Genomic DNA, 57,282 nt, shown 5'->3' with positions numbered 1-57,282 from the left:
TGCGATCACGTTGCAGCAGTCGGCCTTTCAGGCGGGGGCGCTGCAGGCGTCGTTGCCCGCGACGACCGTCATGGAACCCGTCGTCGCCTCGATGTTGGGATTCATCGTTCTCGGTGAGTATCTCGACGCCGACCGCAGTGTGGCGGCAGTGCTCGTCGTAGCGCTCGTGTTGATGGTGGTCGCAACGGTGGTGTTGGCGCGTTCGTCGGCCGAGGACGAACCCGCGGTCGCGGCACCGTCATGACGCCCCGCCTGTTGCCGGGAGAGACGTTCGCCGGATACACGGTCGAACGTCTGCTCGGGACGGGCGGGATGAGCGAGGTGTATCTCGTCGAGGGGCGAGAGACTCTCAAGATACTGAACCGCCAAGCGTCGCAGAACGAACGGCTTCGCTCGAAGTTCGTCAGGGAGGCGGAACTGGCTGGGCAGCTGCATCATCCGAACATCGTGTCGGTCCACGCGCACGGTGAGTTCGACGGTCAACTGTGGATGTCGATGCACTACGTCGAGGGGTACAGCGCAGCGCGACTCGTCGCGCGTGGGCAGATCGCCCTGGCGGTCGGCCGCGCAGCACGAATCGTCAGTGAAGTGGCGAAAGGGCTCGATTACGCACACTCGCACGGCATTCTGCACCGGGATGTGAAGCCGTCGAACATCTTGATCAGTACCGAGGTTCCGCCCGATGAACGTGAACAGATTTTGTTGTCGGACTGGGGAATTGCGCGGCTGATCGACGACGACAGCCCCCTGGTGCGGAACGGCACCGTGCTGGCGTCGATCGGATATGCCGCTCCGGAATTGCTACGAGGAGAATCGTTGTCCGCGCGCACGGATATCTATGCGCTCGGGGCGACGCTCGTCGAACTGCTGACGGGCAAGACCCCGTACCCGCTGTCGACGCCTGTGGCGATCATGGACGCACAGCTCAACGCGTCGCCGCCCGTGGTGACCGAGCGTCGTGGAGACCTGCCGATGGGGCTGAATGCCGTCGTCGCAACGGCTTTGGCGAAGAACCCATCCGAGCGATACAGCACGTGCCAGGAATTGTCCGACGCGGTTGCACACGCAGTGGCGACGTCTGCACCGGCCACCCCGCCCCGAAAGCCGCGGTTCGGGGCAGGGTGGCGTCGGCGGCTTTAGTTGTTCGGGTCGTCGTCGAGTGGCCTGTTGGCGACGACGGGGTACTGGCCGGTGTAACCGAGTCGTTCTTCGGCAACAGCAAGAACCTTGGTGCGCACGAGGAACCAGCCACCGATCAACGCGGGGATGATGACGACGAGGGTCGCAATGGTCCACGATCCGATCGGTGCGTCGAACGCCATCAGCACCAGGACGCCGAACAGGAATACAAGCGTGGCGTAGCTGGTGTACGGCGCGCCGAAGAGACGGAACTTCGGGCGTTCGAGGATGCCCTTCTTCGACCACCGATACAGCTGGATCTGGCACAGCACGATCGTCGCCCAGCTCGCGATGATGCCGAGCGCGGACATGTTCAGCACGATCTCGAACGCCTCGCCCGGTGCGATGGCGTTGAGTGCGACGCCGAACAGTGTGATGAAGCACGTCAGCAGAATGCCGCCGAACGGCACGCCGCCCTTCGTCAACTTCTTCGTGAATTCCGGAGCGCTGCCGTTCATGGCCATCGAACGCAGAATGCGGCCCGTCGAATAGAGCCCCGCGTTGAGGCTGGAGAGAGCTGCGGTGAGCACGACGATGTTCATGATCGTGCCTGCACCGCCGAGGCCGATGCTCGAGAAGAACGTCACGAACGGCGACGTGCCCGCGGCGTAGGCGGTGTAGGGGAGGAGCAGCGCCAGTAGGACGAGCGAACCGACGTAGAAGAGCGCGATGCGCGCGATGACCGAGTTGATCGCGCGAGGCATGATCTTCGCCGGGTTCTCCGTTTCACCTGCGGCAGTGCCGACGAGTTCGACTGCCGCGTACGCGAAGACGACACCCGAGATGACGACGACGAGCGGCCACGCACCCGACGGGAACAACCCACCGTTGTCGGTGATGAGGCTGATACCTGGCATCTCGCTGCCGACGGGGATACGTCCAGCCAGGAACACGATGCCGACGATCAGGAATGTCACCAGTGCGACGACCTTGATCATCGCGGCCCAGAACTCCATCTCACCGAACCATTTGACCGACACGAGATTGAGCGACATGACCAGCACGAGCGCGATCAACGCGATGACCCACTGCGGGATGACTTCGAAACTGCCCCAATAGTGCATGTACGTGGCGATGGCCGTGACGTCGACGATGGCCGTCATCGCCCAGTTCAGGAAGTACATCCATCCGGCGACGAACGCTGCTTTCTCGCCGAAGAACTCGCGTGCGTACGAGACGAACGAGCCCGACGACGGGCGGTGCAACACCAGCTCGCCGAGGGCGCGCAGGATGAAGAAGACGAAGATGCCACAGAGAGCGTAGGCGAGGAAGAGGCCGGGGCCCGCGCTGGCGAGGCGTCCACCTGCGCCGAGGAAGAGGCCGGTACCGATCGCGCCGCCGATGGCGATCATCTGAAGCTGACGAGGTTTCAGGCCTTTGTGATAGCCCTCCTCCTCGTGGTCCATCGCTGAATTGTCGTACGTCGTGTCGACCGAATCGGACATGGTGCAATTCCTTGCTGTCGATGCGTTCACGGGCGAATTGTCCGAATTGAAAGGATCGTCAATGTTCCTGTCCTGAACGGTATTTCCGTCTCTTCGTTCGCCGAAAGGTGCTGAATGTAAACAACAGCGCCGGGTGTAAACAGTGCGTGAAACGGACTGGCGGGCTCGAGCATCTGCTCAGAGGCGATGTTGTGCCCTGGGCGAACGAGGGTGGTCATCGGGACACTTCGACCTTGCACTCGCCATGGTCGAGTGCTAGAAATGCAGTTGGCACTCACGCCTTGTGAGTGCCAGGTCGGGACGGTGAGGCTGGGAATCATCGACACCCCTGGTCGTCCGTCGCGGGCACCGAACTCGGCCGAGCAAGTGCAGATGGAGCGACTGGCACACGGTCGCTCTGCGTGTCACCCCCAATCCGGAGGATCACTTCGCAATGGCCAAGATCATCGCGTTCGACGAAGAGGCACGCCGTGGCCTCGAGCGAGGCCTCAACGCCCTCGCCGACGCAGTAAAGGTGACGTTGGGCCCCAAGGGTCGCAACGTCGTGCTCGAGAAGAAGTGGGGAGCTCCCACGATCACCAACGATGGTGTCTCCATCGCCAAGGAGATCGAGCTCGAGGATCCCTACGAGAAGATCGGTGCCGAGCTCGTCAAGGAGGTCGCCAAGAAGACCGACGACGTCGCAGGTGACGGCACCACCACCGCTACCGTTCTCGCCCAGGCACTGGTTCGCGAAGGCCTGCGCAACGTCGCAGCCGGCGCCAACCCACTCGGCCTGAAGCGCGGCATCGAGAAGGCTGTCGCAGCCGTCACCGAGTCGCTGCTGTCCTCCGCCAAGGAGATCGACACCAAGGAGCAGATCGCTGCTACCGCTGGTATCTCCGCAGGCGACGCGTCCATCGGCGAGCTCATCGCCGAGGCCATGGACAAGGTCGGCAAGGAAGGCGTCATCACGGTCGAGGAGTCCAACACCTTCGGCCTGCAGCTCGAGCTCACCGAGGGCATGCGCTTCGACAAGGGCTACATCTCGGCATACTTCGCCACCGATGCAGAGCGCCAGGAAGCCGTCCTCGAAGACGCGTACATCCTGCTCGTCAGCTCCAAGATCTCCACGGTCAAGGACCTGCTGCCGCTGCTGGAGAAGGTCATCCAGTCCGGCAAGCCGCTGCTGATCGTCGCCGAGGACGTCGAGGGCGAAGCTCTCTCCACCCTCGTGGTCAACAAGATCCGCGGCACCTTCAAGTCCGTCGCCGTCAAGGCTCCCGGCTTCGGTGACCGCCGCAAGGCTCAGCTCGCCGACATCGCCATCCTCACCGGTGGAGAGGTCATCAGCGAAGAGGTCGGCCTCTCGCTGGAGACCGCAGGCCTCGAGCTCCTCGGCCAGGCACGCAAGGTCGTCGTCACCAAGGACGAGACCACCATCGTCGAAGGCGCGGGCGACTCCGACGCCATCGCCGGACGCGTCAGCCAGATCCGCGCCGAGATCGAGAACTCCGACTCCGACTACGACCGCGAGAAGCTGCAGGAGCGCCTGGCCAAGCTGGCCGGTGGCGTTGCAGTCATCAAGGCCGGAGCTGCGACCGAGGTCGAGCTCAAGGAGCGCAAGCACCGCATCGAAGACGCAGTGCGCAACGCAAAGGCAGCCGTCGAAGAGGGCATCGTCGCCGGTGGTGGCGTTGCACTTCTGCAGGCTTCGCCCGCAGTCGACTCGCTCAAGCTGGACGGCGACGAGGCAACCGGCGTGAACATCGTTCGCGTCGCCCTCGAAGCACCGCTGAAGCAGATCGCGTTCAACGCAGGCCTCGAGCCCGGCGTCGTCGCAGAGAAGGTCCGCAACCTCCCGTCCGGCCACGGCCTCAACGCCGCGACCAACGAGTACGAGGACCTGCTCGCTGCAGGCATCAACGACCCGGTCAAGGTCACCCGCTCGGCACTGCAGAACGCAGCGTCCATCGCGGCTCTGTTCCTGACGACCGAGGCCGTCGTCGCCGACAAGCCCGAGAAGGCCGGAGCGCCCGCAGGCGACCCGACCGGTGGCATGGGCGGCATGGACTTCTGAGTCCACTTCGCTAGGAGCCCGGCACACCTCATGGTGTGCCGGGCTTTGTCGTAGGGGTGTCGTGAGTGCACACAAGTTCGGTGTGGAGTGCCGGATCGGCCTTCGCGAGTGAACTAGTGTGCAACTCTGCGACGACTCCTCCGGCGCTTGCTCACGACACGAATGATCTCGTCCACGACCTCGTCGAGATGCTGATAGACCGAAGCTGCGGAAAAGCGCAGGACACGCCAGTCGTCGTCGATGATCCAGTTCTGACGAATACGGTCGTTCGTGAACACATCGGACGCAATGTGGAACTCGCGTCCGTCGATCTCGATCACCACTCGCGCCCAGCGGCACACGAGATCTCCGAAGTAGCGGCCGATCCTGGCGTTGATCTCCAGTCGGAACCCTCGGGCCGTGAGTGCGCGGGCAACCATGCGCTCGGGTTCGGATCGGGTGAGCGGGCAGCATGTGCGCAATTGCTCTCGGACAGCGCGGATTCCGTGTCGACCAGGTGACCGGTCGACGAGTAGGGCGAGCTTCTTCCAGTGAACGCGGATACCGATTGCGGCGTCGAACAGTGCCTCGAGTTCTGGGCGGTTCATGGATACGGCCACATCGATCATCGATTGTTCCGGTGTGACCACGGGAAGACCCTGCCTGGTGGACCTCTCTATCTTCCTCCGGTGAAGCGTCACCCAATGCGGTGCGCGGTGCTGTGAGTTCAGCGGAATCGTTGCTTCGACTGCGACCGGCTCGGGTACCAGATCCCACATCCACGCGGCCGTCGTGTGGCTGAACACCGCGTCCGGCTTCCACCTGCTTACAGCCTCGCATTTGTCCAGGTAGGAGGGCTCGTCGTCCGAGTAGATCGATGGAAGAATGCGCGTGCGTGTCGAGGGTCTGATGCCCAAAGCCAGAAGTTCGGATCGTGTGTGTATCGCCATACAGTCTTGGACGCATCACGGCCGTCCCATGGGCAAAAGTTATCCACAGGTGTCGTGAGTGCACACAAGTTCGGTGTGGAGTGCTGGATCGGCCTTCCGAGGCAAACTATCGGGCAACCACGACGGCACACCCCTAAGCTCTGGACATGGACGCAGTCGAACTCGAAGTGGGCGAGCGAACTGTCCGGATCTCGAACCCGGATCGGGTGTACTTCCCGGAGAGCGGGGCGACCAAGCTCGACCTCGTGAACTATTACTTGGGCGTCGGCGACGGGATCGTCCGCGCGCTCAGGGAGCGGCCCTGCATGATGCACCGATTCCCCAAGGGGCTCGCGGGGGACAAAGTGCACCAGAAGCGCGTACCCAACGGCGCACCCGATTGGCTCGAGACCGTGCGCGTGAAGTTCCCGCGCTACAACCGAACTGCCGACGAACTGTGTGTCATAGAGCTTGCCCATGTCGTGTGGGCGGTGCAGATGTCGACCGTCGAATTCCATCCGTGGAACAGCCGTCGGGCAGATGTGGAAAGTCCCGACGAGTGGCGGATAGACCTCGATCCGATGCCGGACTGCCCGTTCGACAGGGTCCGAAGAGTCGCAGGCGTCGTGCATGAGGTTTTGGACGAGCTGGGTGCGACGGGGTGGCCGAAAACCTCTGGTGGACATGGACTTCACGTCTACGTACGCATCGAGCCCGCGTACGGATTCAAGGATGTCCGAAGGGCCGCTTTGGCTTTCGCGCGGGAAGTCGAGCGTCGCGCACCCGACGACGTGACGACGGTGTGGTGGCGCAAAGATCGGGATCCTGCAAAGCTTTTCGTCGACTACAACCAGAACGCGCGTGATCACACGATCGCCAGTGCGTATTCGGTGCGCGGGAATCAGGAAGCAACGGTGTCGACGCCTCTGAAATGGGACGAAGTGGCCGACGTCGATCCGCGGGAGTTCACGATCTTCACGGTGCCGAAGCGCTTCGAGAAGCTCGGAGACCTGCACGAGGGAATCGACGACGCGGTCTTCTCGCTGGACCCGCTCATCGAATGGGCCGAGCGCGACGAGCGAGAAGGCCTCACAGAGCCGGCTAGCGACTGAGCGACTGGACTGCCCCGCGGACGGCGTCGAGGTGCGTGGCCATGGCGTCGGCTGCCTGCTGGTACTGCCCGGACCGGACGCCGGCGACGATGGCGTCGTGCTCGATGTTGGACATCTCCCGTCGTCGGGCAACGAGGTTGAGAGTCTCGGACTGGCGGGTCAGCGCGCCGCGGATGTCGACGATGATCGCTTCGAAGACGCGGTTCTTTCCGGCACGGGCGATGGCGGTGTGGAATTGTCCGTCGAGCGCGACCCATGCCTGGTGGTCGTCCTCGCGGCGCATCCTGTCGGTGAGGTCCGTCAGGATCTGCAGGTCCTCGTCGGTGCGCCGCTCGGCTGCCCAGCCCGCCGACGGGATCTCGACGTGTGGCCGGGCCTCCATGAGTTCGCGGGCTTCATAATTGCCGATGTCGAGGTCGCCGGTGACGCGGTCGCGGACGACGAAAGTGCCTCGGCCCGTTTTGGTTTCGGTGAGACCGAGAGCGGTGCAGGAGCGCAGGGCCTCGCGTATGACCGAGCGGCTGACGCCGTGACGCGCAGCAAGCGCCGACTCCGCGGGGAGCTTCGACCCGATCTCGAGCTGACCGGACACGATGGCGTCGCGCAGATCTGCGAAGACGGCTTCGGCGGCACTCATCCTCGTTGCGGTCGGCTGACTGACCGCCCAGCTGTCCGACAGGCTCATGTCTGAATCGTCCCCTTCTCGCGGGCCGAGAGTCAAGGCGAGGCTTGACGCTTTGGGTGGCTTGGTTCACACTCTAACCTGTCAGACAGCCGGACAGCTGGACAAGCCGAGGAGCGAGCAGTGGTGGACATCCGTGTCGAGAAGGACCTTCTCGGCGAGCGCGAGATACCCGACGAGCACTACTGGGGTATCCATACCCTGCGTGCGCTGGAGAACTTCCCGATCACCGGTCGCCCGATCCACACCAACGGTCACCTGATCCGAGGCCTCGCTGCCGTGAAATGGGCCGCGGCCGCCGCCAACGAAGAACTCGGCATCCTCGACGCCACCCGCGGTGACGCGATCCGGCAGGCCTGCCAGGAGATCCTCGACGGCAAGCTGCACGAGCAGTTCGTCGTCGACGTCATTCAGGGCGGCGCAGGCACGTCGACCAACATGAACGCCAACGAGGTCATCGCGAACCGCGCGCTCGAGATCCTCGGCCACGCCCGCGGCGACTACTCCGCGCTGCACCCCAACGAGCACGTCAACGCGAGTCAATCGACCAACGACGTCTACCCGACGGCCGTCAACATCGCCACCATCTTCGCGGTCCACGACCTGATCGACTCCCTGAAATTCCTGCGCGACGCGTTCGGCCGCAAGGCCACCGAGTTCGAAACCGTCGTGAAGATGGGCCGCACGCAGCTGCAGGATGCGGTGCCGATGACGCTGGGCCAGGAGTTCGGCACGTACGCGATCATGATCGACGAGGACTGCTCGCGCCTCGACGAAGCTGCTTTGCTCGTCCACGAGATCAATCTCGGCGCGACGGCCATCGGAACGGGGCTGAACGCGCCGGTCGGGTACACGGCATCGGCCGTCGAGCATCTTCGACGCAAGACCGGGCTTCCGCTCGTCACGGCGACGGACTTGATCGAGGCGACGCAGGACGTCGGCCAGTTCGTTCACCTGTCGGGTGTGCTCAAGCGCGTCGCGGTGAAGCTGTCGAAGATCTGCAACGACCTGCGTCTGCTGTCGTCGGGACCGCGTGCGGGGCTGAACGAGATCAATCTTCCTGCGATGCAAGCAGGTTCGTCGATCATGCCCGGCAAGGTCAATCCGGTGATCCCCGAGGTGCTCAATCAGGTCGCCTACGAGGTGATCGGCCACGACGTCACCATCACGATGGCCGCCGAGGCAGGACAGTTGCAGCTCAACGCATTCGAGCCGATCATCGTCAAGTCGTTGTCCGAGGGCATGGCGCACCTGGGTGCCGCGTGCCGAACCGTCGCAACTCGGTGCGTCGACGGCATCACCGCCAACGTCGACTTGTTGCGCGACCGCGTCGAGAACTCCATCGGTCTCGTCACGGCGTTGAGCCCGTACCTCGGATACGTCGAGTCGACAGCCATTGCGAAGGAAGCGCTGCTGACCGGGCGTAACGTCGTCGACCTCGTTCTCGAGAAGAAGCTTCTCGCGCGCGAAGAACTGGATCGTCTCCTGAGCCCCGAGCACCTCGCCAATCTGCGCGTCGCGCCCACCGAGCACGCCGACGCCCCCTCGACCTCGACAAGGTAGGCATCCATGACAGTCGACAACACTCCGAGAACGTCCGGTGAAGAGCTCGGATATCGAAAGTCGCTGAAACCGCGTCAGATTCAGATGATCGCGATCGGCGGTGCCATCGGTACCGGCCTGTTCATGGGTGCCGGTGGGCGACTGCATGATTCGGGTCCTGCGCTGGTGCTCGTCTACGCCCTCTGCGGATTCTTCGCGTTCCTCATCCTGCGCGCGCTCGGTGAACTCGTGATGCACAGGCCGTCGTCGGGCAGCTTCGTGTCGTACTCGCGCGAATTCTTCGGCGAGAAGATGGCGTTCGCGGCAGGGTGGCTGTACTGGATGAACTGGGCGATGACGGCGGTCGTCGATGTCACCGCCGTTGCGCTCTACATGAACTTCTTCAAGAAGTACTGGGAGCCGCTCGGTCATGTCGATCAGTGGGTGTTCGCGCTCATCGGTCTGGTCGTCGTACTCGGTTTGAATCTGGTGTCCGTCAAGGTGTTCGGCGAGCTGGAGTTCTGGTTCGCGCTCGTCAAGGTCATTGCGCTCGTGACGTTCCTGGCGGTCGGGGTCTACTACGTGCTGTTCGGAACACCGATCGACGGGCAGTCGCCAGGGTTGAGCGTCATCACCGACAACGGCGGGCTGATTCCCAACGGACTTCTGCCTGCGATCGTCGTGATCCAGGGTGTCGTGTTCGCCTACGCGTCGATCGAATTGGTCGGCACCGCAGCAGGTGAGACCGCCGAGCCCGAGAAGGTCATCCCGAAGGCGATCAACACCGTCATCGTGCGCATCCTCGTGTTCTACGTCGGATCGGTGCTGCTTCTGTCGCTTCTGTTGCCGTACACCGCATATCACGCGGGGGAGAGCCCGTTCGTCACATTCTTCGGTGCCATCGACGTCCAAGGCGCCGACGCGATCATGAACCTCGTCGTGCTCACGGCGGCGTTGTCGTCGCTGAATGCCGGGCTGTATTCGACCGGACGCATCCTGCATTCGATGGCGGTCGCCGGGTCGGCGCCGAAGTTCGCCGCACGCATGAACAAGGCGGGAGTTCCCTACGGCGGCATCGCATTGACAGCGCTCGTCGCACTTGCCGGCGTCGGTCTCAACGCCGCGGTACCTGCGCAGGCGTTCGAGATCGTTCTCAACCTTGCTGCTCTCGGTATCATCAGCGCGTGGGGTGTCATCGTCATGTGCCAACTGAAGCTGTGGTGGCGTGCGCGTCAGGGAACCCTCGATCGGCCGAAGTTCCGCATGTTCGGGGCTCCCTACACCGGTATCGCAACGCTGGGCTTCCTTCTGGCCGTGCTGATTCTGATGGCCTTCGACAAGCCCGTCGGCACGTGGACCATTGCATCCATTCTGTTCATCGTGCCGCTGCTCGTGGGCGGCTGGTTCCTGTGCCGCACTCGAATTCGCGCACTCGCAGACGATCGAGAGGTATGACCGCTTGTCTCACATCGCACTCCTGACCACGGGCGGCACGATCGCCAGTAGCCGCGACGAGAACGGCATCAGTCGTCCCGGCGCGGTGGAGTTCGACTTCGCAGTCCCCGTGCGCGTCACCGATCTCATGTCCAAGGACAGCTCGTCCTTCGACTTCTCGGACATGGATCGCATCGTCGACGCGGTGGCGCACGCGCTGCAGGATCCGGAGTGCGACGGCGTCGTCGTCCTGCACGGAACGGACACGATGGAGGAAACAGCGCTCTTGGTCGACCTGTTTCACGACGACCCGCGGCCGGTCGTGTTCACCGGAGCGCAGCGGACATCCGATCACGCCGATCCGGACGGTCCTTCGAACGTCGCGGCGGCAGTGGACGCCGTGTTGAATCCGTCAGGTCCCGGAGTGTTCGTCGTGTTCGGCGGACGAATCCTGCCGGCCCGAGGCCTGTCCAAGCGCCACACGTCGGAGCTCGATGCGTTCGTCAGTTCCGCCGAAGAGCGGGTAATTCTGCCTCGCACAGAGATTTCGGGTGTTCGGGTCGACATCGTCGCGTTGTATCCCGGCGCCGACGCGGTGGCCATCGACGCCTACCGCGCCGCGGGTGCGCACGGCATCGTGTTGCAGGCGTTGGGATCTGGTAATACCAATGCGGATGTCGTCGCGGCTGTGAAAGCCTGTACGGCCGAGGGCATTCCGGTGGTGATCACCACGCGTGTCCCCGAGGGGTCGATCGAACCGTCCTACGGCGGCGGGGGAGGCGGGGCCGACCTCGTGGACGCGGGCGCGGAGTTCTCACCGCTGCTCCGTGCCGGTCAGGCAAGGGTGTTGCTGGCGGCTCGCATCGCTACCCGACTCTGAAGCTCCACTATCTCGAGAAATTTACCGAAATCGGGAAATCTCGCGAGATAATGGAGCGTCAGGTACGCCTAGCCCCTTGGCGCTCACCGGACCGAGGATACTGGTGGCCATGACACGTGCTCTGTTGATTGTGGACGTCCAGAACGACTTCACCGAAGGTGGTGCGCTCGGCGTCCAGGGTGGTGCCGACGTCGCCCGCCGGATCAGTGGGCTGCTCGCCAAGGAAGGTGACGACTACGACGTCATCGTGGCCTCGCGCGACTGGCACGACGCCGACAGCGACAACGGCGGGCACTTCGCGACGGACGAGGCCCCGAACTTCACGTCGACGTGGCCGGTGCACTGCGTGGCAGGAACCGACGGCGCCGACTATCACCCCGACTTCGCGACGGGCTCGGTCGACGTCCACGTCTTCAAGGGCCAAGGAGAGGCGTCGTACTCGGCGTTCGAGGGCACTGCAGGGAGCGGCACGTCGCTGACCGAGATCCTGCAGCAGAACGGGGTCACCGACATCGACATCGTCGGCATCGCCACGGACTACTGCGTACGGGCATCGGCGCTCGACGCTCTGAAAGCCGGACTGACGGTGAAGGTGCTGACGGGCTACATCGCCGGCGTGGCGCCCGAGACGTCGGAAAACTCGTTGAAGGAACTGGCCGACGCGGGGGCCGTGCTCGTCTAGGAATCGATCGTCGTCGTGATCGCTGTGACCGACGGGTTCTTCGGGGTGCTGCCGAACCCGAAGGTCACCGGCGGTTCGACGGGCGTCAGCCTGCCCAGGTCGTCGCCGTTCCACGACGCCGATGCCGCGGTGATTCGGTGTTGATGGCGCGCGCCGTAGTACTCGCGTCGACCGTTTCCTGCGCTGCCGCGGGTGCGCACACCGCGGAGTACGACGCGTGCAATCGGGTCGGTGAGGGTGCAGAACCACGGTGCCGTGGAGATCGAGGCAGGGACCACGTGCAGAAGCCGGCCGAGTGGAGTCGGGCTTCCGACGTCGATCCTCAGCCGTAGCGGTCCGGCCGTGATCTCGGGCCCGAACGTGACCGGAGTGATGAGTGTGTCGTCGAAAGTGTATGTGGCCGAGACGAACTCACGGACGTCGTCCGACGGTGCCAGGAGCAGGCGGCGGTCGTCTGCGAATTGGATCATGACGTCGGTGAACTCGCCCAGCGGCGATTCGGTCCAGTGGCCCACGACGATCCGAACGCCCGATTCGGTGCCTACCCCGTAGAGCTCGCCGTGAAACCGTGATCTTTCCATCGCTCCGACTCTAACCACGGCACGCGCTACTCGGTGCATGATGGATCGCATGGCGTCTGTGCAACCCACGATCTTCGTCCTGTTCGGTGCGACCGGTGACCTGGCCAAGCGCATGGTGCTGCCGTCGTTCTACCAGCTGCACGTGGAGGGACTGTTACCCGAGAAGTGGGTGCTGATCGGCAACGGTCGGCACGACACCTCCGACGACGAGTTCCGTGATCACGTGCGTGGTGCGCTCGAAGAATTCGGATCCGGGACCGAGGACTGGGATTCGTTCGCCGAACGAATTCGGTTCGCGGGCAAGGGCTTCACCGTCGACGATCCAGGTGCTCTGCCGGACGTGGTCGACGACGCACGCAAGGACGTGGGCGACGACGCGCAGCTCGTGCACTACATCGCGTTGCCGCCGAGCACGTTCGAGGACTACACCAAAGCGCTCGGCGCGCACGATCTCGCCGAGGGCGCACGGGTGGTCTACGAGAAGCCGTTCGGGACGTCGGAGAAGAACTTCGAGGAGCTCGACAAGGCCGTGCACGAAGTCCTGGACGAGAAGCAGGTCTACCGGATCGACCACTTTCTCGGCAAGGAGGCGACACAGAACCTGCACGTCCTGCGGTTCGCGAACGGCATGGTCGACGGCATCTGGAACGCCGAACACGTCGCGCAGGTGCAGATCGACGTCCCCGAAACCCTCGACATCGACGACCGCGCAGAGTTCTACGATCACACCGGCGCAGTCCTCGACATGCTGGTGACGCACCTGTTCCAGGTCGCTGCCGAGATCGCGATGGAACCGCCCGCGTCGCTGAAGGCCGACGATCTGCAGTCCGCGCGTGAGACCGTCATCGGTTCGTTCCGCCCGCTCGACGTCTCGGAGGTCGTGCTCGGGCAATACGACGGCTACCGCGACGTCGACGGCGTGGCGGACGACTCGACCGTCGACACCTTCGTCGCAGCGAAGCTGTGGGTCGACACCGAACGGTGGCGCGGCGTGCCGTTCCTGCTGCGGACCGGGAAGAAGTTGGGCGTCAGTGCTCAGCGTGTGTCGTTGGTGTTCCGGAAGCCGCCGAAATCCCCACTGACCGAGCTTCCCGACGACGGCACGGTGCTGTCGTTCGACCTGTCGGGCAACGGTGCGATCGACGTCGCGATGACGGTCAAGGAGCCGGGTCCGGACTTCGACTTGTCCGTCGGGCATCTGTCGTTGCCGCTGAAGTCGGTGCCCGACGCCGAGCCGCTGTCGCCGTATTCGCGTCTGATCCTCGACGTGCTGAACGGGGATCGGTCGCTGTTCACGCGTCCCGACGGTCTCGCACACGTCTGGAAGGTCGCGGCGCCGCTCCTGAACGACCCTCCGCAGGTCCAGGCCTACGCACCGGGGTCGATGGGCCCCGACGCCGCAGGCGATCTGGCGTCGCCCTGCGGGTGGTTGGTGAGCTGACGCACGTGCACGAAAATACATAGCGGGCTATGTATTTTCGTGCACGTGGCGCGGAGCGCCCTACCAGCGCGCGGCGGCCGAGAACAGATTCTGCGGGTCGACGTCGGCGCGGATGCGCGCGAGCCGATCCCGGGTCTCCTGATCCCACGCCGCACGGACGCGGTCGGCGGGGGCTCCCGTCGCGGCGCCTGCCATGTTGACGAACGCGCCGCAGCTCCACGGCTCGAATTGCCCGACGAATCCGTCGAGAGCACCGGGTACGACGTCGGCCATCGGGGGCACGAGGACACCGATGGCGAACAGGTTGAACGCGGCATCACGACCGGCGACGGCGTTGGCGAGTGCAGGCAGACGGCCGAGTGCACCGCCCATCGCGCGGAGTTCGGCGATCGCCAGCGGTAGTTCCGTCGCGCCGAGGAAGATGTCGACGGCGTCGTCGGTGAGTTCGGTGAGCAGCATGCCGCGTTCCATCGCAGGGATCGGCTCCGTCGGGTCCATGTGCACGGCCGCGATCGCCGGGAACGGGATCTCGGCGATCGTGTCGATGATCGGCTCGGCGATCCCACGCATCGGGGCCAGCAGCGCGTATCCGTCCTCGGTGCAGCTGACGTGGGTGAACCGCAGGTGCAGAACGGTCCGCCCGCGCAGCGGCTCCGGCAGTTCGGGGGCGGGCGGCAGGTGCAGGACGGCGATGGACGTCGTCACCGATTCGGGCAGCGTCGGCACCCACAAACGCCATGCCTGCACGACGGCACGAGCATCGGCGGCGTCGAAGAAGATGCCGCCGCCGAGGACGGTCTGGATCGGGAACAGGTCGACGACGATCTCGGTGACGATGCCGAACGCCGCGCCGCCGCCGCGCAACGCCCAGAACAGGTCCGCGTTCTCGTGCTCGTCTGCCCTGCGCACGACGCCGTCGGCGGTGACGACCTGGATGCTTCGGACGTGGTCGGCGGCGAATCCGTAGGTTCTCGCGATCGGACTCAGGCCGCCACCGAGGGTGTAGCCGACGGCACCGACCGTCGTCGCGGAGCCGGCAAGTCCCGCGAGGCCGAAGGGGGCCGCCGCGTCGAGCACCCGCTGCCAGACGACGCCTGCTCCGATCGTGGCGGTGCGGCCGTGATGATCGATGTCGAGCTTCTCCAACGCGCGAGTGCTGATCAGAATGGTGTCGGGTCCGGCGGCGACGGCGCTGTGGCCGGTGCACTTGACGGCGATCTTCAACCCTGCGCGCGACGCGATGCGCACGGCGGCTGCGACATCGTCGGCGTCGGCCGCGACGAGGATCGCAGCAGGCTGGTGGTCGACGGCGGCATTGAACCCGGTGACTTCGACGACGTACTCGGCAGTGCCCGGCTCCAGCACGAGTCCGCGGGTCGCGAGGTCGAGTTCGGTGGGAACGGCGTTCGATTCGGTGGTGGTCATCTTCGGCTTCGTCCTTCTCTCGGGCGGTGTGTGTGATCCCACCAGAACACCGAGGGATTGGAGTCGACTTGGAGAACTCTTGGAGCACCAACGTGAGGGGGAGGTCAGCGCAAGTCCACCCAGCCCGGGTCGGCGAGAAGGTCCTGCGTCGACGCAACGAGCTGCTCGGCGGCCACGCGATGAGCAGCGGCGGCGTCGTGCATCCCGAGGACGTCGGCCGTCGCGGCGAGCGCAGAATCGACGGCACCGCAGTACAACGAGCCACTGTCGACGCCGGCGAACGTGCCCGAGTACGGCAGCAGGTCGTCGTAGCAGGCGCGGCACACCGCGACATCGTTCAGTGCGGCGGCCGCGAGCGCGCGCACGGCCGTCATCCCGCGCCAGTAGTAGTCCCGCTGGTAGGGCTCGGTGTGGGCCCAGATCTCCCGAGCGCGCTCGATCTGCCCGGTACGCGCAAGGGCCAGCACCCAGACGTTGTGGATGCGAACCGGCAAGTCGAGGTCGAGCGATGCGAAGTCGTCGATGACGCCGGTGTAATCGTCGGTCGCGATGGCTACGGCGAGCTTGCCGATGTACCGGATCTCGAATCCGTGCGACGTGCCCTGCTCGTCCATGTAATCGGCGACGGCCTGATATCGGGCGGCGGCCGCGTCGTACCGCCCTGCCAGCACGTCGACGAGGCCACCGAAGATCGTGAGCACTCCGAGCAATTGAGTCAACGCGGCGCCGCTTGCGAGGCGGACTGCGTCGCGCACATGCTCACGCGCACCTTCCAGATCGACGACGGCATTGCATGCGAGGAACAATTGGAAGTGGGCAAGCGCCTGACAGTCGGTCAGGCCCGCGTCCGTCGCGACGGCGAGAAGTTGCTCGGCGCGTGCGAGTTGTTCGTCGTCGTGATCGGGTCCGAATGCGATGTACCCGAACGCATTCAGTGAGAGGCACAGTAGTTCGGGGTCGTCGAGCTTCTCGGCGAGGGTGACTGCTTCGGTGGCCTGGGCGCTCGCAGTGGTCGAGTCGAGGCCCTCGATCTCGAACACCGATGTCGTCAGCAACCGGACGCGGTCGGCGTCACCTGTATCCGGTTCGGCCAGAAGCGCATTCACGTGCCGGAGTAGGCCGTCGTCGGCGAGTCCTTCCCGGATGTGCCAGATGACAGGAGCGCGCCACGACGTCACGGCCTCGAGCAGGGCGCGTCGGTCGTCGAGTGTCCCTGCGATGTCGATCGCTTCCTGGCGGCGGATCCGGGCCTGGGTGGTGTTGGCCGCTCGCGCGAGCGAGGCAACGAGTGGGATCAACAAGGACAGGCGGTCCGACGACGGCGCCATGGGGTTCAGATCGAGTGTCTCGACAGCCGAATTCCACAGGGCCAGAGCATCTTTGTGCGAGGACAGAGACTCGGCTCTTCTTGCCGCCGCCGCGATCACATGTGTGGACGTGAGTGCCGTCGTCGATGTCGCACCGAGGGCCGCGTGGTGAGCGAGCAGTGCGAGGTCGTCGGGAGTGCGAGTGCCGAGCACCGAGAACGCAAGTGCGTGCATGCGTCGTCGTCGCAGTTTGGGGAGGTCGAGATACAGGGTGTCGCGGACGAGAGCGTGAGTGAATTGCACTCTGTCGAAGTCGCTTTCAGTCAACAGTCCGGCCAGCACGGCGGGCTCCAGGTCGTCGAGCAGAGTGTCCTCGTCGACTTTCGCCATGTCGAGCAGTGTGTCCAGGTCGGCTTCGCGTCCGAGTACGGACAGACGCCTCAGTGTCGTCACAGTACGTTCGGGTAGTCGAGACAGTCTGCGGCGCAGCACGTCTCCGATCCCGGTCGGCACCGTCTCACGCGCGGCCGGCGGGCCCTCCGACACGATCAGTCGGACGAGTTCTCGCACGAACAAGGGATTTCCCTCGGTGCGCGTTGCAAGAAGCGACAGTGTCTCGTCGCTGGGATCGAACAGTCCGAAATCCTCTGCGACAGCTGCCATTCGGTCCGGTGACAGGCCGGCGAGTTCGAGGCGCGTGCTGGGGATGTCGAGTAGCGTCGCCCATGCGGACATGAGGTCGTCGCTGATCTCCGACGATCGGTACGTCGCCACCACGAAGATGCGGTTCCCGCGCGCGTCCGATGCGAGTTGTCGCAGGATCGACATCGTCAATGCGTCGCCGCGATGCACGTCGTCGAGGACGACGAGTGTCGGCGTCCGATCCGCGATACCGGACAGGTATTCGGCGGCCCACTTGCCGAGCCAGAATGGTTGTGGCGACGTCGATCCCGCGGACTGAGGCAGGATCGGATCCAGCTTGCTGCGGATGTCGTCGTCCATTCCCGCCGTCGAGGCAAGCGAGTCGAGCGCTTCACTCCATGCCCACCCGGGCGGGGCGCCGTCGACCTCGGGGCATCGGCCCCAGCCGACGTTCCACGACCTGGTACGTAGTTCGGTGGCCAGCAGCGCTGCGAGCGTGCTCTTGCCTTCCCCGGCCTCACCGCCGATCCAGGCGATGCCGAAGCCCGATGCGGCTGCAGTGTCGGCCGCTGTCACCAGGGCGGCGAGGTCGTCGGGGCGGCCGTTGACGACGGAGGGAACGTGTGTCGGCGAGGGAGCGGCAGGAATCTCCACCGGCCTCGGCGGTTCGGCGCGGGCCTCGGAGACGCTGTGCGACAGGATGTCCGACTCCAGAGTTCGGAGCGCGGGGTCGGGGTCGATCCCCAACTCGTCGGCCAGATACTCGCGTGATCGGCGGAGCGTCGCGAGCGCATCGGATTGCCTGCCGCCGCGGTACAGCGCGAGCGCAAGCAGGCGGACCGACTCTTCGCGATCGGGAGCGACAGCAATCACTGCCTCCAGATCCGCGACGACGGATGCATGGCTACCGCCGGCGATCATCTCCGACGCCCGTCGCTCGACGGCAGTTCGACGGAGGTCCTCGAGGCGGATCACTTCCGGTGCCGCCCAGGGCGCGTCGGCGACCTCGCGGTACGGGCCGTCGGTCCACAACGCGAGTGCGTCGGTGTACCGGCCTGCGTCGACGAGGTGTTCGAACTGCCAGACGTCGACGGACTCGTCGGGTAGGACGAGGGCGTACCCGGGAGGTGCGCTGATCAGAACGGTGGCAGGGGAGCGTGGTGGGCGATCGGGCTCGAGCGCGCGCCGGAGGTTGGACACATGCACCTGCAACGCACCCAGCGCCCGCGGCGGCGGATCACCTGCCCACAGATCCTCTATGAGCAGATCGGTGCTGACCACGCGTCGCCTCGCCAGCACGAGACGCGCGAGGACCGTGCGCTGGCCGCGGCTGCCCAGCGAGGCAGGCTGTTCCGCGACGTCCGCACGGATCGGCCCGAAAGCACGCATCGTCACAGGTGGCTGCATCATGGTGATCGGTAGGTTAGCTGCATCCAGCCGGGGGCGCTCAGCTGTGTTGCCACCCTCGTGCGGACCGCGTCGGCGCCTCGACGGTGTCGTTTCTCGGCGTCGATGTCACCGAGCGCGGACGCGAGGTCGGCGAGTACGTCGTCGACGATTCCGGCGAACAACGATCCACTGTCGACGCCTGCGAGCGTGCCCGCGAACGGCAGCAACTGGCGGTAACACTCACGGCATACGTCGTCGTCCTGCATGTGGACCGCCGCCCGCGCACGCATGGCCGTCATTCCTCGCCACAGGTAGTCGCGTGCATGCGGTTCCGTGACGCGCCACAGCCGACGCGCGGCCTCCATTTCGTCGTTCTCGGCGAGCGCCAGCACGAGTGCGTTCCGCATGACGACCGGCAGGTTCTCGTCGAGGTCGGCGAGCGTGGGGACGACGTCGGTGAAGGTTCCGGTCGCGACGGCGACAGACAGCCGTCCCATTGCGCCGCTTTCGTCGCCGTGCCATTCGCTCTGCTCGTTCATCGTCGCCGAGATCGCGGAATAGGTCGCGAGGGCGTTCTCGTACCGTCCTGCGAGGACGTCGACGAGCGCGCCGTAGATGTTCAGGACGCCGAGCAGCTGGGTCAGGGCGCTGCCGCTCGCCAGACGGACCGCAGCGCCGACGTGGGTGCGCGCGGCGAGCAGATCGACGTCGGAATTGCAGGCGAGAAACAATTGATAGTGCGCGAGTGCTTCGTACTCGGTGAATCCGTGGTCCGCAGCGATCGACATCAGTTGCTGCGCACGGGGTCTGCGCTCGGAAGGGAAGTCCGGACCGTACGCGAGATAGCCGAACGCATTGAGCGCGGCGCACAGAATCCGTGGCTCGCCGACCGATTCGGCAAGCGTGAGGGCTTCTTGCGCGCTCGACACAGCGGCCGCGTCGTCGAGCCCTTCGAGTTCGAAGAACTTGGCGACGAGGACGAGGGCGCGATCGGAGTCGGGCAGCGAATCATCCTGCAGCAGAGAGGCTATCGGATCCAGGATGCCTGCGTCCGGGGCGCTGTCGCGAATGTGCCAGATCACCGGCGCTGTCCATGCGGTGATCGCGTCGACGAGCGCGGTCCGATCGCCGACTGCGATCGCCAGGTCGATGGCCTGCTGGCGTCGTCCACGCGCGTCGACGGTGTTGCCCGCACGCGCGAGTGATCCGACGAGCGGAACCAGTAGATCGAGGCGCTCGCGATCGGTCGATCCCGATGCCGAATTCAGCGTCTGCACAGCAGAATTCCACAACTGCAGAGCATCGGTGTGTGACGACAGGGATTCCGCGCGCCTGGCCGCGGCAACGATGTGTGCGACGGCATCGCGCGCGGTCGCTGCTGTCGCGCCGAGGGCAGCGTGATGCGCGAGCGCTGCGAGATCGTCCGGCGCGGAGTGCTCCAGCACGCGTAACGCGGCGCCGTGTGCGCGAGTTCGCCTGAGGCGGGGGAGGTCGAAGTACAGTGTGTCGCGAATCAGCGCGTGGGTGAAGCGAAGTCGGTCGGCGCCCGGCTCGCTGAGCAGGCCTGCGAGTACTGCGGGTTCGAGATCGTCGAGCATCCGGTCCTCGTCGACGCCGGTGAACGCTGCGAGGAGATCGAGGTCGACGTCGCGGCCGAGAACTGCGGCCGAGCGGAGTGTCACGAGTGTTCGGTCGGGAAGGCGAGACAGCCTGCGCCGCAGCACATCCGACACGCCGAGCGGCACGCCTTCCTTCGCTGCCGCAGTGCCTTCCGACGCGATCAGCCGGGCCAACTCCCGCAGGAACAGCGGGTTCCCGCCGGTGCGTTCGACAAGAAGGTCGACGACGGCAGCCGTCGGATCGGCGAGTCCGAAGTGTGCGGCAAGTTCGGCGGTTCGTGCCCGATCGACGCCACGCAACGGCATCCACGTGCTGTCCACATCCGTCATCGTCGCCCATGTGGCGGTCAGATCGTCGGTCACCTCGGAGGCTCGATAGGTGGCGACGAGCAGAATACGTTGTCCGCGCGAGTCGTTCGCGATCTGTCGCAGCATTCCGAGCGTGAGGGCGTCGGCGCGGTGGACGTCGTCGAGAACGAGCAGTATCGGGGCGTCGGTGCCGAGTTCGTGCAGATACTCGCTCGCCGACTTGCCGAGCCAGAACGGTCCGCCCGACGCGTCCTCGGTGTTGTCGCCGTCCAGAACGGGGGCGAGGCGGGCTCGGATTCGCTCGTCGATGGGACGGACGTCGGCCAGTGCGGTGAGCACTTCGGTCCACGCCCAGCCGGGCGGGGCGCCGTCGACCTCGGGGCACTGCCCCCAGCCGACGGACCAGCCCGTGCGGGACAGCGCCCTCGACAGCCTGCCTGCGAGAGTCGACTTGCCCTCGCCCGCCTCCCCGCTGATCCAGACCACGGCGAACCGGCCGGTGCCGGAGCGTTCGGCGACTGCGAGCAGGGCGCGGAGGTCCTCCGGACGGCCGTCGACATCGGCGGGTTCTTCGGGTGCGGCCAGGGACTCTGTCGCGGGCAGAGGCACGGGCAGGGCGCTTTCGCGGCCGGAGAGAGCCGGGCTGTGTCCGAGGATGTCGGTCTCGATGTCGCGCAGTGCAGGACCGGGGTCGATGCCGAGCTCGTCGGCCAGGTATGTCCGGCATGCACGCAGCGCTGCGAGTGCCTCGGCCTGCCGTCCGGACCGGTACAGCGCGAGGGCCAGCAGCCGCACACCCTCCTCTCGGTGGGGGACGTGCCGCACGAGCCGTTCCATGTCGACTACGACCTGTGCAGGCTCGCCGAGGTCGAGCAGCGCACGTGCACATTCCTCGAACGCCGCGCGACGCTGTTCGAGCGCCCTGTCCGCGACGGTCTTGGCCCAGGACACGTCGGCGACCTCGGCGTACGGCATGGCCTGCCACATGTCGAGGGCCTCGGTCAGGATCTCGGTGCGAGTGCGGGTGTCGACCGCGCGGGAGGCGTCGACGAGCAGTCGTTCGAACCTCCAGACGTCGACCGCATCGGGAGGTAGCTGCAGCGCATACCCCGGCGGCGCGCTGACCAGCACTGTTGCCCGTGATCGGGGTGCACGCCCCGGCTCGAGAACTCGACGCAGGTTGGACACGTTGACCTGCAGCGCTCCGAGTGCGCTCGGCGGCGGCGCACCGGCCCACAGGTCCTCGATGAGCTCGTCGGTGCTGACGATCCGAGGCCCTGCCGCGACGAGACGGGCCAGTACCGCACGTTGGCCGCGGCTGCCGAGGTCGACCGGCCGGCCGTCGACCGTCGCACGCGTGTTCCCGAAAAGACTGATCGACACGGACTGGCTGGTCATGGTGCCGTGAGGCTACTAAAACATCAGCGCTGGGTCATCAGGAACGTTCGGGCATCAGCATCCACGCGGCGATGTAGACGAGGGCGACGGTGCCGAAGGACAGGAAGGCGCCGAGGACGGTCAGGACCCGGACGAGGTTGACGTCGATGCCGAAGTATTCGGCGACGCCACCGCAGACACCGGCGACCATCTTCTGCGAATCGGAACGGACGAACTCTTTCGGGGCGTTGGTGTATGTCATGGATAGCAGTCTGGTCGGCCGGGACCACCCGGCACATCGGGAACTTCCCCCATCTCCACCCTGAAGATTTCACCGACCGTAAGCTCGGAATCCGAGCAAAAACAACCGTCCCGTCTTTTTCCGAATCCAGCTAGGCCGCAGCATGTTTCGCCCGCTACTGTTTGCTTCGTTCGACAGCTTCATTACCCCCTCGGAAGGACACATCTCATGCTTCTCGGATCTCTCCTCGGTGCCATCCTCGGACCCATCCTCGGTGTGGGCGAAGGCGATGCAGGCGCCGGTGCCGGTCTCGGCGCTCTCCTGGGCGGACTCCTCGGAACCGGAAGCGCCGGATCCAGCGAGTAGTAGCGCCTCCGTGCGCCCTGTGAGTGAGGTGATCACGCAGAGGGCGCACGGACGGTGTTCACGGTTTCGTCACCGTTTCGTTCCCCCCGAAAGCTAGCTTTTCGGCCATGACTCAAGATTTCAGCTCGATCGGTGATCTCGAAGGCGCCGTCGACCTCACCGACACGTCGGGTTTCGCAGTCGACGACAGTGACGACGACGATCCCGTCCTGCTGACGGTTCCCGACGGTCGCGTCGTCGACACCTGGCGCGAGGGGTACCCGTACGACGAGCGTCTGTCACGCGCCGAGTACGACCTGCAGAAGCGTCTGCTCCAGATCGAGCTGCTCAAGCTCCAGATGTGGACCAAGGACACCGGTCGACGCCACGTCATCGTGTTCGAGGGCCGTGATGCCGCGGGCAAGGGCGGCACGATCAAACGATTCATGGAACACATGAATCCGCGCGGCGCACGCGTCGTCGCGCTGGAGAAGCCGTCGGCCAGAGAGTCCACGGAGTGGTACTTCCAGCGCTACATCCAGCATCTGCCCGCCGCGGGTGAGATCGTCATGTTCGACCGCTCCTGGTACAACCGCGCTGGCGTCGAACGGGTGATGGGATTCTGTGACGAGGACCAGCATGCGCGGTTCGTGCGTCAGGCGCCGCTTTTCGAGCAAATGCTGGTCGACGACGGCATCAGCCTCACCAAGTTCTGGTTCTCGGTGTCACAGCTCGAGCAGCGGACGCGGTTCGCGATCCGGCAGGTCGATCCGGTCCGGCAGTGGAAGCTGTCGCCGATGGATCTGGCGTCGTTGGACAAGTGGGACGCCTACACGGCTGCCAAGGAAGAGAGCTTCCGGGCCACGGACACGGACATCGCGCCGTGGACCATCGTCAAGAGCAACGACAAGAAGCGCGCTCGGCTCAATGCGATGCGCTTCGTGCTCAACAAGTTCGATTATGCGAACAAGGATCAGGAGATCGTCGGCGAAACCGACCCGCTGTTGGTGGGACGGGCTCGTGACGTGATCGGCGAATGATTACTTCGCAATAGCTGTATGTCGAAACGGTCACGAAAAATTCGGACGGTTCAGGTTTATTTACCGAATTCGTGGTCCCGCCGTTACCTCGTCGACCGATATGAGGTAAAAAGGAGACTGGTCGTGACGTGGCGACCGAGCATTACAACTGGAGGAGAAATACATGGGTTCGGCAGCAACTTTCCTTGGTGACATCGTCTCCGGCGTCTACGACGGAATCGTCGACGCTATCGTCGATCAGATCGTCGGCGCTCTGACCTCGGGCAGCGCAGCCTGATATAGGCCCAGCTCGCTCGGTACGAGGCGCCGTGACTCATCGAGTCGCGGCGCCTCGTCGCGTCTGTGGAAGTGTGGTGGAAGTGTCTGTGGAAGTACCCGATGAAGTATTGTTCGGGTTTAGCTGCGAATTTGCTGCTTTCTGACTTTTCTCGTCGAGACCCTAGCCAACTCGCTATTCGGCTTGATAGAAACGTAATCGGCAGTGATTGTTTCGTTACCGTCACTCCAACGGAATAGAACCCTCGAATAGAAGGAGCTCATTTCATGTCTGCAGAACTCGACACCTCCGGCCTGCTCGCCCTGCTCGCGTTGCTGTTCTCCGGCAGTGCGGAGGCACCCGAAACGCCGGTCACGTAAGTCGCGCTCTTTCTCGAAGCCTCCTACGTCGGCGGGGGCCAACCTTTCGAAGGTTGGCCCCCGCCGACGTCTTTTCGCGCTCTACCCTTGGCGTTCGTGGAGACCGTTCCGATTCAGATGCCCGACGGGTCGACCGTGCCCGTGATGCTGTTCGAATCCTCGAATGCGCCGAGGCTGGATGCTCCGGTCGTCGTCGTGCTGCCGGGGTTGGGCATTCCGGCCGGCTACTACCGGCTGTTCGCCGAACGCCTCACGAGTCGGGGGATGCACGTCGCCCTCGCCGACCTGAGAGGCCAGGGCGACAGCAGGCCGAAGCCGAGCAGCGCCAGCACGTACGGCTACCACGAGCTCGTATCCGTCGATTTCCCTGCAGTCTTCGAGGTGGTCCGCGAGCGATTTCCCGACGCGACCCCGTACGCGCTCGGCCACAGCATGGGTGGCCAGCTGGCGTCGTTGTACAGCTCACGCATCCGAGGTCGTCTGGGTGGGCTGATACTCGTCGCGTCGGGCTCGCCGTTCCACCGAGGATTCGGCGTCGCACGGGGTGCGTCGCTGTTCGTCGGAGCCGCCGCGATGTCGCTGACCAGCAGCATCGCCGGATTCTGGCCGGGGGACCGCATCGACATCGGCGGGTTCGGCCGTCAATCCAAGGTGCTGATCGACGACTGGTCTCGCTTCGCACGCACCGGGAAGATCGAGCCGACGGGCGCGGACATCGACTACGAGGAGAGGATCGGCAGGCTGAAGCTGCCGATCCTCGCCATCACGCTGGCCGGCGACGACATGGCGCCCCGCAGCTCGATGCAGAACTTGCTGACGAAGTTCCCGCGCGCCGACATCACCACCCGGCACCTCGAATCGCCGCGCGGGCACATCGAGTGGATCCGTCAGCCGGAGACCGTCGTCGACGAGGTCGTCGAATGGTTCAAGCGTTGAGCTCGTTCTTTGCGCTGAGGGTCGTCCACAGGAACTGGAAGGACAGCGTCGTCTTGAACGCCAACTGCGCGTTGTCCGCCGCACCGCCGTGGCCGCCCTCGATGTTCTCGAAGTAGCGCACGTCCTGGCCGAGTTCTTCGAGTCGCGCAGCCATCTTGCGTGCGTGACCAGGGTGGACTCGGTCGTCACGCGTCGACGTCGCGACGAGGATCGGTGGGTAGTTCTTCTCCTCGGGCCCGACGATGTTCTGGTACGGCGAGTACTCGGAGATGAACGCCCATTCTTCGGGATCGTCCGGGTTGCCGTACTCGGCGACCCACGACGCTCCGGCCAGAAGCAGGTGATAACGCTTCATGTCCAGCAACGGAACTTGGCAGACGATGGCCCCGAACAGCTCCGGATACTTCGTCAGCATGATGCCCATCAGCAGACCGCCGTTGCTGCCGCCCTGCGCGCCCAGCTGCCCGGGCGTCGTGATGCCGCGTTCGACGAGATCGCGTGCGACGGCCGCGAAGTCCTCGTGCACCTTGTGCCGCCCGGCGCGAAGCACCTGCGTGTGCCACTCGGGTCCGTACTCACCGCCGCCGCGGATGTTCGCGACGACGTACGTGCCGCCTCGCTCCAGCCACGCCAAGCCCGTCGCGCCGCTGTACGACGGCGTCATCGAGATCTCGAACCCGCCGTAGCCGTAGAGCAGTGTGGGTCCCGGAGCAGGAGCGGAGCCTGCGGAGTGACCGGATTGACCAGCTGCGTCCTGCTTCCGAACGACGAAGTACGGAATCCTCGTGCCGTCTTCCGACGTCGCGAAATGCTGTACGACGGCCAATCCGGTGGTGTCGAAGAACGACGGCGCTTGCTTCAGCGTCTCGACGCCTCCGCCGACGGTTCCGTACAGCAGAGTCGCCGGTGTCAGATAGCCGCTCGACGACAGGAAGAATTCGTCGCCGTTCTCCTCGGAGTCGGTGCCGACGATCTCGATCGACGTCAGTTCCGGCAGGCCGGTGAGCGGTCGGTCTTCCCAGTGGCCTCCGCGCGGCGTGAGAACTCGCAGCTCGGTCGCGACGTCGACGAGCGTCACGACCAGCAGGTGGTTCTCGGTCCATGCCCACTGATGCAGTGATCGGTGCTCGTCGGGCGCGAACAGCACCGTCAGGTCCCGGCTGCCGCCGACGAACGCGTCGAAGTCCGTGGCGAGCAGCGCGCCCGCCGGGTATGTCGTGTCGCCGACGGTCCAGTCCGTCATCGTGCGCACCAGCAGCCACTGTCCGTGGGCGGATGCCGTCGCGTCCGTCGGAACGTCGACGAGAACAAGCTCGTCACCGCTCTTGTCGTCACTGCGGACGAGGTAGAGCTCGGCATTGTAGAAGTCGGTGGCGCGTTGGACGAAGTCGCGTTCGAACCCGGGCGTGCGATCGTGCCATGCCGAGATCGAGATGTCCGACGCCTTGCCTTCGAACACCGTCTCGGCCTCCGACAGGTCGGTGCCGCGTGTCCATTTCTTGGCGATCCGCGGGTAGCCGGAGTCCGTCAGCGAGCCGTCGCCGAAGTCGGTGCCGATGTATACGGTGTCGGCGTCGATCCATCCGATGTCGGTCTTGGCTTCGGGTACGTAGAAGCCGCCATCCTCGAAAGTGCGTGTGGTCAAGTCGAATTCGCGTACGACGGTAGCGTCGGCGCCACCGCGTGACAGCGTCACCAATGCGATCTTCTGGTCCGGGCGCAGAACCTGCGCGCCGCTCCAGACCCAGTTCTCGCCTTCGGCGTCGGCGATCGCGTCGAGGTCGAGCAACACGTCCCACTCGGGGGAGTCCGTACGGTATTCCTCCATCGTCGTGCGACGCCACAGCCCGCGCACATGCGTCGCGTCGCGCCAGAAGTTGTAGAGGTAGTCGCCGCGGTGCCGCGCGTACGGGATGCGGGCGTCGGTGTCGAGGACCTCGCGGATGCGGGCTTCGATGGCGTCGAACTCGTCGCCGGCGAGACTGTCGGTGGTGGCGGCGTTACGAGTGCGAACCCAGTCGAGGGCTGTGTCGTCGGTGACCTCTTCGAGCCACAGGTACGGGTCTTCGGCGATGCTCATGCTTTCTTTCTACCTGCGCGAGTACTGTGCTGGAGGATGACGGCCCATGCGCTGACGTTCACACTCGTGGGGTTGGTCGTCATGGTGTGGCCGTGGTCGCTCGTCCCGGCGTTCCTGTTGGCTGCGACGGAGCGTGGGAGGCTGGTCCTCGCCGCCTACATCGCGGGATACGTCACTGCCCTTGCCGTCGTCATGATTCTCGCGGCGACGCTGTTGCCTCCAGGCCCTCGCGCCAAGTCGACCGGGCATGCCATGGCGTGGATCGAGTTGGTCGTCGGGATACTGCTCGCTCTGTTCGTCGTCGTTCTCTGGATTCGACAGCGCAGGCATGAGCCGACGACTCCGAAGTGGCTGCAAGGCCTCGATCGCGTCGGCGTCGTCGCTGCTTTTCTGCTCGGCCTGTGGGTGCCCAACTACGCACTGGTCACGGTCGCCGTCGCGGAGCTGACCTTGCTCGAGCTGCATGGGCCCGAAGCCGTCGGCGCCGCGGTCGTGTGGGTCGTCGTCGCGACGCTGGGGATCGCGGCTCCGCTCGTCGTACTCGCGCGTTCCGGGGCGAAAGCCGAAGCGCTGCAACGGTCGTGGCGTGAGTGGCTCGTGAGCCACAGTGCGTCGATCATCTACATCGTGCTCGGTGTCGTGTCGGTGGTGTTGATCGTCAAGGGAGGTATGGCGGTGTCGGGGTAACAGGCCTACCGGCCGGTAACGGGACCATCTCGAGACAGTGATACACGACGGTACTACCCTGGGGACTCGTGACCTCACACTATGACGTCGTTGTCCTCGGAGCCGGCCCCGGTGGGTACGTCGCTGCTATCCGCGCGGCACAACTGGGCCTGAGCACTGCCATCATCGAGAAGAAGTACTGGGGCGGTGTGTGCCTGAACGTCGGCTGCATCCCGTCCAAGGCTCTTCTCCGTAACGCCGAGCTGGCGCACCTCTTCACCAAAGAGGCCAAGCTCTTCGGCATCTCGGGAGAGGCGAGCTTCGACTTCGGTGCTGCCTTCGACCGAAGCCGCAAGGTGGCCGAGGGACGCGTCAAGGGCATCCACTTCTTGATGAAGAAGAACAAGATCCCCGAGTACGACGGCACCGGCACGTTCACCGACGCCAACACCATCGAGGTCGAGCTCAGCAAGGGCGGCACGGAGACGGTCACGTTCGACAACGCGATCATCGCCACCGGCAGCACCACCAAGCTGCTCCCCGGCACCGAGCTGAGCAAGAACGTCGTCACCTACGAAGAGCAGATCATGACCCGGGACCTGCCCGGATCGATCCTCATCGTCGGCGCAGGCGCCATCGGCATGGAGTTCGGATACGTCCTGAAGAACTACGGAGTCGACGTCACCATCGTCGAGTTCCTCGATCGCGCGCTCCCCAACGAGGACGCCGACGTCTCGAAGGAAATCGAGAAGCAGTACAAGAAGCTCGGCGTCAAGGTCGTCACCGGTGCTGCCGTGCAGTCGATCGACGACGACGGATCCAAGGTGACCGTCGCGATCAAGAACAACAAGTCCGGTGAGGTCGAGACCGTCACCGTCGACAAGGTCATGCAGTCCGTCGGCTTCGCGCCGCGCGTCGAGGGCTTCGGGCTCGAGAAGACCGGCGTCGCGCTGACCGATCGTGGTGCCATCGGCATCACCTCGACCATGCAGACCAACGTGCCGCACATCTACGCCATCGGCGACGTCACCGCGAAGCTGCAGCTCGCGCACGTCGCAGAGGCACAGGGCGTCGTCGCCGCCGAGACCATCGGCGGAGCCGAGACGCTGCCGATCGACGATTACCGCATGATGCCTCGTGCGACGTTCTGCCAGCCGCAGGTCGCCAGCTTCGGTCTGACCGAGGAGCAGGCCCGCGCCGAGGGTCGTGACATCAAGGTCGCGAACTTCCCATTCGCCGCCAACGGCAAGGCACACGGACTCGGTGATTCCACCGGCTTCGTCAAGCTCATCGCCGACACCAAGTACGGCGAGCTCATCGGCGGACACCTCATCGGCCCGGACGTCTCGGAGCTGCTGCCCGAGCTCACCCTCGCGCAGAAGTGGGACCTGACGGTCAACGAGCTGGCCCGCAACGTCCACACGCACCCGACGCTGTCGGAGGCACTGCAGGAGGCCATCCACGGCCTCGCGGGCCACATGATCAACTTCTGATCCAGCTCTCTCCAACGGCGGCAACCACTTCGGTGGTTGCCGCCGTTCGTGTTTCACGTACTCCGCGCTCTGCGAGCTGGAGTGCGGAGTACCGATCCGGGTGTGTACGTACCGGCGAATCCCGTCGCTGTGATGCCGGACGAGCCGCTCGCTCCCCAGTACGAGCCAAGGCCGCGAGTTGATTGAATACGAAACGGATTACATCGAACTGATGTTCGGAAAATTGTCGGTGGTGGCCGCTACTGTGTGTTCATGCTCACGGGGGATGAGTCGACAGGGGTGGCAGAGACATGAACGACGACGGGATAAGCGGTGATGTACGGGAATCCGACTGGCCGACAGCGTCGGTGCCGGAGTGGTACGTCTCCCGCGCCGAGGCCGATGAGGCGGAATTTCCCACGGTCTTCTCGAAAGTAGATGGCGTGCAGGAGGACTCGGGATCCAGATCTACCCCGGGTCCGGGTGACGGCGTTCCGGCGATCAAGGCCGCAAGACTGGCGTCGGTGGTCGAGTCCCTCGAATCGAATGCAGAGCTGCTGGGACGGATACAGACGTTCGGGCTGGACAATGCGGATAGGCGTGCGTTGCTGGTGCGGGTGGAATCGGTGCAGCGAATGTTGTTCGCGTACAGCCATACTTGGATCGCGGATTTGATCAACGAGCACGGTTTGGACGACATATGGGGATCGACGCCGGAGGCTTTGTCGGTATTGCTGCGCATCTCCGGTGCTCGCGCGGGGCAACGGATCCTGTTGGCCAAAGAGTTCGGCGAGCGGACATCGCTGACGGGTGAACGGTTGGAGCCGTTGTCGGCCAACACGTTACGAGCCGCCGAAGACGGAGTCATCGACGAGGAGCATCAGCAGACGATTCGCAAGTTCTTCCGCCGACTCGGCGACAAGCTCGACATCGAGACCAGGGAGCGTGCCGAACAGCAGTTGGCTCAGTTGGCGCGTGAGCTCGGCCCGGATCATTTCAAAGCTGCAGCGGCGCGGTTGTACGACCTGATCGATCCCGACGGAGAAGACGAGAGCCCGGAGCGGGTCGCGGATCGGTGCTATGTGCGGTTGGGCGAGCAAGGCCCTGATGGGTTGTCGAAGGGGACGATGGTCATCGACGCCGAGTTCCGGGCGTACCTGGAGGCGGTGCTGAGCAAATGGGCCAAACCGGGGCAACTCAACAGCGCTGACAGCCCACCTGTGGTCGATGCTCCCGACGGTGACACCACGCTCGCCGAAGACGGTGCTGGTGCTGACGCCGGTGCCGACGACGGTGACGACGGCGACGGTGAGGACGGCGTGGCGAGCGACACCGAGGGGCCCGATGGTTCGGCTGGCCCCGATGGCTTGACAGGCGCCGAGGCTGATAGCGCTGGGTCCAAGGCTGATACAGGTTCGAGCGACTCGACCGGCGGCGGGGACCGCCGGGGTGGAGAGGATCCGGGACTGTTCGAGCCGCCGGCTGGCGATGCCGGGGCCGGGGCCGGGGCCGAAGACGGAGGCGACGAGGCTCGGGCGGCAGCCCAATCCGCCGACGAGGACCGGGCTAGCAAAGACCGGCGAGGTAGGGGTCGACGTCAACACGATGCGATGAAGATGGTGTTTCGGCAGATGTTGGCGTCCGGGCAGCTCGGGCAGCATCGGGGGTTGCCGGTGACTGCGGTGGTGTCGATGTCGTTGAAGGATCTCGAGTCGGCGTCGGGACATGCGGTGACTGCGACCGGGTCCCTGGTGAAGATGCGGGACGCGATTCGAATGGCGTCGCATGCACATCACTACCTGGTGATCTTCGATAACGATGGTCGGCCGCTGCATCTGGGTCGGACGAAGCGATTGGCGTCGGTAGACCAGCGGATCGTGCTGATTGCTGCCGATCGCGGGTGCAGCTTCCCCGGCTGCACACGGCCGGCGACGTGGTCGCAGGTCCATCATGTGAACGAATGGGTGGCCGGTGGGAATACCGATATCGAAGACCTGACATTCGGATGCGATCAGCACCACCGGTTGGTCGGACCGTCGGAAAACCAGTGGGCGACAACGAAAGCAGGATCGGATCATCAGTATCCAGGCCGGACGTTGTGGCATGCGCCGGTGACGTTGGATCCGTTGCGTCGTGGCCTGGTCAATCATTTCCATCACCCGGGTGAATACATCTATCCCGCACCCGAGGTCCCGCTACCAGATCTGAATCTGCCCGACTCGAACACCTCCGTGACCCTCCAGCCAGACACCTCCGTGACCCTCCAGCCAGACACTTTGGACCACAGCACTCTGGACCACAGCACTCTGGACCACGACACTGCCCGACGCGACCTGGAAACGGTGGCCGGGGATTCAGTAGCCGGGGAAACGGCAGCCGGGGAGGCCGCGGAACACCCGGCCGCCTGATTCGGGCCGTGCGAGGCGGCTCGCTGCAGGACGAGCCGCCCCCGCCTGTCCCGTCCGGCCCCCGGGCGACAGACGACTCCTGCACCCAGCGGCACACAGAGACCGACGTGTGCCGCCAACAGTCGTGCCCTGAGGATGTCAGGGCAGAGTGAGTTCAGTTGTCCGCGGACGAGGGCGAGTATCCGGATCAGCCGGGTGTGACAGAGCCGGGTGTGACAGAGCGCGTGTATGACGGAACTCCGTGTGACAGAGCGCCTGTGTCACAGAACTGCGGGTGTGACATGGGTCGGTGTGACAGAGCCGGGTGTGACAGCGGGGGGTGTGACATAGCCGTGTTTCCAGAGAGCCGTGCGTGACAGAACTGCGGGCGACAGCGCGTCAGAAATCCCGCTCGACGCGCAGGGTGCCGATAGTCGTTGCGAGACCGTCGTATTGGGCGACGAGGAACAGGAACTCGATCAGCTGCTTCTCGTCGAACTCCTGAGACAGAGACTTCCATGTCGTGTCCGATAGGTCCTTCGTCTCCAGCAGTTCATCCGTCGCCTCGAGGATGATTCGATGTTGGTCGGACAGCCCGTCGGCGGAAGGTCCCTCGTGGACGAGTGCGAGTAGGTCGGGAGTGACACCGAACCGTCGGCCGATGCGGCTGTGGTGGTCCATCTCGTAACCGCAGTCGCGCAGGTACGCAATCCGGTTGATCACCAATTCGGTTTCCCTGGGCGGGATTCGGCCACCGGGCATCATCCGGCCGCTGAAGAAGAGCCAGCCCCGAAACAGGCCCTTCGTGCGACCGACGGTGCTGAACAGATGCGCGTTCGGCGTCCCGGCGACCTTGGACAGGACACGCCACAGCACCCAGTTGATCGGGCCGAGGTCCTTGAACGAGCCGGGCTGGATTCGTGGTGTGCTCATCGGCCCGACGCTACCTGCGGGTCTTATCTCGCACCAGGCTTGCGATGCACCAGAGAATGCGACTCGTCGATCAGGTCCTCGACGAGGCCGTCGGGTACATCGCCGTCGAGCTGGATCGTGATCCAGTGCCGCTTGTTCATGTGATATCCGGGCACGATGCCCGCATGTTCGCCGACGAGTACTTCGGCGTGCTCGGGCGTGCACTTCACTGTAAGTGCTGCGTCACCGGTTCCGATCACCGCGAATATTTTGCCGCCGACCTTGTACACCGATGTCTCGGGCCCGAACGGGTGGGTCAATGAGGCGTCCGGCAGCGCGGCGCAGTACGCGTGGACGCGCTCGGACGCCATCATCGAACACCTACGACTTACGCCAGTGATCGAAGCGCCCCTTGATGTCCGACGCGACGTCGCCGATCCCGTTTCCTACAGCATCGACGGCCCCGGTGAATCCACTCCCGAGATCACGGAGGGTTCTGATCAGCGGATCCTCGGATGTGTCGAAGCTCTGCTTGTAACTCTTGGCCGCATTGCGGAATTCGTCGCCGACCTTCGCCTCGTGGTCCTGCGACTTGCGTGGGTACTCGCCGCGCAGCACGGCCGCGTACTCGCCGCTGTCGACCCACTTCTTCAGTTCCGCTGCACGCAGGACCGAGAACGGGTGCGACAGCAATTCGATGTTCAGCAGCTTCAGCACGCCGTCGCGCAGATCCCCGCTGGCCTCGTATTCGGCGGCCTGCGCGAGGAAGGCGTCGACATCGATCTCGCTGATCCGCTCACCGCCCGCGAGTTTGAGCTGAACACGAAGAGCGGTGTGCACGTCCTGGCCGCAGAGCAACCCGGCACGGTCACCCGAAAGTTCCGATTTGCGTTGCCATTCCATGAGTCCGGCGATGATCGCGCGAAGTGCCCAGCCGCCCACTGGAATCCAACCGATGGTGCCGGCGAGTCGCATCAAGTGCATCAGAATGGTGCGGTACACGGCATGGCCGGACAGGGCGTGGCCGAGCTCGTGCCCGACTACGAAACGCTGCTCTTCGTACGTGAGGATGTCGAGCAAGCCCGTCGTGACGACGATGAACGGGCGGTCCATGCCGATGGTGAACGCATTGACCATCGGCGACTGCAGCACGAACATCTCGGGTGTCTCGTCGGCACCGAGGATCTGCACGCAGTCGGCCCGAAGGTCGTCGAGATCCTTGAACTGCCTGCTGTCGACGCGCACCGACGTCGCGAGATACATCAGCCGGTGCTGTCGTTCCTGCAGCAGCCCGGACAACGTGCGCAGAACCGTGTCGAAGCCCTTGAGCGTGCGGAGCGTGACCAGGGCAGCTCGGTCGGACGGGTGTTCCCACGTGCGGGAACTGATGTCGGGAAACTCGATACGCGTGCGATCCGGTGCTGTCGTCAAGCCATTCTCCCAGCCTCGATGATTCGCAGACCAAAGTATCAGTAAAGACGGGATCGCCGACGGGTATCGAGCCAGGGGCGATGATGCTTAGGCTAACCTTCACTATTCAACCGAAATGGGAAAGCAGGCTGGCAGTGGTGGCGAGATCGAGGACAAGTGCCCGGGTGGTGGCAGCGTTCGCAGCTGCGGCTGCCATGACGATGACGGCATGCACGTCGAGCGATGCGGGAGATACGAGCGAGACTTCCGGTGAGGCAAGCACTCGCGTCGTCGAACATGCTCGTGGCGCAACCGAGGTGCCCGCGTCGCCGTTGCGCGTGGTGACCCTCGAGCCCGTGGAGCTCGATACGGCCGTCGCCCTTGGGGTGATTCCTGTCGGTACCGCCGTGCTGAGCGAGGCGACGGGTGTGCCGGCGTATCTCGGCGCCGACGCGGCCGACATCACGCCGATCGGCACCGTCGCCGAACCGCGGATCGAGTCGATCGCGGCGCTGCAGCCGGACCTGATTCTGGGAACCGAGACCCGTCACGCCGAGTACTACGACCAGCTTGCCGCGATCGCGCCGACTGTCTACATGGCGTCTCAGTCCGATCCGTGGCAGGACAACGTGCGGCTGGTCGGACGCACTCTGGGGCTGGAGCAGGAAGCAGATGCGCTGCTGGGGGAGTACCGGGACAGGTGCGACGAGATCGCGACCGCACACGACACCGCGGGCAAGACTGCGCAGCTCATCCGTCCGCGTGACGAGGTGTTGACGCTGTACGGCCCGTTGTCGTTCGCGGGCAGCACCCTCGAATGTGCGGGCTTCACGACGCCGCCGCGACCCGAATGGGCGGACGAGATCTCGGTCGACCTGTCCCCGGAGTTGGTGTCGCAGGCCAGCGCGGATCTGATCGTCGTCACGGCGACGAATCCGGCCGACCCGTCGGCGATTCCGGCGTCGGTGACCGACAATGCTGCAGCGCTGCCCGATCCGCACGCGGTGGACCAGTCGTTCTGGATCACCGGCGTCGGGCCGAAGGGCGGGCAAGCCGTGCTCGACGACATCGATCGCATTCTGTCGCAGCAGAACTGATGCCAGAACTGACGCAGAACTGGCGTCAGCTGTACGGGTAGGGCAGGTCGGTGTCGACGTTCTCGTCGACACCGATCGCGCGACCCAACTGCGGGAACGCACGCTGGGCGCACGAGACTCGTTCGCACACTTTGCATCCGGGGCCGATGGGCACCGCGGAGTGCGGTGAGCTCAGCGGCAGGCCGTCGGCGTAAACGAGCTTGTGTGCGTACGCGATGTCACATCCCAACCCGATGGCGAAGTGCTTTCGCTGCGACTGGAATCCGAGACCGCCGCTTTCGGTGGTGCGCGCGATCCACAGGTAGGTGCGGTCGTCGGGCATCGTCGCGACCTGCGTGAGAATGCGGCCCGCGGCAGCGAAGGCGTCGTGGACGATCCACAGCGGGCAGCTGCCGCCGACGCGCGAGAAGTGGAACGCGGTGGCGGACTGACGTTTCGAGATGTTCCCGGCGCGATCGGTGCGAACGAAGAAGAACGGTACGCCTTTGGCGCCATGCCGCTGCAGGGTCGACAACCTATGGCAGACGGTCTCGAATCCGACTTCGAATGTCAGAGAGAGCAATTCGATATCGTAGCGGACCGATTCTGCCGCAGCGAGAAACTTCCCGTACGGCAGTAGGAGCGCGCCTGCGAAATAGTTGGCCAGACCTACTCGTGCCAGTTCTCGGGCGGGCGCACTCAGTGATGTCTCCGCGTCGACAATGGCATCGATGGTCGCCGCCTGCGACAGAAACGCGAGTTGTGTGGCGATCTGATACGCCCGCTGACCCGGTGTCAATCGCCTTGCCAGAGAAAGTATCCCGCCCGTGTAGGTCCGTTTCGGCCCCAACGATCCGGGCTCGTCGTCGCGGATGGTCACGGCCACATCGTGATCCGACTCGATCAACCGCGCCAACTGTAGATCCAGCGCGCCGATGTTCAATCCCTTGCGCAGGAACAGATCCTCGGCCGCAGCGTCGAGTTCGGGGATGTGATTTCGCCGATCGTAGAAGAAGTCACGCACTTCCTCGTACGGCATCGGCGACCCGTCGACACCAGCGGTAAGACGCTCCAGCTGATCTGTCGCAGCGTGCAATCGTCGGTGCAGCCCGACGAGCGTGCGCCCGACCTCGGGCATCCGCGAGACCAATTCCTGCACCTCGCTCATCGACACCTCACCGCGATTCGACGTCTCGGTCAGCACATCGTGCAGATCCGCGACGAGCCGCGCGTCCGTGTCGGTGGCGAAGAAGGTCGGGTCGAGGTCGAACATCGCGTTCAGCTTCAGCAGAACCTGCACGGTCAGTGGACGCTGATCGTTCTCGAGTTGGTTGAGGTAGCTCGGCGACAGTTCCAGTGTCTTGGCCAGCGCGGACTGCGTGATGCCACGATCCGCACGCAGGCGTCGCAAGCGGCTGCCCGCGTAGATCTTCTGCATGTGACACCTCCCCTCGGACACAACGGACTTTACCCGACGACGCATTCGCAACATTCGCAGATTCGCCGAAATCCTTACGCAAAAATAGGCAGAAGCAACACCTTTCGCAGGCAACGGGCCTGTGCGTACGTTTGCGAAAGAAGCGTAGGCACCGCCCACTACGGAGGATCTCAGTGAAGACACATCTCGTACGCACGCGTCGATCAGCGGAAGAGTTCCCGCTGCACGAGCACCTCGCGTGGAAGATCGCCGAAGTCGCGACGGACTCCGTCGAGGTGCCGGAAGCGACGACGGAGATGATCGTCAATCGCGTCATCGACAACGCGGCCGTGGCCGCCGCCTCGTTGGTGCGACGACCCGTCACCAGTGCGCGCACCCAAGCGCGGGCGCATCCCTACAGCCCTGGATCCTCGGTATTCGGCATCTCGGGAAGGTACTCACCGGAGTGGGCAGCGTGGGCCAACGGTGTTGCAGTGCGCGAGCTGGATTTCCACGACACGTTCCTCGCCGCCGAATATTCGCATCCCGGTGACAACATCCCGCCGATTCTCGCCGTCGCGCAGCATGCACGACGGTCGGGCCGCGATCTGATTCGCGGACTCGCCACCGGTTACGAGATCCAGATCGACCTAGTACGCGCAATCTCGTTGCACGAGCACAAGATCGACCACGTCGCCCATCTGGGACCGTCGGCAGCAGCGGGAATCGGAACGCTCCTCGGCCTGGGCGCCGAGACCATCCATCAAGCCGTCGGGCAGGCTCTTCATACGACGACGGCTACGCGACAGTCACGCAAGGGCGCGATCTCGAGTTGGAAGGCGTACGCGCCTGCGCTGGCCGGGAAAGCGGCCGTCGAGGCGGTGGATCGAGCGTTGCGGGGAGAGGGTGCGCCGTCGCCGATCTGGGAAGGTGAAGACGGCGTCATCGCATGGCTTCTCGGCGGTCCCGACGCGGAATACCATGTGCCGCTTCCCGGTCCGGGTGAGGCCAAGCGCGCGATCCTGGACAGCTACACGAAGGAACACTCGGCCGAATACCAGAGCCAGGCGCCCATCGATCTGGCGCGTCGAATGCGCAGCAGCATAGGCGATCTGGAGCAGATCGAGAAGATCGTGTTGCACACCAGCCATCACACGCACTACGTCATCGGGACCGGATCGGGCGATCCGCAGAAGTTCGACCCCACTGCAACACGAGAAACCCTGGATCACTCCGTGATGTACATCTTCGCCGTCGCACTCGAGGACGGCGAATGGCATCACGAGCGTTCCTACGCGCCGGAGCGGGCGCAGCGGTCGTCGACCATTGCGCTGTGGAACAAGATCTCGACGCAGGAAGATCCGGAGTGGACGCGCCGCTATCACTCCATCGATCCGGACGACAAGGCGTTCGGGGCGCGGGCCGAGATCACGCTGAAGGACGGGACGGTCGTCGTCGACGAACTTGCTGTTGCCGATGCCCATCCGCTCGGTGCCCGGCCGTTCGCGCGAGAGCAGTACATCGCGAAGTTCCGCACGCTCGCCGACGGCATCGTCGCCCCCGACGAGCAGGATCGGTTCCTCGCTGCCGCCGAGAACGCGCCTGAGCTCGCGGCCGGCGAGCTCGATCAGCTCACCTTCACGGTGTCCGACGACGTGCTGGCGCGAGCACCGAAGACTCCGAAGGGCATTTTTCGATGACGGGACTCATGGCTGCCCCGACGTCGGCGTCGGACAAGCGGGGTGCGTTTCGGGCGGGCCTGACATCGGGCACGATCCAGCGGCTACCCGGCGCGTTCTCGCCGTTGGTGGCAAAGCTGGTGCAGGAGATCGGCTTCGAGGGAGTGTACGTTTCCGGGGCCGTGTTGTCTGCGGATCTCGGGCTACCCGACATCGGCCTGACGACGCTGACCGAGGTGGCCGGCCGGGGCCAGCAGATCGCGCGGGTCACGGATCTGCCGGTACTGATCGACGCCGACACCGGCTTCGGTGAACCGATGAGCTCGGCGCGGACCGTCAGTGTGCTCGAGGACGCCGGGATCGCCGGATGTCACCTCGAAGACCAGGTCAACCCGAAGCGTTGCGGGCATCTCGACGGCAAGGCCGTCGTCGACACGGCCTCGATGGTGCAGCGTATCCGGGCTGCGGTATCTGCCCGGCGTGATCCGAATTTCGTGATCTGTGCGCGCACCGACGCGCGGGCCATCGAAGGACTCGACGCCGCGATCGAACGAGCGAAGGCCTACGCCGACGCGGGTGCCGATCTGATCTTCACCGAAGCGTTGACGGACGAATCGGAGTTCGCGAAGTTCCGTGCAGCAGTGGACACGCCGTTGCTGGCGAACATGACGGAATTCGGTAAGTCCGAGCTGATGTCGGCAGCTGATCTCGAAGACCTCGGCTACAACGCGGTGATCTACCCGGTCACGACGCTGCGGCTCGCGATGTTCGCAGTGGAGAACGGTTTGCGCGAAATAGGGGAAACGGGAACACAATCCGGGTCGCTGGAGAGGATGCAGCACCGCAGCAGGCTGTACGAGTTGCTGGATTACGAGGGATACAACCGATTCGACCACGGGATCTTCACCTACACGAGGGGTGCACGATGACCTATCCGACGACGCGAGCAGCGCTCGCGGACAAGACGGCGCCGACGATATACAAGGGGCTTGCGGGGGTCGTCGTCGATACGACCGCGATCTCCAAGGTCGTTCCCGAGACCAATTCGCTGACCTATCGCGGCTATGCAGTGCAAGATCTGGCGGCGCACTGCAGCTTCGAACAAGTCGCGTACTTGTTGTGGAACGGAGAACTACCGACGCAGGCTCAGCTGGAACTCTTCTCCCAGCGGGAGCGCGCATTCCGCCGCGCCGACCGATCGATGCTGTCACTGCTCGCGAAGATGCCGGACAACTGTCATCCCATGGATGTAGTGCGAACGGCGATCAGCTATCTCGGTGCCGAGGACCCGGCAGAGGACGACAACAGTGCGCACGCGAACCTGCTCAAGGCGCTGCGCATGACGGCGGTGTTGCCGACGATCATCGCCGCCGATCACCGTCGTCGACGCGGCCTCGACCCTGTTGCACCGCACTCGCATCTCGGGTTCGCCGAGAACTTTCTGTACATGTGCTTCGGCAGTGTTCCTGATGCGAAGATCGTCACAGCATTCGAGGTGTCGCTGATTCTGTACGCGGAGCACAGTTTCAACGCGTCCACGTTCGCGGCTCGTGTCGTCACGTCCACGCTGTCGGATATCTACAGCGCGGTCACGGCGGCGATCGGCGCGCTGAAAGGCCCGCTGCACGGCGGTGCCAACGAGGCCGTCATGCGCGACATGCTCGAGATCGGCGAACCTCATCTCGCCGAGTCGTGGCTACAGGCCAAGCTGGCAGCCAAGGACAAGGTGATGGGCTTCGGCCACAGGGTCTACAAGAACGGTGACTCGCGGGTCCCGACGATGCGTGCCGCATTCCAGGATGTCGCCGAGGTCACCGACGGGCGCAAGTGGGTGCGCATGTACGACGTGCTCGAGCGAACCATGAACGACCGGACAGGAATCAAGCCCAACCTCGACTTCCCCACCGGGCCTGCGTATTTTCTGATGGGCTTCGACATCGATGTCTTCACACCGATCTTCGTCATGAGTCGTATCACCGGCTGGACCGCGCACATCATCGAGCAGGGTGCGTCGAACGCGTTGATTCGTCCGCTCAGCGAGTACTCGGGTGTGCCGCAGAGAGCCGTCGTCGCCTGATTCAGTTCTGCACGGACAGAGCGAATCTCGCCATCGACAACGCCTCGGTGGCACGGGTGATGACGACCTGCTGCGAGTTGTCGATGTGGGACAGCAGCGCCTGGCGTGCGCCGTCGAGGTCTCCCGCAAGAACGAACTCGCCGATGACGACGTGCTCGTCGATGGTGGCGACGACGCTGTCCGGCGTGAAATAGCCGAACATCCGAACCGGCCGTATCCGCGCGTTGACGGTCTGCAGAGCGTCGGCGAGTGCATGATTTCCGGCAGATCTGAGCAGTGCAACGTGAAACATCTCGTCCTGGGTGACGAAATCGGCGTCGGGCTCGGGAGGCGTCGACCTCATCTGTTTCCAGTGTTCGACGACCGGTTCCAGAGCGTCGGCGTCATGGGGAATCTGTCCGGTGACTCGCGCAATTCCCTGTAACTCCAGGGTGTTTCGTAGTTCGTACAGGTCGGCGAGGTCGCCGACGTGCGGTCGGTACGGATACAGGCCGTCGTCGCCGCGCATGACGAGGCCGTCGGCCTGGAGCCGTGCGAGCGCCTCACGCACGGGTGTGCGCGAGACGCCGTACAACTCTGCCAGTCGTTCTTCTCCGAGCCGTTCGGTTGCGTGGATTGCGCCGGAGATCAGGTCCCGGCGCAGGGAGATGTACACCTTCTCGCGAAGGTCTTTGCGAGCCATGGTGGATCGTGACCGATCAGATCGCCATCGCCGCGCGCACATCGGCCTCGGAGTCGGTGCCACCGGCGCCGGACGACGTGATGCGTCCGGCTTCGAGGATGTAGTACTGCTGCGCCGACTCCAGCGCGAACCCGATGTGCTGCTCCACCAACAGAACTCCCAGACCGCCGCGGCGAGTGAGCTCGAGGATGGTGCGTTCGATCTCGGCGACGACGGATGGCTGGATGCCCTCGGTCGGCTCGTCGAGAATCAGCATCTTCGGCTCGGTGATCAGTGCCCGGGCGATGGCCAGCTGCTGGCGCTGCCCGCCCGAGAGCAGGCCGGCGCGTCGGGTGAGAAGCTCTTTCAATGCGGGGAAGAGATCGAGCGCCTCGTCGATCAACGCCTTGCCGCGCTTACGGCCATCGGCGACGACCTGCAGGTTCTCGGCCGTGGTGAGCTGGCCGAACGACTGCTGCCCCTGCGGGACGTACGCGAGGCCACGGGAAACGCGAGCGCTCGGACGCAGGGAGGTGACGTCTTCGCCGTCGAACATGATGGTGCCTGAGGTGACCTTCAGCAGGCCGACGGCGGCACGCAGCAGTGTGGTCTTACCTGCGCCGTTGTGTCCCATGACGGCTGCGACGCCGTCGGCGGGGACGGTCAGGGACGCACCGTGGATGACCTCGCTTCGGCCGTAACCGGTGCGTACATCGACGAGTTCAAGCATTCTCGGCACCTTCTTCCGCGATCTGGTCGAGTTCTTCTCCTGCTGCGGCGGTTCCGAGGTAGACCTCTTGGACCTTCGGGTCGGCCTGCACCTCGGCGACGGTGCCCTCGGACAGGACTCGACCGCCTGCGAGCACGGTGACGGACGTTGCGAACGCGCGCATGAAGTCCATGTCGTGTTCGACGACGACCACTGTGCGTTCCCCGCCGATGCGGCGAAGCAGCTCGCCGGTCTCTTCGCGTTCTTCGTGACTCATACCGGCGACTGGCTCGTCGAGCAGAAGCACATCTGCGTTCTGCACCAACAACATTCCGATCTCCAGCCACTGCTTCTGGCCGTGCGCGAGGATGCCGGCGGGCTTGTCGCGGTGCTTGGACAACCCGATGGTCTCGAGGGCTTCTTCGATCTCGTCGGACACGGTCTTGCGTTTACGCAGCATCGTCGACCACGTGCGACCGGCGCCTGCCGCGATGTCGAGGTTCTGCAGGACGGTCAGCTGTTCGAAGATGCTGGCTGTCTGGAACGTTCGACCGACGCCGAGGCGCGCGATCTTGTGTACCTTCTTGCCCAGCAGTTCGACGCCCGACTTGGTGACCGAGCCGGTCGCCGGTACGAGCCCGGTGATGGCGTCGATCAGCGTTGTCTTGCCTGCGCCGTTCGGTCCGATGAGGAATCGCAGATCACCCTGCATCAGAGTGAGATTCACGTCGGTGTTGGCCTTGAATCCGTCGAAACTGACTGTCAGACCGCGTACTTCGAGATACTGGCTGGACATTCCGGCGTTGCCGCCGAACGTGGGCTGGTGGCTGTCGGTGTGGATCATTTGACCAGCTCTTTCTCTTCGACGTCGACGACCAGTGCCTCTTCGGATTTCTTACGCCTGCGCAACGCGAACAGTCCGGCGACACCGGCGGGGAAGAATCCGACGACGACGATGAACAGCAGACCCTGCGCGTACGTCCAGCCCGACGGGAACTGCTCGGACAGGGTGGTCTGCGCCCATGCGACGCCGAGAGCACCGAGGACCGGGCCGAGAAGCGTCGTGCGGCCGCCGATGGCGACGCCGATGAGGAAGGCGATCGACGGGACGATGCCGACGTCGTTGGGGGAGACGATGCCGACGATCGGCACGAACAGTGCGCCGGCGAGACCGGCGAAGAACGCTGCGGTGACGTACGCGACGATCTTGATGTTCGCGGGGTCGTAGCCGAGGAAGCGGACGCGCTCTTCCTGATCACGCACTGCGACGAGGAGTTCGCCGTAGCGCGAGTACATCAGCTGACGAGTGATCGCGACGACGACGAGCAGCACGCCGGCAGCGATGAAGAACAGCATCTGCTTGTTGGCCGGGTCGTTCAGGTTGAAGCCGAAGAACGTGCGGAACCTGTTGAGCCCGTTGGATCCTCCGGTGCTCTGCTGCCCGATCAGAAGAATGGCGAATGCCGCGGCGAGTGCCTGGCTCAGGATCGCGAAGTAGGCACCCTTGACGCGGCGCTTGAAGACACCGAGACCGAGGACGAGCGCGACGAGGCCCGGAACGAACAGGATGCCGAGGATCGTGACGAGCGGTGACTGGAACGGAACCCAGTACGACGGCAGTTCGCGGATACCTGCGATCGACATGAAGTCCGGCACAGCGTCACCACGGATGTCCGCGTCGGCGATCTTGAGGTGCATCGCCATGATGTATGCACCGAGACCGAAGAAGACGCCCTGACCGAGCGTGAGCATTCCGCCACGGCCCCAAGCCAATCCGATGCCGACGGCGACGATCGCGTAGCAGATGAACTTGCCGAGCAGATTGAGTCTGAAGTCGCTGAGAACTGCAGGCGCGACGGCGAACAGGAGGATGGCGGCAACGGCGAAACCGAGCCACACACCACGTTTTTGGATGAAGGTACTCACACCAAACTCCTTGTCTTGACCGCGAACAGTCCCTGCGGGCGGGCTTGGAGGAAGATCACGATGAGGACGAACAGGATGACCTTGGCGATCGAGGCCGTCGTGTTGTATTCGATGAACGAGTTGACGATGCCGAGCGTGAACGCCGCGATGACGGCACCCTTGATCTGGCCGAGACCACCGACGACGACCACGAGGAACGCGTCGATCAGATAGCTCTGTCCGACAGTGGAACTGGTCGACCCGATGAGCGTGAGTGCGACGCCTGCGACGCCGGCGAGACCGGATCCGATGAAGAACGTCGAGATGTCGGTCTTGCGGCTCGAGATGCCCGACGTCTCGGCGAGGTCGCGGTTCTGCACGACCGCGCGGATGCGTCGACCCATCGGAGTGGTCTTGAGTGCGAACGACAGTGCGAGAACACAGACGATCGCGAGCACGAGGATGAAGATACGGGTCTTGGGGACGACCGCGCCGAGGATGTCGACGCCGCCGGACAACCAGCCGGGAGAGACGACGTTGACGGCGGGTGCACCGAAGATGTCGCGCGCGAGCTGCTGGAGAACGAGCCCTACACCGAACGTGACGAGCAGCGTGTCCAGAGGTCGGTGATACATGCGCTGGATGAGCGTGACTTCGAGCAGCACACCCATGGCGCCGCCGACGAGGAAGCCGACGATCAGCGAGATGAACAGTGACGCACCGCCTGCGGAGATGACCTGCTGCACTACGTAAGCGGTGTACGAACCGGCCATGATGAATTCACCATGAGCCATGTTGATGACGCCCATCTGACCGAAGGTCAGCGAGAGTCCCAGAGCGGCGAGCAAGAGAATCGAACCGATCGACAGGCCGGTGAACAGCTGCCCGACAACGACATCCATGTGTGGCTCCTTCAGGCGGCTTCGCCGCATGTGTCCGAAAATGCATAGTGGGCTATGTATTTCCGTGCACATGCGGCGGAGCCGCGGTATCAGTTGAGGTCGGCGGCCCAGTCGTAGGTCTCCAGGAACGGGTCGGGCTCGATCGGCGCCGGGGACTCCCAGATCGTGTAGATCAGGCCGTCGGGACGGATCTCGCCGATACGCGCGGTCTTGCTGATGTGGTGGTTGTCGCCGTTGATGACCACTTCACCCTCGGGTGCGGCGAAGCTGACACCGTCGGCTGCGTCCTGAATGTCGCCGACTGCGAACGAGTTGGCCTTCTCGACGGTGTTCTTCCACAGGTAGACCGAGGTGTAGGCGGCTTCCATCGGATCGGACGTCGGCTTGTCTGCGCCGTACTTGGCCTTGTAGTCCGCGACGAACGTGGTGTTCTCCGGGGTGTCGACGGTCTGGTAGTAGTTCCACGCCGTCAGCTGTCCGGCGATGTTCTGTGCACCGATTCCGGCAACTTCCTCCTCGGCGATGGACACCGAAATGACCGGCATGTCAGCAGCATTCAGGCCTGCGTTGGTGTACTCGCGGAAGAACGCGACGTTGGAGTCACCGTTCAACGTGTTGAACACGGCGTCGGCGTCGGCTGCGCGGACCTTGTTGACGATGGTGGAGAAGTCCGTCGAGCCGAGCGGCGTGTAGTCCTCGCCCTTGATCTCGATGCCGTTCGCCTCTGCGTAGGCCTTGATCTCGCGGTTCGCGGTCTGCGGGAAGACATAGTCGCTACCGACGAGGTAGAGGGACGTCTTGCCCTGCTCCTTGAGGTAGTCGAGCGCGGGGATGATCTGCTGGTTCGTGGTGGCACCGGTGTAGAAGATGTTGTCCGACGCTTCGAGACCCTCGTACTGGACGGGGTAGTACAGCAGCGCGTCGTTGTCCTCGAAGACCGGCAGCATCGCCTTGCGTGACGACGACGTCCAACCGCCGAATACCGCTGCGACACAGTCGCTGCTGATGAGCTTCTCCGCCTTCTCGGCGAACACGGTGGGCTCGGACGCTCCGTCCTCAGCCACGACCTGGATCTGCTTGCCGAGCACACCACCCGACGCATTGATCTGCTCGACGGCCAGTGCGATCGAATCACGCACTGTCACTTCGCTGATGGCCATCGTGCCGGACAGCGAGTTCAGCGAGCCGACCTTGATGGTGTCACCCGAGGTGTCGACACAGGACTCGGCAGAGGATCCACCCTCGCTCGACGCGGTGTCGCCGGCCCTGCTGCCGCACGCGGTGAGGGTCAATCCGACCATGGCCAGAGCTGCGGGAACCACCAGCGCTCGTGTGGCGAACTTGCTAGGCATCGCGGACGCCCTTTCGCTTGTATACGGAGTTGTATTCGCGATTGGGAACAGTAAAGGGGAAGTATTGCGCCGATATGTTGCGCGGTGACTTCTTCGTTTCGTGCATTACGCGGCTGTAAACAACGGTCTCGGGGACCGATCCGGCGCAAATTCATCCATCTGTTGTGTGGTTTCAGGGGTTCAGAGCGCACAACAGATGGGTAAATTTCGCGTCGATGACAAGTGGGGTTGACATCCAGTGACAAGTTCGCTTGACTTTTACTCATGACCGACGCGCAGAGATCCAATGCGCCGAGAACCAGTGCGCTGAGAACCAACGAGGTGCGTGAGTACCGCAAAGCGGCTCGGCTGACGCAGGCGGAACTCGGACGGGCCTGCGGCGTCAGCAGGCAGAGCATCGTGTCCGTCGAGGGCGGCGACTATGCGCCGAGCGTCTACCTGGCCATCAAGCTCGCCAAAGCACTGGGCACCACCGTCGAGACACTCTTCGATACGGAGGAATCATGAGCACGTTCATCAAAGCCATGCGGTTCGTCGGCGACCTCGACGACGAGTTCTACGACGACGAACGCCAGCGCGACGTCTGGAACGAGGCGTCGGCCATAGGATTTCAACTGTTCCAGTGGGCGTCCCTGATCAGCGCGGCGGTCCTGCCGTGGGTCGCCGGCACCACCGGTGCTCGCGTCGCTCTCGGAATTCTGTTGACGCTCACCGTGATCAACGTTCTGGCCATTGGATACGCGGCTGCCCGCAGCGTCAACTTGTACACCGCGAAGGTCAACCGGATTCGCGGAGTCGTCGTCGCGATCGTCCTGCTCGTCGGATATCTCGGTGCGCTACTGAAACTGCAGCCCGAGACGTTCTCCGAAGCGAGCTCGTGGGCAGGCGGGGTCGTCGGGGCAGTCCTCGGCGGCGGCCTCGTGGGAATCGCGATCTGGCGGGTGCGTCGTCGTAACGCGCGGTTCGAGAACGAAGAGATCTGACTCGTTCCGGCGCGCGGGGGGAGCGCCTGTAGCGTCGAGCGCATGAGTGCGCAGCAGATCGCGGACGGAACCTGGGCCTTCCTGTGGGAACCGGGGAGCTGGGGTCAGACGAACACCGGACTGATCGTCGACGACGGGGCCGCGTCGATGGTCGTGGACACGGTGTGGGACACGCGTCGGGCGCAGGAGATCGCGGCCGAAACCGTCACGCTCACACAGCGATCGCCGATCACCGAGGTCGTCAACACCCACTCCGACGGTGACCACTGGTGGGGTAACGACACGGTGCCCGCCGATGCGCGTATCACCACGAGCGCCGCGTCTCTGCACTCGATGAAGGAGGAGACGCCGCCGTCGGGTGTGCACGCGTTCGCATCGGTGGGCTCGTTGGTCGGCTGGGTGCCGGGCCCAGTGGGTGCGATGGGCAGCTACATGAACCGCGTCCGCGGCGACGCGCAGTTCCCACGAAAGACGCCGCGATTGCCCGACCACACCTTCGACGTCACCGAGCGCATCGGCGTCGGGAGCCGTGACGTGCAGCTGCGATACCTCGGTCCCGCGCACACCGCGGGGGACCTGATCGCCCACGTGCCCGACGCAGGCGTCGTGTTCGCCGGAGACCTGCTGTTCATCGGCTCGACGCCGGTTCTGTGGCACGGTCCGCTCGAGAACTGGACGGCCGCGCTGGAACACCTGATCTCGCTCGACGCCGCCGTGTACGTCCCCGGGCACGGACCACTGTGTGGGATCTCCGAGATCCGAGCGGTCCACGATTACTGGACGTGGGTCGATCAGGCCGGTCGCGAACACTTCGACGCGGGGGTCGGTTCCGCTCATGCAGCGCGAAAGATGATGCAATCCAAGGAATTCGATCGATATAGCGCATGGGACTCGCCCGAGAGGATCGTGCTGAGCATGTCCACGCTGTACCGGTTGTGGCACGGGGAGCCCGCGGCCCCGCCGACCATCGCGCGACGAGCAAAAGCCTTCGCCGACGCCGGTGCAGTTCTGCGCGACAAATAATCATGCTGAGCTGAAATCTGGGCAGGACTTCGAATCTGGAGGATCATCGGGCGAGTGACTTCTGCGCCCACGAACACCGCGCCCACGAACACCGCGCCCACGAATACCGCGCCCACGAATACCGCGCCCACGAATACCGCGCCCACGAATACCGCGCCCACGAATACCGCGTCCACGAATGCTGCATCCACGAATGCTGCGTCCGTGTCCCAGCGTTATCGCGATCCGTCTCGCACGGAGCTCGCGCACAGCAATGCCACGCTGGACGTCCTGCTCGGCCACCATTCGGTGCGCAGCTTCTCGCCGGAACCGATCGACACCGCCACACTCGAAACCATCGCTGCCGCTGCACAATCCGCGCCGACATCGTCGAACCTGCAGGCGTGGAGCGTCGTCGCCGTCCGCGATCCGGCGCGCAAGTCGCGGCTCGCGGCGCTGGCAGGCGACCAGGGCTTCATCGCCCAGGCGCCGGTGTTCCTCGTGTTCGTCGCCGATCTCGGGCGGGCGCGTCGGCTGGCCGAGCGTCACGACGCGCCACTCGAAGGCGCGGACTACCTGGAAAGCACTCTGCTCGGTTTCATCGACGCCGCGCTGGGAGCGCAGAACGCCGTCGTCGCCGCCGAGTCGTTGGGTTATGGGACGGTCTACGTCGGCGCCGTGCGGAACAACCCCGAGCTCATCTCGGAGGAACTGGGGCTGCCGCCGAGCGCCTTCCCTGCGTTCGGGCTCGCTATCGGGCGTCCCGACGGCGACACCGCGGGCATCAAACCCCGCCTGCCGGTCTCGGCGGTCCTGCACCACGAGACGTACGACGTCGAGGCATCGGACGACGGCGTCGTCACCTACGACGAACGGCTCGCCGAATACAACCGCGAGCAGGGACGCTCGGCACAGTGGACCGCAGCGGTTCTCGCCCGTCTGCGTGATGCCTCGTCGCTCAAGGGGCGCGACAAGATCCGCCACTCACTGGCATCCCGCGGCTGGCCATCCAACTGATCACCGGTCATTCCGCTCCACTCCCGGCCTAGAAAGTAGCCCGAACGTGCGTTTCCAGATCCTCGACATCGTCTTCAACCCGCCCCACCCCGTCACCGGTGAGGCCGTCCACCCGTCGGACCGGCTGAACCGCGTCGTCGACATGGCAGTTCTCGCAGAGGAACTCGGGTTCGATTCGTTCTCGGTCGGTGAGCGTCACGCCGGTGATGTGCTGTCCTCGTCGCCGACGGTCATCCTCGGCGCCATCGCGCAGGCGACCGAACGAATCCTGCTGTCGACGGGCGTGACCGTCGTCGCGGTGCTCGATCCCATTCGCGTCGCCGAGGATTTCGCGACGATCGACCAGCTGAGCCGTGGTCGGTTCGAGCCTGTCATCGGCAAGGGCAACGAAGTGCTGCAGTACCCGCTGTTCGGTCTCGACATCTCCAAGCAGTACGAGTACCTCACCGAGAACTACGAGCTCCTCCGTCGGCTGATTCGTGAAGAGCACGTGAACTGGACTGGTACGCACCGGCATCCATTGTCCGACGCCACCACGCTGCCACGTCCGTTCGACGGCCCGTTCCGCATCTGGCATGGTTCGGCGACGTCCGTGGAGGCGGTGGATCTCGCGGCGAAGTGGGGAGACCCCATCGTCACCGCAAATGCCTTGCAGCCGCGTGAGAACTACAAGGTGCTCATCGACCGCTACCGCGAGCAGTACCGCGCGCACGGTCATGATCCCGACAAGGCGTACGTCGGATCGGGTTCGGGCGGACTGTTCCTGGCGGACACGACGGAGCAGGCGATCGAGGAATTCCGTCCGCTCTACGAGGGGGCGGTGGCGCAGCAGGACAAGCGCAAGCACGATCCGGCGGCCAAGGGCAAGGTCACGAGCTTCCGCACCATCGAGGAAGCCGTCGAGCGTGGGCCTGCGCTCGTGGGGTCACCCGAACGCGTCGCCGAGAAGATTCTCGACTACCACCAGAGTTACGGTCACGACTTCCAGTCGGTGTCGATCAACCACCTGCTCGACGTCGAACGACAGAAGGACACGATGCGACGGTTCGCCGAAGAGGTGATTCCGCTCGTCCGAGCAGAGCTGTCGACGTCGTTGTGGGGTCAGGAGGACAAGGATCGGGCGAAGGGGTTCACGGCTGGGTGACGCTGCGTCGGCTGAGGCGTCGAACTGCTGCGAAGCCGGCGAGACCGGCCGCGACGAGCGCGATTCCCACGTACGTCGGGCCGGATTCCGTGATCAACAGGGCGGCGCCGACGATACCGACGAACGCGGGAATCCAGTCGAACAGCTTGATCAGGGGCAGGGGTGGTTCCGTCGTCTCGCCGGCGGCCATCGCTGCCTTCTGCGGGGCGACGTCGGGGTACCACTCGGTGAAGTTGAGCGCGAACAGCAGTGCGCCGATCTGCAGAATCCATCCGGTCCAGAAATTGTCCGACGTGTGCAGCGCCACGATCCCGATCAAGCCGACGACCGCGGAGAACGCGAACGCCGATGCCCACGCCAGCGTGATCCGATTGTTCACCTTCAGAAAGAGCGGACTGTTCCAATATTCTTGAGGCGTCTGCTCTTTCGCGTATTCGAGGGTGAACGGATTGCGCAGCGCGAGGGTGGCGAACGCGAACACGGCCAACGCGATGTTGGTCATCTCGCCCGACCACAGCTCCATCCAGGAGATGACTCGGTCACCCGCGAACAGGCCGATGCCCGCGATGATCGCGAAATATGCGACGTCGAAGATCTCCAACTTCTTGACGCGGCCACCTCGTCGATCCTTCTCGTTCCGCTGGCTCCACTCCTGCCTGTGCCCGAGGGCCAGGAACAGCACCGACATGCCCAATGCGATGCTCGCTGCCTCCTCGAAACGACCGGGGCCGACGACGAGCGACATCGTGATCCACGGAGCGAGACCGGACAGTGGGGACTCGAGGAACGCGTCGACCAGGTTCTTGTTCTTCGCAGGGGTGGTGTCGGGGGTCATTCGTCGATCGTGCACCGACGTGACCCGCACGAAAAGGTGAAATGAAGGGTGAAATCAGCGCACGAGATACGGCGAGACCGAGCTGCGATGCTCGTCGATGTCGAGCTCCTTGCCCAGTGGGGGGAAGGCGCGCTGGGGGCAGTTGGACCGCTCGCACACGCGGCAACCTGCACCGATCGGGGTCGCGACGGCCGAGCCGTGTATGTCGAGCCCGTCGGCGTAGACGAGCCTGCTCGCATGCCGGAGCTCGCACCCGAGGCCGATCGCGAACGTCTTGCTCGGCTGCCCGTAGCGCGCGGCGCGGCGTTCGACGGTTCGTGCGATCCACAGGTAGCTGCGGCCGTCGGGCATCTCGGCGATCTGGGTCATGATCTTGCCCGGGTACGCGAACGTCTCGTAGACGTTCCACAGTGGGCACGTCCCGCCGCTCGATGAGAAGTGAAAACCGGTGGCGGACTGCCTCTTCGACATGTTGCCGGCGCGATCGACGCGCACGAACGAGAACGGTACGCCCCGTAGCTTCGGGCGCTGCAGCGTCGAGAGTCGGTGGCAGATGGTTTCGTAGCTGACGGAGAAGAAGGCCGACAGCCGTTCGATGTCGTACCTGAAATCCTCTGCGACGTCATGGAATTGGTGATAGGGGAGCACGGTGGCGGCGGCGAAGTAGTTGGCGAAACCCAACAGCGCGAGCTTCTTCGACGCCTCGCTCGTGAATCCACCCTCCTCGACCATTCTGTCGAGCAGGTCCGCGCACTCGAGGTACGCAAGTTCGGCCGCGAACTTGAACACCTTCTGCCCGCCCGACAGGTGCGGGGAGATCTCCAGCAGTCGAGAATCGGGATCGAAACGATGCAGCACGTTCTCGCCGAGATCGATGCGGTTGACGATCTGCACCTCGTGGACCGTCTGCAGGCGCTTGGCGATCTCGTTGCCGACGTCCGCGCGGTGGAAGCGAATGCGCGACGTCAATTCCTCTGCTGCAGTGTCCAATTCGTGAAGATAATTCTGACGACCGTAGAAGTAGTCACGTACTTCCTCGTGCGGCTTGCTGATCGAGCCACTGCCACTGCCGTCGGCGAATCGTTCCTCGGTCGCCGCGGCGAGCTGAGCCGTCGTATTGCGGTAGCGGCGATGCATGTTGACCATCGCACGCGCCAATTGTGGGTGCGAGGACACCATCTGGGCGATCTCGTGGGAATCTGCGGCGATACCCATGTCCTGGTCGAGCGCTACTTCGCGCAGTTCGGCGACGAGCCGAGTGTCGTCCTCGGACGAGAAGAACGAGGTGTCGACGCCGAACACTTCGGAGATGCGAAGCAGGACAGGGACAGTGAGTGGTCGGACGTCGTGCTCGATCTGGTTCAGGTAACTCGCCGAGATCTCCAGATGGCCGGCCAGCGAAACCTGGCTCATCTTGCGTTCGGTGCGCAACTGCCGCAGCCGTGCACCGACGAACGTCTTGGACATGCGCCCAGGTTACGCCTGCGAAGACGAGGCTTAACAACATTGGCTTGCTGACTGATAGATCACGATCCGGTCGTCGAACGGAACAGAATGCGCGCCGGAGGCGTATACCGGATACATGCTCGTTCGCACGGCTAAAGAAGTTCGCGGTACTAAGTAACAGGAAGGCAAAACCATGTCGGAGAATCTTCGTGAGGTTTCGCGGGACGCACTCGTTCTGGCAGTAGGCGTCGTACTCGTCGTGTCGACGATATGGCTCCCGGTCGGAGGCGATACCGGCGTGTCCGGCGCCATCCTCGTCCTCGGCATGGTGTCTGCGGGAACGGCGCTGTGGGCGATGTCGAGTGCGTCGCGGTCGAGTCACTGGGCGCATCTCGCCCTCGGGGTGATGCTCGCACTCTCGCCGTTCGTTCTCGCGTTCCCGGCCGGCTTGATGGTGGCGGACATGTTCGCACTCGTCGGTGGCGTCCTGATCGCAGCGATGGGGATTCTCGGCGTTCTGGCGAGCGGTCGTCGTACCTCTTTCTCGCACAGCGCCGGTCCCAGTCGGCTGGTGGCGTCGTCCGCGTCGGCTCCTGCCCGAGTCCGGGTGACTCGCTGACAGCGGTCCTGTAGCTCGACGAGCGCACCACGTTGTCATCATCGGCGACGCGGTGCGCTTTCTTTTGTCCGGATCGAGAGGAACGATGGATGTGATTACGGTCACAGCTGTTAAGCACTGGCTCGATTCAGACGATTTCAGTAAAACCGTACGATCGTCCTGTTGGATCGGTGATACTGGTTTCGTAAATTGTGTTCATGGCCTGCGCTTTCGTCCTACTGGCGAGTAGGAATCCCGTCCGATCGGCTGGGTGGGGTTTCGGTTAATTCTTCGCAACGTTAGCAACCGCCGAGGAAAAGCTAGCCAAGATTGGCAGCAGCAACAGGTGGACGACCCCTTTTGGGGTGTGCCATTGTTTTGAAGAACACACGAAGGGCCTTGCAACGGTGTGAAGAATGAGCGCAGCGAGCGGGCCGAACGGACCAGAAAAGACTGGAGCTGACGATGTCGACCACCGGCACCCCGAAGACCACCGAAGAGATCCAGAAGGATTGGGACACCAACCCTCGCTGGAAGGGCGTGACGCGCAACTACACCGCCGAGCAGGTTTCGAAACTGCAGGGCTCCGTCGTCGAGGAAGCAACCCTTGCTCGTCGCGGCTCCGAAATTCTGTGGGACCTCGTGAACAACGAGGACTACATCAACTCGCTGGGCGCACTGACCGGTAACCAGGCCGTTCAGCAGGTCCGCGCAGGACTCAAGGCCATCTACCTGTCCGGCTGGCAGGTCGCAGGCGATGCCAACCTTTCCGGCCACACGTACCCGGACCAGAGCCTCTACCCGGCCAACTCGGTCCCGCAGGTCGTGCGCCGCATCAACAACGCGCTGCTGCGCGCCGACGAGATCGCCCGCGTCGAGGGTGACACGTCCGTCGACAACTGGCTCGCGCCGATCGTCGCCGACGGCGAAGCCGGCTTCGGTGGCGCCCTCAACGTCTACGAGCTGCAGAAGGCCATGATCGCGGCCGGCGTCGCAGGCTCGCACTGGGAGGACCAGCTCGCGTCGGAGAAGAAGTGCGGCCACCTCGGTGGCAAGGTGCTCATCCCGACCCAGCAGCACATCCGCACCCTGACCTCGGCTCGCCTCGCAGCCGACGTCGCCGACGTGCCGACCGTCGTCATCGCACGTACGGACGCCGAGGCCGCAACCCTCATCACGTCCGACGTCGACGAGCGCGATCAGCAGTTCCTCGACGGCACCCGCACGGCAGAGGGCTTCTACGGAATCAAGAACGGCGTCGAGCCCTGCATCGCTCGTGCCAAGGCATACGCCCCGTACGCGGACCTCATCTGGATGGAGACCGGCGTGCCGGATCTCGAGGTTGCGAAGCACTTCGCCGAGTCGGTTCGCTCCGAATTCCCGGACCAGCTGCTCGCGTACAACTGCTCGCCTTCCTTCAACTGGAAGCAGCACCTGGACGACGCGACCATCGCGAAGTTCCAGAAGGAGCTCGGCGCAATGGGATTCAAGTTCCAGTTCATCACCCTCGCCGGATTCCACTCGCTCAACTACGGCATGTTCGACCTGGCACACGGCTACGCCCGCGAGGGCATGACCGCCTTCGTCGACCTGCAGGAGCGCGAGTTCAAGGCTGCTGCAGAGCGCGGCTTCACCGCCATCAAGCACCAGCGTGAGGTCGGCGCAGGCTACTTCGACTCCATCGCCACCACCGTCGACCCGAACACCTCGACGGCAGCGCTGAAGGGCTCCACCGAAGAAGGCCAGTTCCACTAGGAAGCCTCTTCGGAACGCCTGGAAGATTCGGGAGCTGACGTGACCAGCGACAAGATCGAACGAGTAGGCGTCGTCGGGGCAGGGCAGATGGGGGCGGGCATTGCCGAAGTCTGCGCACGCGCCCACGCCGACGTGCTGGTCTACGAGCCCACACGTGAGCTGACGACCGCAGGACGCACACGCATCCTGCGGTCGTTGGACCGCGGCGTCTCGAGCGGCAAGATCACCGAGCGCGAACGTGAGCAGTGCGCCTGGCGACTGCGATTCACGTCGGATCTGGGCGATTTCGCCGATCGCCAGCTCGTCGTCGAGGCAGTCCTGGAAGACGAGAAGGTCAAGACCGACATCTTCGCCGAGCTCGACTCGGTGGTGACGGACCCGAACGCGGTACTCGCGTCCAACACGTCGTCGATCCCCATCATGAAGCTGGGCATCGCGACGACAGCACCCGACCGCGTCGTCGGAATGCATTTCTTCAATCCGGTGCCTGTGCTCCCGCTCGTGGAGCTCGTCACCACTCTCAAGACCAGCGACACGGTGTCCGAGCGCGCCGAGAGGTTCGCAGGCGATGTGCTGGGCAAGCAGGTCGTCCGATCCGCGGATCGTTCCGGATTCGTCGTCAACGCCTTGCTCGTGCCGTACCTGCTCTCGGCCATCCGCATGGTCGAGTCCGGATTCGCGACCAAGGAGGACGTCGACAAGGCGACCGTGCTCGGTCTCGCGCATCCGATGGGGCCGCTGGCGCTGGCAGACCTCGTCGGCCTCGACACCGTCAAATCCATCGCCGACTCGATGTACACCGAATTCAAGGAACCGTTGTTCTCGGCTCCGCCGCTGCTTCTGCGCATGGTCGAGGCAGGACTTGTCGGCAAGAAAACGGGTGCGGGGTTCTATCAGTACGAGCGAGGCGCGTCGCGGTCGTGAGTGAAAATGTATAGGGGAGTACACATTTTTGCTCACGAGGGTAGGGTGTTTTCGTCGGCCGAGACGGTGCGCCGACGGGCCGAACAGGGGGCAGCACAGTGAGCAAGTCGAAGAAGTCGGGTGGATTGTTGCCCAAGGCGTTCGGGCTCGGATTGGCGGCCACAGGCGCCGCGCACTTCGTCGTACCGGAGGCATTCGAAGGCATCACCAAGCTCCCGTTCCCGAAGGACACGCGCGAGTGGATCAGCCGCAACGGTGCCACCGAACTCGCCGTCGGCGCCGCTATCGCGTACCCCAAGACGCGCAAGATCGGGCTGCTCGGACTGGGCGCGTACGTGGGGTGGTTGGGTTACAACGTAGCCCGCAACAGTTGAACTTGTTGTGAACGACTCGTTCGATCAGGGAATAGCCTGGTCGGACGAGTGAGGTCGTTTGCACAGGTATCGATGCATCTGTAGCAATGTAGATATGACTTCCGCTACCGCTTACACAGCGACCGCTGCCGACGCCCCGCTCGAGAAGGTCACCATCGAGCGCCGAGAGCTCGGCCCGAACGACGTCCTGATCGACATCAAGTACGCAGGCATCTGCCATTCCGACATTCACACCGCCCGCAACGAGTGGGGTGGCACCAGCTACCCGGTCGTTCCGGGACACGAGATCGCAGGCATCGTCGCCGAGGTCGGATCCGACGTCACCAAGCACAAGGTGGGCGACCGCGTCGGCGTCGGTTGTTTCGTCGACTCCTGTGGTGAGTGCGAGGCATGCCTCGCCGGTGAAGAGCAGTACTGCTTCAAGGGCGTCACTGCTACGTACAACTCCGCGCTGGCCGACGGCTCGATCACCCAGGGCGGCTACTCGACGCAGATCGTCGTCACCGAAGGCTTCGTCCTCCGCATTCCCGACGGCATCGAGCTCGACGTCGCCGCACCGCTGCTGTGCGCAGGCATCACGCTGTACTCGCCGCTCAAGCACTGGGGTGCAGGCCCGGGCAAGAAGGTCGCCATCATCGGCATGGGCGGACTCGGCCACGTGGGCGTCAAGATCGCGCACGCGCTGGGCGCCGAGGTCACCGTGCTGAGCCAGACGCTCAGCAAGGAAGAGGACGGCAAGCGTCTCGGCGCGGATCACTACTACGCCACCTCCGACAAGGAGACGTTCAAGAAGCTGCGCGGCGAGTTCGACCTGATCATCAACACCGTGTCCGCCGAGATCGACATGGACAAGCACATGTCGCTGCTGGCGATCAACGGATCGCTCGTCATCCTCGGCCTGCCGTCCGAGCCCATCAAGGTACGCGGCTTCACCCTCGCGGCGAACCGTCGTAGTCTCGCCGGATCGATGGTCGGCGGCATCCCGCAGACGCAGGAGATGCTCGACTTCTGCGCCGAGCACCACATCGGTGCCGAGATCGAAACCATCGCCGCGGACCAGATCAACGACGCGTACGAGCGGGTGCTGAAGAGCGACGTGCGCTACCGGTTCGTCATCGACGCCGGGACTTTCTAGGGCGCTGCGCGCCATGTGCACGGAAATGCATGGCAGATTCGAGCGGTCGTCGCAACGTGCCTGATCCTTGAGGGATGGTTGCGATGGTGCGTCCGGCGTTCACACACGAAGTTCGGATGACGTTCTGGTCTTTGCGCAGTGCGGGGTCGACGG

Annotated in this window: 50 protein-coding genes and 1 pseudogene (1 of these 51 only partly in view); 29 read left to right on the top strand and 22 right to left on the bottom strand. The window is 64.3% G+C overall.

All coding sequences use genetic code 11. The features are described 5' to 3' along the window. Both CHB96_RS07970 and CHB96_RS07965 read left to right on the top strand, forming a co-directional pair. Nucleotides 1-244 carry the end of a DMT family transporter gene (locus tag CHB96_RS07970; protein ID WP_089244872.1) on the top strand. It extends 632 nt beyond the left edge of the window, so only the last 244 of its 876 coding nucleotides appear in the window; its start codon lies off the left edge, out of view; the stop codon is at nt 242-244. Further along, the gene (locus CHB96_RS07965) at nt 241-1,140 is read left to right on the top strand and encodes a serine/threonine-protein kinase (RefSeq protein WP_089244870.1); all 900 of its coding nucleotides are present in this window, start codon (nt 241-243) and stop codon (nt 1,138-1,140) included. Before CHB96_RS07970 ends, CHB96_RS07965 begins: the two co-directional genes overlap by 4 nt. On the opposite strand, the gene CHB96_RS07960 is transcribed toward CHB96_RS07965, so the two are convergent. Beyond that, on the bottom strand, nt 1,137-2,624 hold the full coding sequence (locus CHB96_RS07960) for an amino acid permease (RefSeq protein WP_089244868.1): 1,488 nt from the start codon (nt 2,622-2,624) through the stop codon (nt 1,137-1,139). The two genes, CHB96_RS07965 and CHB96_RS07960, sit on opposite strands and share 4 nt — an antisense overlap. 433 nt (nt 2,625-3,057) lie before the next feature. Between CHB96_RS07960 and groL the strand changes: the two genes are divergently transcribed. Then, nucleotides 3,058-4,683, top strand: coding sequence for a chaperonin GroEL (groL, locus tag CHB96_RS07955; protein ID WP_089244866.1), 1,626 nt, complete (start codon nt 3,058-3,060; stop codon nt 4,681-4,683). Nucleotides 4,684-4,796: 113 nt separating this feature from the next. Here groL and CHB96_RS30345 read toward each other — a convergent pair whose 3' ends face one another. Continuing rightward, entirely contained in the window at nt 4,797-5,312 is a 516-nt protein-coding gene (locus tag CHB96_RS30345) for an endonuclease domain-containing protein (RefSeq protein ID WP_342746249.1), read from the bottom strand. A 446-nt stretch (nt 5,313-5,758) separates the two neighbouring features. Here CHB96_RS30345 and ligD point away from each other — a divergent pair, with 446 nt between their 5' ends. After that, complete coding sequence (gene ligD / locus CHB96_RS07945) at nt 5,759-6,703, top strand: non-homologous end-joining DNA ligase (RefSeq protein ID WP_176444197.1); 945 nt, start codon at nt 5,759-5,761, stop codon at nt 6,701-6,703. Here the strand turns inward: ligD and CHB96_RS07940 are convergent. Beyond that, a complete protein-coding gene (locus tag CHB96_RS07940; RefSeq protein ID WP_089244860.1) occupies nt 6,693-7,388 on the bottom strand; it encodes a FadR/GntR family transcriptional regulator in 696 nt (231 codons plus the stop codon). The two genes, ligD and CHB96_RS07940, sit on opposite strands and share 11 nt — an antisense overlap. 120 nt (nt 7,389-7,508) lie before the next feature. Between CHB96_RS07940 and aspA the strand changes: the two genes are divergently transcribed. From aspA to CHB96_RS07920, 4 genes are all read left to right on the top strand, one after another. Then, complete coding sequence (gene aspA / locus CHB96_RS07935; RefSeq protein WP_089244858.1) at nt 7,509-8,948, top strand: aspartate ammonia-lyase; 1,440 nt, start codon at nt 7,509-7,511, stop codon at nt 8,946-8,948. Nucleotides 8,949-8,954: 6 nt separating this feature from the next. Further along, nucleotides 8,955-10,382: an amino acid permease gene (locus tag CHB96_RS07930; protein ID WP_089244856.1), complete on the top strand. Its 1,428-nt coding sequence runs from the start codon at nt 8,955-8,957 to the stop codon at nt 10,380-10,382. A gap of 4 nt (nt 10,383-10,386) precedes the next feature. Further along, entirely contained in the window at nt 10,387-11,241 is an 855-nt protein-coding gene (locus CHB96_RS07925) for an asparaginase (RefSeq protein WP_089244854.1), read from the top strand. Nucleotides 11,242-11,350: 109 nt separating this feature from the next. Beyond that, nucleotides 11,351-11,923 carry an isochorismatase family protein gene (locus tag CHB96_RS07920; protein WP_089244852.1) on the top strand — a complete coding sequence of 191 codons (573 nt, stop codon included), beginning with the start codon at nt 11,351-11,353 and terminating at the stop codon, nt 11,921-11,923. On the opposite strand, the gene CHB96_RS07915 is transcribed toward CHB96_RS07920, so the two are convergent. Next, complete coding sequence (locus CHB96_RS07915; protein WP_089244850.1) at nt 11,920-12,504, bottom strand: hypothetical protein; 585 nt, start codon at nt 12,502-12,504, stop codon at nt 11,920-11,922. The genes CHB96_RS07920 and CHB96_RS07915 overlap by 4 nt on opposite strands. A 49-nt stretch (nt 12,505-12,553) precedes the next feature. Here CHB96_RS07915 and CHB96_RS07910 point away from each other — a divergent pair, with 49 nt between their 5' ends. Continuing rightward, complete coding sequence (locus CHB96_RS07910; protein WP_371828992.1) at nt 12,554-13,945, top strand: glucose-6-phosphate dehydrogenase; 1,392 nt, start codon at nt 12,554-12,556, stop codon at nt 13,943-13,945. A 60-nt stretch (nt 13,946-14,005) separates the two neighbouring features. Here CHB96_RS07910 and CHB96_RS07905 read toward each other — a convergent pair whose 3' ends face one another. The 4 genes from CHB96_RS07905 to CHB96_RS07890 form a co-directional block, all read right to left on the bottom strand. Beyond that, complete coding sequence (locus tag CHB96_RS07905) at nt 14,006-15,370, bottom strand: FAD-binding oxidoreductase (protein ID WP_089244846.1); 1,365 nt, start codon at nt 15,368-15,370, stop codon at nt 14,006-14,008. A gap of 104 nt (nt 15,371-15,474) precedes the next feature. Beyond that, a complete protein-coding gene (locus tag CHB96_RS07900; RefSeq protein WP_089244844.1) occupies nt 15,475-18,729 on the bottom strand; it encodes an ATP-binding protein in 3,255 nt (1,084 codons plus the stop codon). Then, nucleotides 18,726-22,034: an ATP-binding protein gene (locus CHB96_RS07895; RefSeq protein ID WP_089244842.1), complete on the bottom strand. Its 3,309-nt coding sequence runs from the start codon at nt 22,032-22,034 to the stop codon at nt 18,726-18,728. Before CHB96_RS07895 ends, CHB96_RS07900 begins: the two co-directional genes overlap by 4 nt. Before the next feature lie 37 nt (nt 22,035-22,071). Then, nucleotides 22,072-22,275, bottom strand: coding sequence for a PspC domain-containing protein (locus CHB96_RS07890; protein ID WP_089244840.1), 204 nt, complete (start codon nt 22,273-22,275; stop codon nt 22,072-22,074). A gap of 207 nt (nt 22,276-22,482) precedes the next feature. Between CHB96_RS07890 and CHB96_RS29365 the strand changes: the two genes are divergently transcribed. From CHB96_RS29365 to CHB96_RS07880, 3 genes are all read left to right on the top strand, one after another. Beyond that, entirely contained in the window at nt 22,483-22,620 is a 138-nt protein-coding gene (locus CHB96_RS29365) for a hypothetical protein (RefSeq protein ID WP_176444196.1), read from the top strand. Between the two features lie 107 nt (nt 22,621-22,727). Then, on the top strand, nt 22,728-23,639 hold the full coding sequence (ppk2, locus tag CHB96_RS07885; RefSeq protein WP_089244838.1) for a polyphosphate kinase 2: 912 nt from the start codon (nt 22,728-22,730) through the stop codon (nt 23,637-23,639). 732 nt (nt 23,640-24,371) lie between these two features. Then, nucleotides 24,372-25,211, top strand: coding sequence for an alpha/beta hydrolase family protein (locus CHB96_RS07880; RefSeq protein WP_089245423.1), 840 nt, complete (start codon nt 24,372-24,374; stop codon nt 25,209-25,211). Here the strand turns inward: CHB96_RS07880 and CHB96_RS07875 are convergent. After that, nucleotides 25,201-27,291 carry a prolyl oligopeptidase family serine peptidase gene (locus CHB96_RS07875; RefSeq protein WP_089244836.1) on the bottom strand — a complete coding sequence of 697 codons (2,091 nt, stop codon included), beginning with the start codon at nt 27,289-27,291 and terminating at the stop codon, nt 25,201-25,203. The genes CHB96_RS07880 and CHB96_RS07875 overlap by 11 nt on opposite strands. Before the next feature lie 36 nt (nt 27,292-27,327). Between CHB96_RS07875 and CHB96_RS07870 the strand changes: the two genes are divergently transcribed. The 3 genes from CHB96_RS07870 to CHB96_RS30060 all read left to right on the top strand — a co-directional run bounded on the left by CHB96_RS07870 (nt 27,328) and on the right by CHB96_RS30060 (nt 31,837). Continuing rightward, nucleotides 27,328-27,978, top strand: a complete 651-nt coding sequence (locus tag CHB96_RS07870; protein ID WP_089244834.1) for a GAP family protein — start codon at nt 27,328-27,330, stop codon at nt 27,976-27,978. Nucleotides 27,979-28,046: 68 nt separating this feature from the next. Further along, on the top strand, nt 28,047-29,450 hold the full coding sequence (gene lpdA / locus CHB96_RS07865) for a dihydrolipoyl dehydrogenase (protein ID WP_089244833.1): 1,404 nt from the start codon (nt 28,047-28,049) through the stop codon (nt 29,448-29,450). Nucleotides 29,451-29,740: 290 nt separating this feature from the next. Further along, nucleotides 29,741-31,837 (top strand): HNH endonuclease signature motif containing protein, encoded by a 2,097-nt coding sequence (locus CHB96_RS30060; protein ID WP_245865347.1) that lies wholly within the window; start codon nt 29,741-29,743, stop codon nt 31,835-31,837. Between the two features lie 378 nt (nt 31,838-32,215). On the opposite strand, the gene CHB96_RS07850 is transcribed toward CHB96_RS30060, so the two are convergent. From CHB96_RS07850 to CHB96_RS07840, 3 genes are read right to left on the bottom strand one after another with little or no spacing between them, the layout of a single operon-like run. Further along, entirely contained in the window at nt 32,216-32,749 is a 534-nt protein-coding gene (locus CHB96_RS07850; protein ID WP_089244831.1) for a carboxymuconolactone decarboxylase family protein, read from the bottom strand. Nucleotides 32,750-32,772: 23 nt separating this feature from the next. Continuing rightward, the gene (locus CHB96_RS07845; protein ID WP_089244829.1) at nt 32,773-33,102 is read right to left on the bottom strand and encodes an MmcQ/YjbR family DNA-binding protein; all 330 of its coding nucleotides are present in this window, start codon (nt 33,100-33,102) and stop codon (nt 32,773-32,775) included. A 7-nt stretch (nt 33,103-33,109) separates the two neighbouring features. Then, complete coding sequence (locus tag CHB96_RS07840; protein WP_089244827.1) at nt 33,110-34,159, bottom strand: M48 family metallopeptidase; 1,050 nt, start codon at nt 34,157-34,159, stop codon at nt 33,110-33,112. A 194-nt stretch (nt 34,160-34,353) separates the two neighbouring features. Between CHB96_RS07840 and CHB96_RS07835 the strand changes: the two genes are divergently transcribed. After that, on the top strand, nt 34,354-35,235 hold the full coding sequence (locus CHB96_RS07835) for an ABC transporter substrate-binding protein (RefSeq protein ID WP_089245421.1): 882 nt from the start codon (nt 34,354-34,356) through the stop codon (nt 35,233-35,235). A 25-nt stretch (nt 35,236-35,260) separates the two neighbouring features. Here CHB96_RS07835 and CHB96_RS07830 read toward each other — a convergent pair whose 3' ends face one another. Continuing rightward, complete coding sequence (locus CHB96_RS07830) at nt 35,261-36,652, bottom strand: short-chain fatty acyl-CoA regulator family protein (protein ID WP_089244826.1); 1,392 nt, start codon at nt 36,650-36,652, stop codon at nt 35,261-35,263. Between the two features lie 173 nt (nt 36,653-36,825). Between CHB96_RS07830 and prpD the strand changes: the two genes are divergently transcribed. Genes prpD through CHB96_RS07815 form a run of 3 tightly spaced genes read left to right on the top strand, consistent with a single transcriptional unit; the run spans nt 36,826 to nt 40,387 of the window. Beyond that, nucleotides 36,826-38,331 carry a 2-methylcitrate dehydratase PrpD gene (gene prpD, locus CHB96_RS07825; protein WP_089244824.1) on the top strand — a complete coding sequence of 502 codons (1,506 nt, stop codon included), beginning with the start codon at nt 36,826-36,828 and terminating at the stop codon, nt 38,329-38,331. Further along, nucleotides 38,328-39,239 (top strand): methylisocitrate lyase, encoded by a 912-nt coding sequence (gene prpB / locus CHB96_RS07820; RefSeq protein WP_089244822.1) that lies wholly within the window; start codon nt 38,328-38,330, stop codon nt 39,237-39,239. The genes prpD and prpB overlap by 4 nt, the downstream gene beginning before the upstream one ends. Continuing rightward, nucleotides 39,236-40,387, top strand: coding sequence for a bifunctional 2-methylcitrate synthase/citrate synthase (locus CHB96_RS07815; protein ID WP_089244820.1), 1,152 nt, complete (start codon nt 39,236-39,238; stop codon nt 40,385-40,387). The genes prpB and CHB96_RS07815 overlap by 4 nt, the downstream gene beginning before the upstream one ends. A 1-nt stretch (nt 40,388) precedes the next feature. Here CHB96_RS07815 and CHB96_RS07810 read toward each other — a convergent pair whose 3' ends face one another. The 6 genes from CHB96_RS07810 to urtA all read right to left on the bottom strand — a co-directional run bounded on the left by CHB96_RS07810 (nt 40,389) and on the right by urtA (nt 45,916). Then, nucleotides 40,389-41,069: a GntR family transcriptional regulator gene (locus tag CHB96_RS07810; protein ID WP_089244818.1), complete on the bottom strand. Its 681-nt coding sequence runs from the start codon at nt 41,067-41,069 to the stop codon at nt 40,389-40,391. Nucleotides 41,070-41,085: 16 nt separating this feature from the next. Further along, complete coding sequence (urtE, locus tag CHB96_RS07805) at nt 41,086-41,778, bottom strand: urea ABC transporter ATP-binding subunit UrtE (protein ID WP_089244816.1); 693 nt, start codon at nt 41,776-41,778, stop codon at nt 41,086-41,088. Continuing rightward, nucleotides 41,771-42,601, bottom strand: coding sequence for an urea ABC transporter ATP-binding protein UrtD (gene urtD, locus CHB96_RS07800; protein ID WP_089244815.1), 831 nt, complete (start codon nt 42,599-42,601; stop codon nt 41,771-41,773). Before urtD ends, urtE begins: the two co-directional genes overlap by 8 nt. Next, nucleotides 42,598-43,683 (bottom strand): urea ABC transporter permease subunit UrtC, encoded by a 1,086-nt coding sequence (gene urtC / locus CHB96_RS07795; RefSeq protein WP_089244813.1) that lies wholly within the window; start codon nt 43,681-43,683, stop codon nt 42,598-42,600. Before urtC ends, urtD begins: the two co-directional genes overlap by 4 nt. After that, nucleotides 43,680-44,564: an urea ABC transporter permease subunit UrtB gene (urtB, locus tag CHB96_RS07790; protein ID WP_089244811.1), complete on the bottom strand. Its 885-nt coding sequence runs from the start codon at nt 44,562-44,564 to the stop codon at nt 43,680-43,682. Before urtB ends, urtC begins: the two co-directional genes overlap by 4 nt. Nucleotides 44,565-44,653: 89 nt before the next feature. Then, nucleotides 44,654-45,916: an urea ABC transporter substrate-binding protein gene (urtA, locus tag CHB96_RS07785; protein ID WP_089244809.1), complete on the bottom strand. Its 1,263-nt coding sequence runs from the start codon at nt 45,914-45,916 to the stop codon at nt 44,654-44,656. 264 nt (nt 45,917-46,180) lie between these two features. Between urtA and CHB96_RS07780 the strand changes: the two genes are divergently transcribed. Genes CHB96_RS07780 through CHB96_RS07770 form a run of 3 tightly spaced genes read left to right on the top strand, consistent with a single transcriptional unit; the run spans nt 46,181 to nt 47,922 of the window. After that, nucleotides 46,181-46,423, top strand: coding sequence for a helix-turn-helix transcriptional regulator (locus CHB96_RS07780; protein ID WP_089244807.1), 243 nt, complete (start codon nt 46,181-46,183; stop codon nt 46,421-46,423). Beyond that, nucleotides 46,420-46,899 carry a DUF2029 domain-containing protein gene (locus CHB96_RS07775; protein ID WP_089244805.1) on the top strand — a complete coding sequence of 160 codons (480 nt, stop codon included), beginning with the start codon at nt 46,420-46,422 and terminating at the stop codon, nt 46,897-46,899. Before CHB96_RS07780 ends, CHB96_RS07775 begins: the two co-directional genes overlap by 4 nt. Before the next feature lie 42 nt (nt 46,900-46,941). After that, complete coding sequence (locus tag CHB96_RS07770) at nt 46,942-47,922, top strand: MBL fold metallo-hydrolase (protein ID WP_089244803.1); 981 nt, start codon at nt 46,942-46,944, stop codon at nt 47,920-47,922. A 71-nt stretch (nt 47,923-47,993) separates the two neighbouring features. On the opposite strand, the pseudogene CHB96_RS30375 reads toward CHB96_RS07770, so the two are convergent. After that, nucleotides 47,994-48,083 (bottom strand): annotated as a pseudogene (locus tag CHB96_RS30375) (pentapeptide repeat-containing protein); the annotation flags it as partial. A gap of 43 nt (nt 48,084-48,126) precedes the next feature. On the opposite strand from CHB96_RS30375, the gene CHB96_RS07760 reads away from it, so the two are divergent. Next, nucleotides 48,127-48,918, top strand: coding sequence for an NADPH-dependent oxidoreductase (locus CHB96_RS07760; RefSeq protein ID WP_089244799.1), 792 nt, complete (start codon nt 48,127-48,129; stop codon nt 48,916-48,918). Nucleotides 48,919-48,964: 46 nt separating this feature from the next. After that, the gene (locus CHB96_RS07755) at nt 48,965-50,062 is read left to right on the top strand and encodes an LLM class flavin-dependent oxidoreductase (protein ID WP_089244797.1); all 1,098 of its coding nucleotides are present in this window, start codon (nt 48,965-48,967) and stop codon (nt 50,060-50,062) included. Here CHB96_RS07755 and CHB96_RS07750 read toward each other — a convergent pair. Both CHB96_RS07750 and ramB read right to left on the bottom strand, forming a co-directional pair. After that, on the bottom strand, nt 50,049-50,897 hold the full coding sequence (locus tag CHB96_RS07750; RefSeq protein ID WP_089244795.1) for a hypothetical protein: 849 nt from the start codon (nt 50,895-50,897) through the stop codon (nt 50,049-50,051). The two genes, CHB96_RS07755 and CHB96_RS07750, sit on opposite strands and share 14 nt — an antisense overlap. Nucleotides 50,898-50,951: 54 nt before the next feature. Further along, complete coding sequence (gene ramB / locus CHB96_RS07745; RefSeq protein ID WP_089244793.1) at nt 50,952-52,364, bottom strand: acetate metabolism transcriptional regulator RamB; 1,413 nt, start codon at nt 52,362-52,364, stop codon at nt 50,952-50,954. A 172-nt stretch (nt 52,365-52,536) separates the two neighbouring features. Between ramB and CHB96_RS07740 the strand changes: the two genes are divergently transcribed. The 5 genes from CHB96_RS07740 (at nt 52,537) to CHB96_RS07720 (ending at nt 57,129) form a co-directional block, all read left to right on the top strand. After that, the gene (locus CHB96_RS07740; protein WP_089244791.1) at nt 52,537-52,962 is read left to right on the top strand and encodes an SPW repeat domain-containing protein; all 426 of its coding nucleotides are present in this window, start codon (nt 52,537-52,539) and stop codon (nt 52,960-52,962) included. A gap of 444 nt (nt 52,963-53,406) precedes the next feature. Then, nucleotides 53,407-54,696, top strand: a complete 1,290-nt coding sequence (aceA, locus tag CHB96_RS07735; RefSeq protein WP_089244789.1) for an isocitrate lyase — start codon at nt 53,407-53,409, stop codon at nt 54,694-54,696. Between the two features lie 39 nt (nt 54,697-54,735). Then, the gene (locus CHB96_RS07730; protein ID WP_089244787.1) at nt 54,736-55,620 is read left to right on the top strand and encodes a 3-hydroxybutyryl-CoA dehydrogenase; all 885 of its coding nucleotides are present in this window, start codon (nt 54,736-54,738) and stop codon (nt 55,618-55,620) included. Between the two features lie 98 nt (nt 55,621-55,718). Further along, a complete protein-coding gene (locus CHB96_RS07725) occupies nt 55,719-55,994 on the top strand; it encodes a DoxX-related protein (RefSeq protein WP_089244785.1) in 276 nt (91 codons plus the stop codon). A gap of 94 nt (nt 55,995-56,088) precedes the next feature. Next, nucleotides 56,089-57,129: an NAD(P)-dependent alcohol dehydrogenase gene (locus tag CHB96_RS07720; protein WP_089244783.1), complete on the top strand. Its 1,041-nt coding sequence runs from the start codon at nt 56,089-56,091 to the stop codon at nt 57,127-57,129. Nucleotides 57,130-57,282 lie beyond the last annotated feature (153 nt).

The organism is Rhodococcoides kyotonense, from assembly GCF_900188125.1.
Lineage (GTDB): Bacteria > Actinomycetota > Actinomycetes > Mycobacteriales > Mycobacteriaceae > Rhodococcoides > Rhodococcoides kyotonense.
This window is presented reverse-complemented; position numbering and strand designations above follow the sequence as displayed.

What these genes read in the sequence shown, in the direction of transcription:
- CHB96_RS07835 (WP_089245421.1), top strand. Translation starts at nt 34,354, where the DNA reads ATGACGATGACGGCATGCACGTCGAGCGATGCGGGAGATACGAGCGAG.
- CHB96_RS07870 (WP_089244834.1), top strand. Translation starts at nt 27,328, where the DNA reads ATGACGGCCCATGCGCTGACGTTCACACTCGTGGGGTTGGTCGTCATG.
- CHB96_RS07890 (WP_089244840.1), bottom strand. Translation starts at nt 22,275, where the DNA reads ATGACATACACCAACGCCCCGAAAGAGTTCGTCCGTTCCGATTCGCAG.
- CHB96_RS30060 (WP_245865347.1), top strand. Translation starts at nt 29,741, where the DNA reads ATGAACGACGACGGGATAAGCGGTGATGTACGGGAATCCGACTGGCCG.
- CHB96_RS07915 (WP_089244850.1), bottom strand. Translation starts at nt 12,504, where the DNA reads ATGGAAAGATCACGGTTTCACGGCGAGCTCTACGGGGTAGGCACCGAA.
- CHB96_RS07845 (WP_089244829.1), bottom strand. Translation starts at nt 33,102, where the DNA reads ATGATGGCGTCCGAGCGCGTCCACGCGTACTGCGCCGCGCTGCCGGAC.
- CHB96_RS07775 (WP_089244805.1), top strand. Translation starts at nt 46,420, where the DNA reads ATGAGCACGTTCATCAAAGCCATGCGGTTCGTCGGCGACCTCGACGAC.
- CHB96_RS07740 (WP_089244791.1), top strand. Translation starts at nt 52,537, where the DNA reads ATGTCGGAGAATCTTCGTGAGGTTTCGCGGGACGCACTCGTTCTGGCA.
- CHB96_RS07770 (WP_089244803.1), top strand. Translation starts at nt 46,942, where the DNA reads ATGAGTGCGCAGCAGATCGCGGACGGAACCTGGGCCTTCCTGTGGGAA.
- CHB96_RS07780 (WP_089244807.1), top strand. Translation starts at nt 46,181, where the DNA reads ATGACCGACGCGCAGAGATCCAATGCGCCGAGAACCAGTGCGCTGAGA.
- CHB96_RS07850 (WP_089244831.1), bottom strand. Translation starts at nt 32,749, where the DNA reads ATGAGCACACCACGAATCCAGCCCGGCTCGTTCAAGGACCTCGGCCCG.
- urtA (WP_089244809.1), bottom strand. Translation starts at nt 45,916, where the DNA reads ATGCCTAGCAAGTTCGCCACACGAGCGCTGGTGGTTCCCGCAGCTCTG.
- CHB96_RS07920 (WP_089244852.1), top strand. Translation starts at nt 11,351, where the DNA reads ATGACACGTGCTCTGTTGATTGTGGACGTCCAGAACGACTTCACCGAA.
- CHB96_RS07815 (WP_089244820.1), top strand. Translation starts at nt 39,236, where the DNA reads ATGACCTATCCGACGACGCGAGCAGCGCTCGCGGACAAGACGGCGCCG.
- CHB96_RS07910 (WP_371828992.1), top strand. Translation starts at nt 12,554, where the DNA reads ATGGCGTCTGTGCAACCCACGATCTTCGTCCTGTTCGGTGCGACCGGT.
- CHB96_RS07965 (WP_089244870.1), top strand. Translation starts at nt 241, where the DNA reads ATGACGCCCCGCCTGTTGCCGGGAGAGACGTTCGCCGGATACACGGTC.
- CHB96_RS07905 (WP_089244846.1), bottom strand. Translation starts at nt 15,370, where the DNA reads ATGACCACCACCGAATCGAACGCCGTTCCCACCGAACTCGACCTCGCG.
- urtE (WP_089244816.1), bottom strand. Translation starts at nt 41,778, where the DNA reads ATGCTTGAACTCGTCGATGTACGCACCGGTTACGGCCGAAGCGAGGTC.
- groL (WP_089244866.1), top strand. Translation starts at nt 3,058, where the DNA reads ATGGCCAAGATCATCGCGTTCGACGAAGAGGCACGCCGTGGCCTCGAG.
- CHB96_RS07900 (WP_089244844.1), bottom strand. Translation starts at nt 18,729, where the DNA reads ATGATGCAGCCACCTGTGACGATGCGTGCTTTCGGGCCGATCCGTGCG.
- CHB96_RS07830 (WP_089244826.1), bottom strand. Translation starts at nt 36,652, where the DNA reads ATGCAGAAGATCTACGCGGGCAGCCGCTTGCGACGCCTGCGTGCGGAT.
- urtD (WP_089244815.1), bottom strand. Translation starts at nt 42,601, where the DNA reads ATGATCCACACCGACAGCCACCAGCCCACGTTCGGCGGCAACGCCGGA.
- CHB96_RS07960 (WP_089244868.1), bottom strand. Translation starts at nt 2,624, where the DNA reads ATGTCCGATTCGGTCGACACGACGTACGACAATTCAGCGATGGACCAC.
- CHB96_RS07875 (WP_089244836.1), bottom strand. Translation starts at nt 27,291, where the DNA reads ATGAGCATCGCCGAAGACCCGTACCTGTGGCTCGAAGAGGTCACCGAC.
- CHB96_RS07720 (WP_089244783.1), top strand. Translation starts at nt 56,089, where the DNA reads ATGACTTCCGCTACCGCTTACACAGCGACCGCTGCCGACGCCCCGCTC.
- CHB96_RS07940 (WP_089244860.1), bottom strand. Translation starts at nt 7,388, where the DNA reads ATGAGCCTGTCGGACAGCTGGGCGGTCAGTCAGCCGACCGCAACGAGG.
- aceA (WP_089244789.1), top strand. Translation starts at nt 53,407, where the DNA reads ATGTCGACCACCGGCACCCCGAAGACCACCGAAGAGATCCAGAAGGAT.
- CHB96_RS07930 (WP_089244856.1), top strand. Translation starts at nt 8,955, where the DNA reads ATGACAGTCGACAACACTCCGAGAACGTCCGGTGAAGAGCTCGGATAT.
- urtB (WP_089244811.1), bottom strand. Translation starts at nt 44,564, where the DNA reads ATGGATGTCGTTGTCGGGCAGCTGTTCACCGGCCTGTCGATCGGTTCG.
- ligD (WP_176444197.1), top strand. Translation starts at nt 5,759, where the DNA reads ATGGACGCAGTCGAACTCGAAGTGGGCGAGCGAACTGTCCGGATCTCG.
- CHB96_RS07895 (WP_089244842.1), bottom strand. Translation starts at nt 22,034, where the DNA reads ATGACCAGCCAGTCCGTGTCGATCAGTCTTTTCGGGAACACGCGTGCG.
- prpB (WP_089244822.1), top strand. Translation starts at nt 38,328, where the DNA reads ATGACGGGACTCATGGCTGCCCCGACGTCGGCGTCGGACAAGCGGGGT.
- CHB96_RS07750 (WP_089244795.1), bottom strand. Translation starts at nt 50,897, where the DNA reads ATGACCCCCGACACCACCCCTGCGAAGAACAAGAACCTGGTCGACGCG.
- ramB (WP_089244793.1), bottom strand. Translation starts at nt 52,364, where the DNA reads ATGTCCAAGACGTTCGTCGGTGCACGGCTGCGGCAGTTGCGCACCGAA.
- CHB96_RS07810 (WP_089244818.1), bottom strand. Translation starts at nt 41,069, where the DNA reads ATGGCTCGCAAAGACCTTCGCGAGAAGGTGTACATCTCCCTGCGCCGG.
- CHB96_RS29365 (WP_176444196.1), top strand. Translation starts at nt 22,483, where the DNA reads ATGCTTCTCGGATCTCTCCTCGGTGCCATCCTCGGACCCATCCTCGGT.
- ppk2 (WP_089244838.1), top strand. Translation starts at nt 22,728, where the DNA reads ATGACTCAAGATTTCAGCTCGATCGGTGATCTCGAAGGCGCCGTCGAC.